This is a genomic window from Paraburkholderia sp. SECH4 (genome assembly GCF_030511745.1).
Classification (GTDB): domain Bacteria; phylum Pseudomonadota; class Gammaproteobacteria; order Burkholderiales; family Burkholderiaceae; genus Paraburkholderia; species Paraburkholderia madseniana.
Genome location: NZ_JALOCP010000005.1, coordinates 283,218 through 339,256, shown reverse-complemented (window position 1 = coordinate 339,256; position 56,039 = coordinate 283,218). Strand labels below are relative to the sequence as shown.

The 56,039-nt window shown below is 61.6% G+C and carries 56 protein-coding genes (1 of these 56 only partly in view); 22 read left to right on the top strand and 34 right to left on the bottom strand.

The genetic code is table 11. From position 1 onward, the window contains the following. On the top strand, window positions 1-1,168 hold the 3' portion of the coding sequence (locus M0D67_RS10790) for a penicillin-binding protein 2 (protein ID WP_266238794.1). Its footprint begins 581 nt before the window's first position; the window shows 1,168 of its 1,749 coding nt (coding positions 582-1,749); its start codon lies off the left edge, out of view; its stop codon occupies window positions 1,166-1,168. A gap of 47 nt (window positions 1,169-1,215) precedes the next feature. Here M0D67_RS10790 and M0D67_RS10785 read toward each other — a convergent pair whose 3' ends face one another. Beyond that, entirely contained in the window at window positions 1,216-2,331 is a 1,116-nt protein-coding gene (locus M0D67_RS10785; RefSeq protein ID WP_168435828.1) for a diguanylate cyclase, read from the bottom strand. A gap of 310 nt (window positions 2,332-2,641) precedes the next feature. Between M0D67_RS10785 and M0D67_RS10780 the strand changes: the two genes are divergently transcribed. Next, complete coding sequence (locus M0D67_RS10780; RefSeq protein WP_093632986.1) at window positions 2,642-2,899, top strand: DUF2866 domain-containing protein; 258 nt, start codon at window positions 2,642-2,644, stop codon at window positions 2,897-2,899. Window positions 2,900-2,921: 22 nt separating this feature from the next. Here M0D67_RS10780 and M0D67_RS10775 read toward each other — a convergent pair whose 3' ends face one another. Beyond that, window positions 2,922-3,560: a glutathione binding-like protein gene (locus M0D67_RS10775; RefSeq protein WP_266238793.1), complete on the bottom strand. Its 639-nt coding sequence runs from the start codon at window positions 3,558-3,560 to the stop codon at window positions 2,922-2,924. Window positions 3,561-3,625: 65 nt separating this feature from the next. Here M0D67_RS10775 and M0D67_RS10770 point away from each other — a divergent pair, with 65 nt between their 5' ends. From M0D67_RS10770 to M0D67_RS10760, 3 genes are all read left to right on the top strand, one after another. After that, complete coding sequence (locus M0D67_RS10770) at window positions 3,626-4,306, top strand: TetR/AcrR family transcriptional regulator (RefSeq protein ID WP_154563595.1); 681 nt, start codon at window positions 3,626-3,628, stop codon at window positions 4,304-4,306. A 68-nt stretch (window positions 4,307-4,374) separates the two neighbouring features. Continuing rightward, complete coding sequence (locus M0D67_RS10765) at window positions 4,375-4,533, top strand: hypothetical protein (protein WP_154563593.1); 159 nt, start codon at window positions 4,375-4,377, stop codon at window positions 4,531-4,533. A gap of 115 nt (window positions 4,534-4,648) precedes the next feature. Beyond that, a complete protein-coding gene (locus M0D67_RS10760; RefSeq protein WP_154563591.1) occupies window positions 4,649-5,017 on the top strand; it encodes a hypothetical protein in 369 nt (122 codons plus the stop codon). 71 nt (window positions 5,018-5,088) lie between these two features. On the opposite strand, the gene M0D67_RS10755 is transcribed toward M0D67_RS10760, so the two are convergent. Beyond that, window positions 5,089-5,715 carry a LysE family translocator gene (locus M0D67_RS10755; protein ID WP_154563589.1) on the bottom strand — a complete coding sequence of 209 codons (627 nt, stop codon included), beginning with the start codon at window positions 5,713-5,715 and terminating at the stop codon, window positions 5,089-5,091. A gap of 165 nt (window positions 5,716-5,880) precedes the next feature. Between M0D67_RS10755 and M0D67_RS10750 the strand changes: the two genes are divergently transcribed. The 4 genes from M0D67_RS10750 to M0D67_RS10735 all read left to right on the top strand — a co-directional run bounded on the left by M0D67_RS10750 (window position 5,881) and on the right by M0D67_RS10735 (window position 9,290). Next, complete coding sequence (locus tag M0D67_RS10750) at window positions 5,881-6,465, top strand: YigZ family protein (RefSeq protein ID WP_266238792.1); 585 nt, start codon at window positions 5,881-5,883, stop codon at window positions 6,463-6,465. Window positions 6,466-6,708: 243 nt separating this feature from the next. Further along, window positions 6,709-7,272, top strand: a complete 564-nt coding sequence (locus M0D67_RS10745; RefSeq protein ID WP_266238791.1) for a hypothetical protein — start codon at window positions 6,709-6,711, stop codon at window positions 7,270-7,272. 153 nt (window positions 7,273-7,425) lie between these two features. Continuing rightward, the gene (locus M0D67_RS10740) at window positions 7,426-8,046 is read left to right on the top strand and encodes a LysE family translocator (protein WP_154563583.1); all 621 of its coding nucleotides are present in this window, start codon (window positions 7,426-7,428) and stop codon (window positions 8,044-8,046) included. 266 nt (window positions 8,047-8,312) lie between these two features. Next, window positions 8,313-9,290, top strand: a complete 978-nt coding sequence (locus M0D67_RS10735) for a 2-dehydropantoate 2-reductase (protein ID WP_266238790.1) — start codon at window positions 8,313-8,315, stop codon at window positions 9,288-9,290. 89 nt (window positions 9,291-9,379) lie between these two features. Here the strand turns inward: M0D67_RS10735 and M0D67_RS10730 are convergent, their stop codons facing one another. From M0D67_RS10730 to oxlT, 3 genes are read right to left on the bottom strand one after another with little or no spacing between them, the layout of a single operon-like run. Continuing rightward, window positions 9,380-10,831, bottom strand: coding sequence for an aldehyde dehydrogenase family protein (locus tag M0D67_RS10730; RefSeq protein WP_154563579.1), 1,452 nt, complete (start codon window positions 10,829-10,831; stop codon window positions 9,380-9,382). Continuing rightward, complete coding sequence (locus M0D67_RS10725) at window positions 10,821-11,801, bottom strand: LysR family transcriptional regulator (protein WP_266238789.1); 981 nt, start codon at window positions 11,799-11,801, stop codon at window positions 10,821-10,823. The genes M0D67_RS10730 and M0D67_RS10725 overlap by 11 nt, the downstream gene beginning before the upstream one ends. A 30-nt stretch (window positions 11,802-11,831) precedes the next feature. Further along, window positions 11,832-13,172, bottom strand: coding sequence for an oxalate/formate MFS antiporter (gene oxlT, locus M0D67_RS10720; RefSeq protein WP_266238788.1), 1,341 nt, complete (start codon window positions 13,170-13,172; stop codon window positions 11,832-11,834). Between the two features lie 385 nt (window positions 13,173-13,557). Here oxlT and M0D67_RS10715 point away from each other — a divergent pair, with 385 nt between their 5' ends. Beyond that, window positions 13,558-14,505, top strand: coding sequence for a LysR family transcriptional regulator (locus tag M0D67_RS10715; RefSeq protein WP_154563573.1), 948 nt, complete (start codon window positions 13,558-13,560; stop codon window positions 14,503-14,505). A 96-nt stretch (window positions 14,506-14,601) separates the two neighbouring features. Beyond that, window positions 14,602-14,907: a hypothetical protein gene (locus tag M0D67_RS10710; RefSeq protein WP_266238787.1), complete on the top strand. Its 306-nt coding sequence runs from the start codon at window positions 14,602-14,604 to the stop codon at window positions 14,905-14,907. 59 nt (window positions 14,908-14,966) lie between these two features. Here the strand turns inward: M0D67_RS10710 and M0D67_RS10705 are convergent, their stop codons facing one another. The 5 genes from M0D67_RS10705 to M0D67_RS10685 all read right to left on the bottom strand — a co-directional run bounded on the left by M0D67_RS10705 (window position 14,967) and on the right by M0D67_RS10685 (window position 19,037). Continuing rightward, on the bottom strand, window positions 14,967-15,614 hold the full coding sequence (locus tag M0D67_RS10705) for an NAD(P)(+) transhydrogenase (Re/Si-specific) subunit beta (protein WP_266238786.1): 648 nt from the start codon (window positions 15,612-15,614) through the stop codon (window positions 14,967-14,969). Next, window positions 15,611-16,396, bottom strand: coding sequence for a fumarylacetoacetate hydrolase family protein (locus M0D67_RS10700; protein WP_266238785.1), 786 nt, complete (start codon window positions 16,394-16,396; stop codon window positions 15,611-15,613). Before M0D67_RS10700 ends, M0D67_RS10705 begins: the two co-directional genes overlap by 4 nt. 18 nt (window positions 16,397-16,414) lie before the next feature. Next, entirely contained in the window at window positions 16,415-17,662 is a 1,248-nt protein-coding gene (gene frc, locus M0D67_RS10695; protein WP_154563565.1) for a formyl-CoA transferase, read from the bottom strand. 441 nt (window positions 17,663-18,103) lie between these two features. Next, a complete protein-coding gene (locus M0D67_RS10690) occupies window positions 18,104-18,823 on the bottom strand; it encodes a GntR family transcriptional regulator (RefSeq protein WP_266238784.1) in 720 nt (239 codons plus the stop codon). After that, window positions 18,801-19,037 (bottom strand): hypothetical protein, encoded by a 237-nt coding sequence (locus M0D67_RS10685; protein ID WP_154563560.1) that lies wholly within the window; start codon window positions 19,035-19,037, stop codon window positions 18,801-18,803. Before M0D67_RS10685 ends, M0D67_RS10690 begins: the two co-directional genes overlap by 23 nt. 366 nt (window positions 19,038-19,403) lie before the next feature. Here M0D67_RS10685 and shiA point away from each other — a divergent pair, with 366 nt between their 5' ends. From shiA to M0D67_RS10670, 3 genes are all read left to right on the top strand, one after another. Next, window positions 19,404-20,732, top strand: coding sequence for a shikimate transporter (gene shiA, locus M0D67_RS10680; RefSeq protein WP_266238783.1), 1,329 nt, complete (start codon window positions 19,404-19,406; stop codon window positions 20,730-20,732). A gap of 351 nt (window positions 20,733-21,083) precedes the next feature. Next, window positions 21,084-22,487, top strand: coding sequence for an OFA family MFS transporter (locus M0D67_RS10675; protein ID WP_266238782.1), 1,404 nt, complete (start codon window positions 21,084-21,086; stop codon window positions 22,485-22,487). 10 nt (window positions 22,488-22,497) lie between these two features. Continuing rightward, window positions 22,498-22,626, top strand: coding sequence for an oxalate:formate antiporter (locus M0D67_RS10670; RefSeq protein WP_093633004.1), 129 nt, complete (start codon window positions 22,498-22,500; stop codon window positions 22,624-22,626). 129 nt (window positions 22,627-22,755) lie between these two features. Here the strand turns inward: M0D67_RS10670 and M0D67_RS10665 are convergent, their stop codons facing one another. Then, window positions 22,756-23,181, bottom strand: coding sequence for a DUF3830 family protein (locus M0D67_RS10665; protein WP_154563554.1), 426 nt, complete (start codon window positions 23,179-23,181; stop codon window positions 22,756-22,758). A 606-nt stretch (window positions 23,182-23,787) separates the two neighbouring features. Continuing rightward, window positions 23,788-24,699 carry a helix-turn-helix domain-containing protein gene (locus tag M0D67_RS10660; RefSeq protein WP_154563552.1) on the bottom strand — a complete coding sequence of 304 codons (912 nt, stop codon included), beginning with the start codon at window positions 24,697-24,699 and terminating at the stop codon, window positions 23,788-23,790. 184 nt (window positions 24,700-24,883) lie between these two features. On the opposite strand from M0D67_RS10660, the gene M0D67_RS10655 reads away from it, so the two are divergent. Further along, the gene (locus M0D67_RS10655) at window positions 24,884-25,885 is read left to right on the top strand and encodes a LuxR family transcriptional regulator (protein WP_154563549.1); all 1,002 of its coding nucleotides are present in this window, start codon (window positions 24,884-24,886) and stop codon (window positions 25,883-25,885) included. 72 nt (window positions 25,886-25,957) lie between these two features. Here M0D67_RS10655 and M0D67_RS10650 read toward each other — a convergent pair whose 3' ends face one another. The 4 genes from M0D67_RS10650 to M0D67_RS10635 form a co-directional block, all read right to left on the bottom strand. After that, on the bottom strand, window positions 25,958-26,719 hold the full coding sequence (locus tag M0D67_RS10650; RefSeq protein ID WP_093633049.1) for an ABC transporter permease: 762 nt from the start codon (window positions 26,717-26,719) through the stop codon (window positions 25,958-25,960). After that, window positions 26,716-27,642 (bottom strand): ABC transporter ATP-binding protein, encoded by a 927-nt coding sequence (locus M0D67_RS10645; RefSeq protein WP_154563547.1) that lies wholly within the window; start codon window positions 27,640-27,642, stop codon window positions 26,716-26,718. Before M0D67_RS10645 ends, M0D67_RS10650 begins: the two co-directional genes overlap by 4 nt. Window positions 27,643-27,833: 191 nt before the next feature. Then, window positions 27,834-29,378, bottom strand: a complete 1,545-nt coding sequence (locus M0D67_RS10640) for a tannase/feruloyl esterase family alpha/beta hydrolase (protein ID WP_266238812.1) — start codon at window positions 29,376-29,378, stop codon at window positions 27,834-27,836. 134 nt (window positions 29,379-29,512) lie between these two features. Then, window positions 29,513-30,619, bottom strand: a complete 1,107-nt coding sequence (locus M0D67_RS10635) for an OpgC domain-containing protein (RefSeq protein ID WP_266238811.1) — start codon at window positions 30,617-30,619, stop codon at window positions 29,513-29,515. 398 nt (window positions 30,620-31,017) lie between these two features. Here M0D67_RS10635 and M0D67_RS10630 point away from each other — a divergent pair, with 398 nt between their 5' ends. The 3 genes from M0D67_RS10630 (at window position 31,018) to M0D67_RS10620 (ending at window position 33,437) form a co-directional block, all read left to right on the top strand. Then, window positions 31,018-32,202: an acyltransferase gene (locus M0D67_RS10630; RefSeq protein ID WP_266238781.1), complete on the top strand. Its 1,185-nt coding sequence runs from the start codon at window positions 31,018-31,020 to the stop codon at window positions 32,200-32,202. A 190-nt stretch (window positions 32,203-32,392) separates the two neighbouring features. Next, on the top strand, window positions 32,393-33,187 hold the full coding sequence (locus M0D67_RS10625) for a sulfite exporter TauE/SafE family protein (RefSeq protein ID WP_171926452.1): 795 nt from the start codon (window positions 32,393-32,395) through the stop codon (window positions 33,185-33,187). Between the two features lie 76 nt (window positions 33,188-33,263). Continuing rightward, window positions 33,264-33,437 carry a hypothetical protein gene (locus M0D67_RS10620; protein WP_154566859.1) on the top strand — a complete coding sequence of 58 codons (174 nt, stop codon included), beginning with the start codon at window positions 33,264-33,266 and terminating at the stop codon, window positions 33,435-33,437. A gap of 40 nt (window positions 33,438-33,477) precedes the next feature. Here M0D67_RS10620 and M0D67_RS10615 read toward each other — a convergent pair whose 3' ends face one another. Both M0D67_RS10615 and M0D67_RS10610 read right to left on the bottom strand, forming a co-directional pair. Then, the gene (locus M0D67_RS10615) at window positions 33,478-35,382 is read right to left on the bottom strand and encodes an AAA family ATPase (RefSeq protein WP_266238780.1); all 1,905 of its coding nucleotides are present in this window, start codon (window positions 35,380-35,382) and stop codon (window positions 33,478-33,480) included. 576 nt (window positions 35,383-35,958) lie between these two features. Next, window positions 35,959-36,243, bottom strand: coding sequence for a hypothetical protein (locus tag M0D67_RS10610; protein ID WP_154566857.1), 285 nt, complete (start codon window positions 36,241-36,243; stop codon window positions 35,959-35,961). Between the two features lie 291 nt (window positions 36,244-36,534). Here M0D67_RS10610 and M0D67_RS10605 point away from each other — a divergent pair, with 291 nt between their 5' ends. Next, entirely contained in the window at window positions 36,535-37,590 is a 1,056-nt protein-coding gene (locus tag M0D67_RS10605; RefSeq protein ID WP_266238779.1) for an AraC family transcriptional regulator, read from the top strand. On the opposite strand, the gene M0D67_RS10600 is transcribed toward M0D67_RS10605, so the two are convergent. Continuing rightward, window positions 37,587-38,897, bottom strand: a complete 1,311-nt coding sequence (locus tag M0D67_RS10600) for an MFS transporter (RefSeq protein WP_266238778.1) — start codon at window positions 38,895-38,897, stop codon at window positions 37,587-37,589. The two genes, M0D67_RS10605 and M0D67_RS10600, sit on opposite strands and share 4 nt — an antisense overlap. A 261-nt stretch (window positions 38,898-39,158) precedes the next feature. On the opposite strand from M0D67_RS10600, the gene M0D67_RS10595 reads away from it, so the two are divergent. Then, window positions 39,159-39,782, top strand: coding sequence for an ABC transporter ATP-binding protein (locus tag M0D67_RS10595; RefSeq protein ID WP_266238777.1), 624 nt, complete (start codon window positions 39,159-39,161; stop codon window positions 39,780-39,782). 48 nt (window positions 39,783-39,830) lie between these two features. On the opposite strand, the gene M0D67_RS10590 is transcribed toward M0D67_RS10595, so the two are convergent. From M0D67_RS10590 to M0D67_RS10570, 5 genes are all read right to left on the bottom strand, one after another. Next, window positions 39,831-40,871 carry a fimbrial protein gene (locus M0D67_RS10590; protein ID WP_266238776.1) on the bottom strand — a complete coding sequence of 347 codons (1,041 nt, stop codon included), beginning with the start codon at window positions 40,869-40,871 and terminating at the stop codon, window positions 39,831-39,833. After that, entirely contained in the window at window positions 40,868-43,504 is a 2,637-nt protein-coding gene (locus tag M0D67_RS10585) for a fimbria/pilus outer membrane usher protein (protein ID WP_266238775.1), read from the bottom strand. The genes M0D67_RS10590 and M0D67_RS10585 overlap by 4 nt, the downstream gene beginning before the upstream one ends. A 2-nt stretch (window positions 43,505-43,506) precedes the next feature. Further along, window positions 43,507-44,265 (bottom strand): molecular chaperone, encoded by a 759-nt coding sequence (locus M0D67_RS10580; RefSeq protein ID WP_266238774.1) that lies wholly within the window; start codon window positions 44,263-44,265, stop codon window positions 43,507-43,509. A 107-nt stretch (window positions 44,266-44,372) separates the two neighbouring features. Continuing rightward, window positions 44,373-44,921, bottom strand: coding sequence for a fimbrial protein (locus M0D67_RS10575; protein WP_154566850.1), 549 nt, complete (start codon window positions 44,919-44,921; stop codon window positions 44,373-44,375). 902 nt (window positions 44,922-45,823) lie between these two features. Further along, entirely contained in the window at window positions 45,824-46,279 is a 456-nt protein-coding gene (locus tag M0D67_RS10570; RefSeq protein WP_266238773.1) for a hypothetical protein, read from the bottom strand. A gap of 79 nt (window positions 46,280-46,358) precedes the next feature. Between M0D67_RS10570 and M0D67_RS10565 the strand changes: the two genes are divergently transcribed. Beyond that, complete coding sequence (locus M0D67_RS10565; RefSeq protein ID WP_266238810.1) at window positions 46,359-47,960, top strand: hypothetical protein; 1,602 nt, start codon at window positions 46,359-46,361, stop codon at window positions 47,958-47,960. A gap of 2 nt (window positions 47,961-47,962) precedes the next feature. Further along, on the top strand, window positions 47,963-48,100 hold the full coding sequence (locus tag M0D67_RS10560; protein WP_154567467.1) for a hypothetical protein: 138 nt from the start codon (window positions 47,963-47,965) through the stop codon (window positions 48,098-48,100). A 1-nt stretch (window position 48,101) separates the two neighbouring features. On the opposite strand, the gene M0D67_RS10555 is transcribed toward M0D67_RS10560, so the two are convergent. From M0D67_RS10555 to M0D67_RS10515, 9 genes are all read right to left on the bottom strand, one after another. Beyond that, window positions 48,102-48,518, bottom strand: coding sequence for a universal stress protein (locus M0D67_RS10555; RefSeq protein ID WP_175050308.1), 417 nt, complete (start codon window positions 48,516-48,518; stop codon window positions 48,102-48,104). 121 nt (window positions 48,519-48,639) lie between these two features. Then, a complete protein-coding gene (locus M0D67_RS10550) occupies window positions 48,640-48,987 on the bottom strand; it encodes a hypothetical protein (RefSeq protein ID WP_171926458.1) in 348 nt (115 codons plus the stop codon). A 192-nt stretch (window positions 48,988-49,179) separates the two neighbouring features. After that, complete coding sequence (locus M0D67_RS10545; protein WP_154567464.1) at window positions 49,180-49,878, bottom strand: response regulator; 699 nt, start codon at window positions 49,876-49,878, stop codon at window positions 49,180-49,182. Between the two features lie 8 nt (window positions 49,879-49,886). Next, window positions 49,887-50,468, bottom strand: coding sequence for a potassium-transporting ATPase subunit KdpC (gene kdpC / locus M0D67_RS10540; RefSeq protein WP_266238772.1), 582 nt, complete (start codon window positions 50,466-50,468; stop codon window positions 49,887-49,889). 18 nt (window positions 50,469-50,486) lie between these two features. Further along, entirely contained in the window at window positions 50,487-52,550 is a 2,064-nt protein-coding gene (gene kdpB, locus M0D67_RS10535) for a potassium-transporting ATPase subunit KdpB (protein WP_266238809.1), read from the bottom strand. 85 nt (window positions 52,551-52,635) lie between these two features. After that, a complete protein-coding gene (gene kdpA / locus M0D67_RS10530) occupies window positions 52,636-54,444 on the bottom strand; it encodes a potassium-transporting ATPase subunit KdpA (RefSeq protein ID WP_266238771.1) in 1,809 nt (602 codons plus the stop codon). After that, window positions 54,441-54,536, bottom strand: a complete 96-nt coding sequence (kdpF, locus tag M0D67_RS10525) for a K(+)-transporting ATPase subunit F (protein WP_028193906.1) — start codon at window positions 54,534-54,536, stop codon at window positions 54,441-54,443. The genes kdpA and kdpF overlap by 4 nt, the downstream gene beginning before the upstream one ends. Next, the gene (locus M0D67_RS10520; RefSeq protein ID WP_199203111.1) at window positions 54,533-54,637 is read right to left on the bottom strand and encodes a potassium ABC transporter ATPase; all 105 of its coding nucleotides are present in this window, start codon (window positions 54,635-54,637) and stop codon (window positions 54,533-54,535) included. Before M0D67_RS10520 ends, kdpF begins: the two co-directional genes overlap by 4 nt. 246 nt (window positions 54,638-54,883) lie before the next feature. Further along, window positions 54,884-55,888, bottom strand: coding sequence for a hypothetical protein (locus M0D67_RS10515; RefSeq protein WP_266238770.1), 1,005 nt, complete (start codon window positions 55,886-55,888; stop codon window positions 54,884-54,886). Between the last annotated feature and the right edge of the window lie 151 nt (window positions 55,889-56,039).

Sequence of the window (56,039 nt, the reverse complement as noted above, 5' to 3'; positions counted from 1 at the left end):
CAACGAACAACTGCTCGGCGTGCCGGGCCAACGCGAAGTGATTCGCGACCGCCTGGGCCGGGTGGTGTCCGAGACCCGGCCGCTCGTGCCCGCGCAGAACGGCGACACCATCCACCTGACGATCGACCGGCGCATCCAGCAACTCGCCTACGCGCAACTCAAGGACGCCATCGCCAAACATCACGCCGAGGCCGGCAGCGTGGTCGTGCTCGATGCGCGCAACGGCGAGATTCTCGCGCTCGCCAACTATCCGAGCTTCGATCCGAACGACCGCGCGCGGCTCACCGGGCGGCAACTGCGCAATCGCGCGGTCGTCGACACCTTCGAGCCGGGCTCGACGATCAAGCCGGTCGTCGTCGCGCTGTCGATCGACGAGGGCAAGGTGCGGCCGCAAAGCATCATCGATACCGCACCGGGGTGGTACAAGATCGGCCCGGCAGTGATTCACGACACGTCGAATCACGGCGCGATGACCGTCGCCGAAGCCGTGCAGAAGTCGAGCAATATCGCGCTCGCCAAGCTCGCCCTGAATCTGCCCGCCGAAAAGATCTGGAACAAGTATCAGGAATATGGGCTTGGGTTGAGGCCCGAGTTGACCTTTCCGGGCGTCGCGTCGGGCAAGGTACGTCCGTACAAGCGCTGGCGTCCGATCGAACAGGCGACCATGGCGTATGGCTACGGCCTGTCCACTTCGCTACTGCAGATCGCGCAGGTCTATACCGCCTACGCCGGCGACGGCACCATGCATCCCGTGAGTCTGTTGCGGACAGACAAAAACGCGGACGGGACCGCGAGCGCGAGTAGCGCGGCGCAGGCCATGGATAAGGGCCATGCAGTCACAACGCCCGCCACCGCGCGCGCAATCCGTTCGATGCTTGAAATGGCCACCGGCGCTGGCGGCACAGGGCGCGCAGCGGCGGTGGAAGGCTACCGGATCGGCGGCAAAACCGGCACGGCGCGCAAACAGGTCGGCGCGACTTACGCGAAAAACCGTTACCGCGCGCTGTTTGTCGGCATGGCGCCGATGAGCGACCCGCGGCTGATCGTCGCCGTGATGATCGACGACCCGGCCGGCAAGGCGTTCTATGGTGGGACGGTGGCCGGGCCGGTGTTCGGCGCGGTAACGGGTGGAGCGCTGCAATTGCTGGGGGTGCCGCCGGACGCGTGAGGATCCGCTACGCCGTGAATCGCGCCGCGCCGTTCCAGCAGCGACGGTTAGCGTGGCGCGTTATCGCTGCCCGCTTTCGCCAAGGCCTCGATGCGGTTACGGCCATTGCGTTTGGCCTGGTACATCGCCCGATCGGCTTCTTCCATCATCGCGTGGCCGAGCGCGGGCGCGTCGGCAGGCGCACCCGTAATCGTGCGCGCCGCCACGCCGATCGACACGGTCAACGCGATGCGTTCGCCATGGTCGTCCTGCAAATCCAGCCTTTCGACAGCCAGCCGCACGCGCTCGGCGACCGTCAGCGCATCGGCCCGATCGCCTTGCAGCAGCGCGGTGAACTCTTCGCCGCCGTAGCGCGCCACGGTGTCGCCCAAGCGCACCTGCTGCCGCACGCACGCCGCCACTGCCGCCAGCGCGCGGTCGCCGGTCTGATGGCCGTAGGTGTCGTTGATCCGCTTGAAGCTGTCGATATCGATGAAAAGACACGCGACCGGCACGCCATACCGGACCGCGCGCATGATTTCCTCGCGCAGCCGTTCATCGAAGTAGCGGCGATTGGCGAGGCCGGTCAGCGAATCGGTCATACCGAGTTGCTTGAGCCGCTCACGATGCGCGACATTGTCGAGACTCGCCGTGACGATGCTCGCAAAGCGCTCCAGAATATCCGTAGCCATGCCTTCAGCGAAACGCGCCGGGTCGTCGCTGCACAGGCATAGATAGCCGCTGACAGTGTCGCCCGCGGCAAGCGGCAGCAAGATCGCGCTCGCCGGCGTGTCGGCGTCGCCGAAGAATGCGCGGCGCACCGTTTCATCCAGTTGGCCAAGCTTGCCCAGCCATGGTCGTCCCTCGTCGCACAAACCTTGGGCCGCAAGCCCTCCTTCGCGTGACGTTCTCAGATTGGTCTGGTCGAGCGCATCCAGAGCGCCCGGATCGAGCAGTTCGAGCAGCATCGGCGCGCGGTCGTCGAGCCACAATGTCACGCTCGCCAACGAGAACTCCTTCGGCAGATGGCTGAACAGCGTGTCGAGAAACGACGCGAAATCCTGCGCGCCGATCAACCTCAACTCGACGTTCTGGAAGCGGCGTAGCGTGCGCTCGTTGTGCTGCACAGTATCGACGAGCGAGCGCAGGCGGTCTGAAAGCGGCGTTTGAGCGAGATTCGTCACGTTATTGATGCGGGCCCGGAGGCGAAGCGGGGTCGGCGGCCCCAACCGCTGTAATAACGGCCAATTCCGCGAGGTCTTGAGGGTTGGATCGCCACGTACGCAAATCAGCGCTTTAACGGGGCGATCAGGCAGAGGAATCAAGCGCGGGAATTTTGAGCGTGATCTTAAGTTTGGCTTAATTCTTACCTGTAACTATGGCATCCAACATCCCCTGTTGAGCCGCCAGAACATCGGCGGCGCTTTTTTTCTCAAGGGATGTCGCCGACGCGCCGATAGATGGACAGCATGCCTGCGAAGAAGGAGTCAAACGATGGTGGAAGACACGGTATTCGAGCATTTGCGCGCGATGCCCGGCAACGAATGGGTGCGCCAGATCCACTCGTGCAAGGTCTCGGATCCCTTGCAGCCCCCTTGGGGACGCTCGTACAGACTCGTCGAATGGACCATGAAGCACACCCCCGAATCGAGCCGCCGCGTGGTGCCGGCGGAAAGCACGCCACTCGAAATCGCACAGGCGGTTGTGTCGCACATTCCGGGGCGCCGCTTCTGCCAGCACGGCGACGATTAATCCCGTTGCCGGCAACCTGCCCTCAGTTTTTCGCGCTCTTCGCCATTTCTTCCTCAAACAGGGCGAATTCCTCCACTGCGGCCTTTGCGACACTCGGCCGCTGCATCAACCGCTTGTAGTAAGCCGCCACCGCCGGCCATTGCGACAGATCGATGCCGCCATGCGACGCCCAGTTCAGCACGGTGACCAGATACGCGTCGCCCACGCTGAACGCGTCGAGCAGATACTCGCTTTGCGCCAGATGATCCTGCAGAACGCCTAGCCGCAACGCGGCCTTGTCGCGCGCATAGCGCTTCACGTCTTCGGGCGCGCGCGCATCGAGCAGCGGCACGAACACCGCCTTGTGCAACTCCGTACTGATAAAACCCAGCCATTGCTGCAAGCGCGCGCGCTGTGCCGTGCCCGCGGCAGGCGCGAGCCGTGCGGCCGGAAAATGATCGGCCACATACGGCAGGATCGCCGTGTTTTCGGTCAACAGCCAGCCTTCGTCCGTACGCAGCACCGGCACCTGCCCGAGCGGACTGATCGGATAGAAGTCCGAGCCGTCCGACAACTGTTTCGACTTCGTGTCGACCTGAATGAACCCAGCCTGCGCCCCCGCCTCGTACAACGCGATTCGGGTGGCCAGTGAACAAGCGAGCGGCGAGAAGTACAGATCCATGGGGAATCCCCTGTCGTTGGTGTTTTTGTACTATATTGCATATAAATCACTTCCGCCATATTTTTATGCAGACCAGTACAAAAAAAGAGGTCCGCCCGCGCGGCCGTCCGCGTGCCTATGATTCCGACCAGGCGCTCGCCGATGCAAGAGACGTGTTCTGGCGCAGCGGCTATGCGGGCACCTCGCTGGATCAACTGAGCACCGCGACCGGTATGAACCGCCCGAGTCTGTACGGTGCATTCGGCGACAAACATGCGTTGTATCTGACCACGCTCGAACGTTATATCGAGGCCGGCCGGCTCGCGATGGTTCATGCACTCGGCGAAGACCTGCCATTGCCGCAGGCCCTGCTGCGCGTTTATGACGGCGCGCTCGCGTGGTACCTGCCCGCCGACGGCGATCCGCTCGGCTGCTTCATGATCGGTACCGCCGCGGTCGAAGCGGTGGATGACGCCGAAGTCCGCGCAGCGCTAGCCGAGGGATTGCGCACCTACGACAAGGCCTTCGAGAAACGCTTAAAGCTGGCGCAGGCCGCAGGCGAACTGGCCGCCGATGCGCAACCGCCCCTTCTCGCAAAGATCGCATCGGCGATTTTGCACAGCCTCGCGTTACGCGCCCGCGCAGGCGATTCGCGCGCGTCGCTGCGAGCGACGGCGGTTGCAGGGGTGGCGTTGATATGTGGCAATGCGGGCGCGTTACCTGTGCCGGCAACGGGCAAAACCACAGCGAAGGGACGTGGACGCTAGGCGGAAGGGGTTCGCTCGCGTCGTTCGGTTTCCGTTCAGATCACGGGCGGCCGAGGGTAGCCGGGCCTTTGCAATGCTTGACAGTCACGGCGAACGTTTATGCCTATGATGCGTTGATTCGCCCGACACGTCATGGTTTCGACATGAACTATCCGTACGACGTACTGACCGCTGCCTGTCTTTTCATCATCGTGATCTCCAGCTCCATCATGCTCGCGCTCACCTGAGCGAGCGTTGTAACGCCCCCTGCTGTAGGGGGTGCGAGCAGGTCAACGCGCGCTACGCGGTTCCGTAAAAAGACGGGATATACTGTACATATATACAGTACTTTTCGTCTGAACAATGCGCCTCCCTCCCTTCGACCCTCCCACGCTCGCCGAACTGCGCGCCTGGTGGCGCACGCGCGACGAGCAGGCCATCCAGCGCCTCATCCTCGAGATTCAACGGCAGCGGCTCACGCTGCTGGAGTTGCGCAACCTGATCGACAGCGGCGTCCAGCAGGCGCGCGCCGCCGACCGCACGCTGGTCGAACGCGGCGAACCATTAATGACGTTACGCATACGGATCGCGCAGGAAGTGCTGCGTGTGGGTGATATCGACGATACGCGGCAGATGAGCCGCGCCGAACAGGAAAAGCTCGCCGTGCGCACCGAGGGCCAGATGGAATACGCGCGCGAAGGTCGCCTGAGGCGGCAGCGTCGGAATATCTAGTTCGAGTGTCGCAGCGTGTTTCCGCGCACTCGAACGAGAAGACGGTGCGCAGCCGGCTCAATGCCGCTGGGTCAGCGCGTTTGCGTGGCGACGCGCAGGCCGAGCGAAATGAACAGCACGCCGATGATCTTGTTTTGCCAGCGGCCAAGCCATGTCAGGCGCTTGACGAGTTTGCCCAACGGACGAATCGTCAGCACGATCAGCGTTGTATAAAGCGCGCTCATGCCGACGAAGATCAGTCCGAGCGTCGTGAACTGCAGGAACGAAGAACCATGCTCAGGGCGAACGAACTGCGGCAGGAACGCGAGGAAAAACAGCGCGGTCTTGGGATTCAACACTTCGGCAGGGATCGCCTGAAAGAAGGCCTTGGAAGCGGATACCGGCGCAACTGCCGGCACATGCGCGCTCGCCTGCTTTTCGCGCAAGGCGCGAATGCCAAGATAGACGAGATAGGCGGCGCCGACGAATTTCACGGCATTGAAGGCGAGTGCCGACGTCATCAGCAAGGCCGACAGGCCAATCGATGCAGCTAACGTGTGGATGAAATCGCCAACGGCGATGCCGAGGCCGGTGAGTATGCCGGCCTTGCGCCCACCATGCACCGTGCGGGTCAAAACCAGCAGCACGGCCGGACCGGGAATCAGAAAGAGCCCGAGGACAACGGCAACGAAGGTTCCTAGCGTAGAAAGATCAAGCATGTCGTCTCCTGGGTGGCGCGCCCGGTTCAGCGGACAGGCGCGCGTTCAGCGGACGATTGTAGATCGTTCGGCGATTCCCCGCCGACGATCCGTTACCATTGCGGGCACAGGGCCGCATACGCTCCACATGCGGCGCGCATTTTTTCATCCACTGAAGTCTTTGCCTTGCCCACCTACACCTTGCCCGCGCCGCTCTCCGCGGAACTCGAGATTCGCAAGAGCCGTTTCATCGCGCACGCGATACCGGTCGCCGACCGCGACGCCGCGATGGCCGAGTTGCGGCGTCTGCGCGAGGAGCATCCCGGCGCGACGCATGTCTGCTGGGCGCTGCTGGCAGGTGGCCAGTCAGGCATGTCCGACGACGGCGAGCCGTCCGGCACCGCGGGCCGGCCGATTCTCGAAGTGCTGCGGCATCATGATCTGGACGGCGTGCTGGCGGCCGTCGTGCGGTATTACGGCGGCGTGAAGCTGGGCGCCGGCGGGTTGGTGCGAGCGTATACCGACGCGATTGCCTCGGTTCTATTGGACGCGCCGCGGGTGGAGAGGATTGCCCAGGTAACGCTGATCGTCGAAGTGGGCTATGCCGATGAAGCGAAGGTGCGCAGATGGATCGAGGCTGAAGGTTACGGACTTGTGGACAGTGCCTACGGGATGCTGGTGAAGATGACTGTCCGCCTGCCCGTCAATGCGGTAGATGAGGCCCGGCTAGCTCTGGTGGATATGACCCAGGGGAAAGCCGGGTTTTTTTGATCACGTTGCCCTCCGAGCGGGGCTGCTTCAATCGCTCGAGAATTCCCGACCCTGATCCAGGTAATGACCCAACCAAGGACCCAACTAAGAAGATGCACGGGATCGGCTCGCTGTTACCATGCTGCTCTGTACCGGAATGACTCCACTTAAAAGGCAATTCCTCTGACCTCGACCGCCGCTTTTTCCAGCACAGCGCCCGAGTCGCCGCAACAGAGTCAGTCTCTGCGGCCGTCGCTCGGTCCCATGCGTCCGGCCCTGAGATCCGCTGTGCTCAAGGGTTGCGGCGTCGTCGCACTGCCGTTGATGCTGTCCGCCTGCTCCTGGTCGTGGTTCGGCCTGAATTGCGCACCGCGCGCAGCCGCCCATCCAACCGGCTGGCTCAGCGTCGCGCCCGCCAGCGATTTCGCCTACATGCCGGCTCGCAACGGCCAGGTTTCGCCGAACCGGATCGAAAACACGGCGATGACCGGCATCGTGCTAAAAAGCGATATCAACGAGGCCGTGCGCAACAGCATTGCCAGCAGCTTGCAGGTCGCGGGCTTTCATCTCACCGAAGACAAGAAGGTGCTGAGCGGCAGCATCGAGAAGTTCACGGTGGACGACGCGCGGTCGCCGGCGTTCTGGACGCTGAAAATGCGCTACATCGTGACCGATGCCGCGACCCAGAAGGTTGTGTTCTCAACCACCAAGACGGTCCGGCAGAAATCGCCTAAATTCACGAGCAATACCATCGCTATCGAAGACACGGTCAAGCTGAGTGTCGAAGCGTTGATCAGCGACCCAGGCTTCGTTAATTCGGTGAATTGAGCGGACGGACTGAATCGGCGCCATCCGCCGATTCGCTACAATCGGGAAATATCGAGGGAAACGCGAAAATCGCGCAGAATCGAAGCACCGCTGGCGCCTGCCGTTTCGCGTGCCCGATTCGGCAACCCTGCCCCCTTCTCCGTGCGAGCCGTCATGTCTATCACTACCTGGCTATTCTTCCTGCCCGCCTGCTTCGCGATCAACCTCGCGCCCGGCCCGAACAATCTTCTATCGATCAACGTTGCTGCGCGTCACGGCTTCATGACGGCTTTCGTCGGCGGCACCGGCCGGCTGGTCGCGTTCGCGTTGATGCTGGTGTTGGCTGCGACTGGCCTCGCCGTCGTGCTGCACGCATCCGAGTGGTTCTTTCTCGCGATCAAACTGGCCGGCGCCGCGTATCTGATCTGGCTTGCCATCCAGTTGTGGCGCAGCGACGCGCCCGCTATCGATACGATCCAGCAGGACGACGCGTCGCTCTGGCGGATTGCGCGGCAGGAGTGTCTCGTGGCGGCAGGCAATCCGAAGGCAATTCTGGTTTTCACCGCCTTTTTGCCGCAGTTCGTCGATATCGCCAAACCGATGCTGCCGCAGTTCGCGGTACTCGGCGCGAGCTTTCTGGTACTCGAATGGGTGGCGATCGCGCTGTATTCGTGGGCCGGCATGCACCTTGGCAAGTGGCTCGTTCGCGCCAAGGTTCGCCGGTGGTTCAATCGCTGCTGCGGGACGTTTCTGGCGGCTATCGGCGTGAGCTTTCTGCTGGTTCGGCGGACATAAAGCGCCTGAACTCAAAGCTTGATATTCAGCTTTCCGAATTATCTGTCCAGCAACGCCTCGGCTGTACGACGCCTTCTAGCACCGTTGAAACCCGAATGGCAGTCGGCCTGTTCCTGCAACCATAAACAATAGCTAATGCACGGTCGCAGAAACTTTAACTGTCAGTAATCGTCCTGCGCCCCTATGCTCGAAGAATGACCCGCCGCCGCGGCAGAACCATGCGCGGCATCGGACAAGCGACTTCTCATAGTCATAGGGGCGGCATCATGAAGATCTGTATCTTCGGAGCAGGAGCGATTGGCGGTTTGATGGGCGTGCAACTGGCGCGTGCCGGCGCGGATGTGAGTTTCGTCGCACGCGGTGCGCATCTTGCCGCCATGCGCGAACACGGCGCGCGTCTGATTATGGACGGCGAGACGTTCAGCGCGCCGGTACGCTCCACGTCCGACCCGCGCGAACTCGGCGTGCAAGACTTCGTGATCATCACGCTGAAGGCGCACTCGCTGCCCGGCGTAGTCGACGCGATGCAGCCGCTCCTCGGCAAGCACACGGCCATCGTTACCGGCGTCAACGGCATTCCCTACTGGTACTTCTATCAGCACGGCGGAAAATTCGCCGGCACGCGCCTCGCCAGCATCGACCCGGACGGCAGCCAATGGACCAAACTCGGACCAGAACGCGCGATTGGCTGCGTGCTATATCCCGCTGCGGAGATCGTCGAGCCGGGCGTCATCAAGCATGTGTACGGCAAGAAATTCCCGATCGGCGAGCCGAGCGGCGAACGCACGCCGCGCATTCAGCAGTTGCACGAGATCATGCAGGCAGCAGGATTCGACGCGCCGATTCGCGACAATATCCGCGACGAAATCTGGCTCAAGCTGTGGGGCAACCTTTGCTTCAATCCGATCAGCGCATTGACCCACGCCACGCTCGATATCCTCACCAGCGACCCCGGCACGCGTGCGGTATCACGCACGATGATGCTGGAAGCCAAGCGCATTGCGGATCAGTTCGGCGTGCATTTTCGCGTGGATGTGGAAAAGCGCATCGACGGTGCGGGTGCGGTCGGCGCGCATAAGACCTCGACGCTGGTCGATCTGGAGAATCGCCGTCCGATGGAGATCGATCCGCTCTTGACGGTGGTGCAGGAAATGGGCCGTCTCGTTGCCGAGCCCACGCCGACTATCGACGTCGTGCTTGCCCTCATCAAGCTGCGCGAACGGATGGCATTGCAGGGCGACTGAGATTGAGTGTCAACAGACGCTGCAGCTAACCTCTCTCACAAGCTTCAGAAAAGGATCGAACGCCACGCGTTCGATCCTTTTTTACATCGCTATTGATCGATCGCGAGCCACACTGCCTTGGGCTCGGTGAAGTTTTCAATCGCCACGTCGCCGTGCTCACGGCCAAAGCCCGAATCGCCGGAGCCGCCCCAAGGCAAGCGCACATCTGTATAGCCGTAGGTGTTGATCCACACGGTACCCGCCTTCAGGTCACGCGCGACCCGATGCACGCGACCGATATCCGCGCTCCATACGCCGGCTGCGAGGCTATACAACGTGCCGTTGGCGATACGGATCGCATCGGCTTCGTCATTGAAGCGAATCACGCTGGCCACCGGCCCGAAGATCTCCTCCTGCGAAATGCGCATTTCATGTTCGACGTTGGCAAACACCGTCGGCTCGACAAAGAAGCCGCGCTCGCCCACCCGCACGCCGCCGGTCACGAGCGATGCCCCCTCGGAGCGCCCTGTCTCGACATAGCCGAGCACGGTTTTCATCTGCGCCGCGGAGATAAGCGGCCCCATCGACGTTTCACGCGCCGCCGGATCGCCGACCTTGATCGCCTTCGCACGTGCCGCGAGACGCTCGACCACTTCGTCGTAGACGTCACGGTGAGCCAGAATGCGCGAGCCTGCCGAACATACCTGGCCGGTGTTGAAGAAAATCCCCGACGCCGCGGCTCGCACCGCATTGTCGAGATTCGCATCCGGGAAGATCAGGTTCGCCGACTTGCCGCCGAGTTCGAGCGTGACCCGTTTGAAGTTGCCGGCCGCGCCCTGCAGAATGCCGCGCCCCACGGAAGGCGAGCCCGTGAAGGTCACCTTGTCGATGCCGGGATGCGCCACCAGCGCATCGCCTACCACCCGCCCCTTGCCGGTGACGATGTTCAGTACTCCCGGCGGCACACCCGCCTCGAGCGCGAGTTCACCGAGGCGCAATGCGGTCAGCGGCGTAATCTCCGCGGGCTTGACGATCAGCGTGCAACCGCACGCCAGGGCGGGCGCGATTTTCCACATGCCGATCATCAGCGGGAAATTCCACGGTACGATCGCGGCGACCACGCCGACCGGCTCGCGCAGCGTGTACGTCAAGGCATCGGGACGCACCGGCACCACCTGGCCATTGATCTTGTCGCACCAGCCTGCGTAGTATTCGAGCGTATCGATCGCCGCGGGAATATCCTGGCGCATCACCGCCGAGATCGGCTTGCCGGCGTCCAGGCTTTCGAGCGCCGCGAGTTCGTCCAGATTCGCACGCATCAGGCCGGCGAGACGCATCAGTATGCGGCCACGCTCGGCTGCCCGTATCGCGTTCCACACTTTCAACGCGGCGCGCGCCGCGTGCACTGCGGTATCGACATCGGCTGCACTGCCTTGTGCAACCAGCGCAATCGGCTCTTCGGTCGCCGGGTTGATGTCGACGGAATATTCGCCGGTGCCAGGCGGCAAACGCTTGCCGTCGATCAGCAAATCATGGCGCCTGAGGTCGGTTTCAGTTTCCATCATGAAGCTCCTTGCTTGGGATGTTGCGTGGGCTGACCGGCAGCGGATCGGCCGGCGCCGCGCCGGAGGCAGGCGAAGCCACACCGGCGAGCGCGGCAAACTGCGCCCAGGCCGCTGCAGCGTTGGGTCTGAGGGAGCGATTGCGGCGATGCACGAGCAGCGTCGTCAGATTTATCTCGGGAGCGAGCGGCCTGCTCACCAGTGACGCGCCGGGCGCGGGCCAATGTCCATCGACGGGTAAAACGCCGACGCCAAGGCCCAATTCGACCATGCGCGACACTGCCGCAACATGGCCGAGTTCCTGCACGGGCCGTCGCTTCAGGCCGTGCGAATTGAAGGCAAGATCGAGCGCGGCGCGCACACCCGCGTCGGCATTCAACGTGACGAGCACCCACTCGTGTAATGCATGCCATGCGACGCTGGCTTGCCGCGCGAGCGGATGCGCGGATGGCATCACCACATGCAGCGGCGTCGTGAACACCACTTGCGCGTGCAACTGATCGCCGGCCAGGGGTTCCGCCACGGAGACCACGCCGAAGTCCACTTCCCCCTGCTCGACGCTCGCGAGCACGCTGCTTTGCGATTGATCCTTGACGGACACGTTCAGCTCGGGAAATGCTGACGCGCAACGCGCCAGCCCCTGCGCCACCCAACTCGACGACAACACGGGATTGCTCGCCAGCACGACCACGCCAGTGTGTCCGTCGTAAGCGGCACGCTCCTCGCGCAGCGTCAATTCGATTTCGTCGAGCAGGCGACCGATTCTGCGCTCGAGACTCGCGCCCGCATGAGTCAGTTCTACCTGCCGCGTGGTGCGGTCGAACAGCTTCAATTCAACGGCGTCTTCAAGTTCGCGCACGCAACGGCTCACCGCCGACTGCGTCAGATCGAACTCGCGCGCCGCGCGCGTAAAGCTCCGTTCCCGCGCGACGGCGACAAACACCTTGAGTTGCTGCAGCGAAACATTCATAACGTTACTGCCGGGTGTGGATGGGTCACCCTATTCCCCCGATTGCTCAGGCCAGTGGCTAAGCCGCGAGGCCTTGCTGCCGGCGACGGCCAGCACACCCTGGGGCTCGTTGTGCGCTTCGATCCAGCGCGAACGCATTGGCGCAAGAATGAACTTCGCCGAGATGCCCGCGACAATCGTGACGACGGCGGAAACGATAAAGACGAGACTCCAGCCGCCTGTGGCCGACAGCACCGAAGCAATCGGCACCAGCAGCGAGGCCGTACCCTTCGCGGTGTACAGCGTGCCCGCATTGGCCGCCGCATATTTGCTGCCGAAGGTATCGGCGCAAATCGCCGGGAAGATCGAGAAAATTTCGCCCCAGAACAGGAAGATCAACGCGGCGAACGTCATGAACGCATACGGGTTGGTGCCGTACTGCATGAGGCCGAGCAATGCGAGGCCCTCGCCGATGAAGATCACGAACATCGTATTCTCACGGCCGAGTTTGTCGGAGATGAAACCACACAGCGGACGGGTGAAGCCGTTGCAGATATTGTCGATGGAAAGCGTGGCCGTGAGCAGCGGCAGGGTCATGCCGAAGATTGTCATCGGAATGCGTGCGAGCCCCCAGTCTTTGGCAATCGGACCGATTTGCGCGGTCGCCATCAGGCCGCCCGCCGCCACCGCGACAAACGACACGTAGATCACCCAGAACACCGGTGTCTTGATCATCTGCCCCGGCGTGTAATCGACCTTGGTGACCGCGAACTTCTTCTTCGGCGCGGCTTGCAGGCGCAAGTTTGGTTTCTTCAACAGCAGCGCGAGCAAAAGTATGCTGACGCCCTGCAGAATGCCGAAGAAAAAGAAGGTGTGCTCGTAGCCCGAGCGCGTGATCATGTTGGCGATCGGAATGACCGTGACGGCCGCGCCCGCGCCAAAACCTGCAGCAGTCAAACCGGCCGCAAGACCCCGGCGGTCCGGAAACCACTTCAACGCGTTGCCGACACAGGTACCGTACACGCCGCCTGCGCCGATCCCGGCAATGACTGCTGACACATACAGCATCGGCAAGGTCGTCGCATACGAATTGATGACCCACGCGAGGCCGGCGCATACCGCGCCGCCTGCGACCACGGGGCGCGGTCCGAACTTGTCGACCAGCCAGCCCTCCACCGGCACGAGCCACGTTTCTGTGAGGATGAAAATAGCGAACGCGAGCTGAATGGATGCTTCGCCCCAGTGATGCCGCGAATTCATCGGCGTGACGAACAACGTCCATGCGTATTGCAGATTGGCCACCAATGCCATGCACATCATGCCGATGACGAGCTGCCACCAGCGGTTCGCCCAGAATGCGCGAGTCGTGGTCTGTCGAGTGATATCGTCCATGAGCCTTGTCTCCGCTATTTATTGAGTGCGGCCGGCCGTCACGCCGCACTGTATGCGTCTCACCTTATGCTTATGACCCGAACAGCCTTGCCATTCGGGAATATTTAATATTTACGTCTTTAATTCGAATTCTTTAAGGCCTGTTCCTGCCTGAATCATCGTTTTTCAGACGATTTCTTTATTCCGATCAATTAAGTATCGGCACTGCATCGACGTTTCGCCGTCTTCCTTGCTACGCCTCGAATCCAAGCGTTAACCCGAGTACTGCGCCGAGTGCTGCACCGCCAATTCTGCTTCTTATGCAGCCCCATGCTAGGGTCATTGCTGAATAACTAATAATTAAAGTTTGTTATTATGTCGATTCATATTTGCTTATACATCGGCCATGACGATGCGCAATGCCACTCTGCGGCAATTGAAGGTCTTTGAAACGGTAGCGCGCCACCTCAGCTTCTCGCGTGCCGCGGAAGAATTGCATCTGACGCAGCCCGCCGTCTCCACCCAGGTCCGGCAACTCGAGGAACACGCAGGGCTGCCGCTGTTCGAGCAGCTCGGCAAAAAAATCTATCTGACGCCGGCCGGCACCGAGATGCTTCACTACAGCCGCGCGATCATTCAGCAGTTCCACGAAGTCGACGAGGCGATGAGTCAGCTCAAGGGCGTCTCCGGCGGCAAGCTGAACGTCGCGGTGATCAGCGCCGGCGACTACTTTTTCCCGCGCCTGCTGGCCGAATTCACGCAGCGTTACGCGGGCGTCGTGCTCAATCTCGCCGTGCACAATCGCGCAGAACTGTTGCATCAACTCGCGACCAACCAGACCGATCTCGCGGTGATGGTGCGGCCGCCGCACGAAACCGACGCGACCAACGAACCGTTCGCGCCGCACCCTTATGTGATCGTGGCGGCGCCCACGCATCCGCTCGCGCACAAACGCAACATCAAGATGAGTCAGTTGGCGAGCGAGGCCTTCATCGTGCGCGAACGCGGCTCGGACACCTGGAATTCGATGGAAGAAGGCTTCGCCGGCCGTCTCTCCAATCTCAAGATCGCGATGGAGATCAAGAGCACCGAGACGATCAAACAGGCCGTGATCGCCGGCATGGGCATCGCGTTCCTGTCCGCGCATACGATCAGTCTCGAGTTGCAGCTCGGCCATCTGGTCGTGCTCGACGTCGAGAGCTTTCCTGTCATGCTCAACTGGTACGTCGTACATCGGAAGAACAAGCGCCTGCCACCGGTTGCAGTCGCCTTCAAACGCTTCCTGATGGAGGAAGGCGCAGGTCTCATCGAGAAGATCACGCGCGTGAAGGAATTGAGCGTCTATAAACAGTAGGCTATGGAAAGCCAATGAAACTTTAACTATTGCGGATTGGTCAGTATCCCTATGCTGCAAGTGAGTTTCCTTACTTGTCAGCCCAGGAGGCCGATCATGAACCACGCTGCGGTTGAGTCTCACGCCAGCACACGTACTGCACGCGCCACCGCGAACAATCCGGACGACGCCCATCTGAGCGCGTTCAACGCCGCCTTCAGCGACCTTGGCCTGCGGTTCCGCTGGGACCAGGCCACACTCGATGTGCTGAAGGAATTCAACAGCGAAGCAGCGCGCATCACCGCCTACATCGAGCGGTTTCACGCGCATCTTCACAGCGCGTACGACGCCGAGTTTCTTGCCCAGATGATCCTGAGCAAGAAAGCCTGGTACTACAGCGAATTCGCGGCGACCGGCGAATAAGGGCTTCGGCGGGACGATTCCGCCGTTCGCTCTGCTCGCCGCCCGACGCATCGGTGTATTCATCTTTGACGGCACATTGAGCGGTGAGTGGCGCGTTGGCGGACAGACCCGCGTTTTTGTACGCTCACCGTCCCAGTGTCATGCCAGCCGCGACGGTGCCGGTATGCTGCCGCGCGCACCGTGCCGGGCGTTATCTCGCGCAGCGCCCACGCCTGCTCTTCGCCGCCATGCCATTCGATGCGCGCCAACAACCCGCGCCGCTCCAGCGCAAATCCATCGCAACGTCCGGCAAACGCATGGCAGTGTGAATCGCGATCGTTCGTCGAGTACTCGCGGCTTGTCATCAGATGCGTACCGAGCGCAACGGCCAGCACGCTCATCGCAAGCAGCGCGGCGAGCCCGTACGGCTGCGCCTGCTCCGTGACGAAGCCGTAGCCGAGCCAACCACACAGTAGAAGCGCCGAGACGTTGACGATGCCATGCCCCGGACGCGCGACTTTACTCAGGTCCAGCACGCCACGCAGTTTGCAGAATGCGATGGCGGAGGTGGCGAACACCAGCGCACCGATGAAGACCGCGGCGCAGAGCTCGATACGCTCGACATTCGCCTGCGCCGCCGCCGACAGGTAGCACGCAAACCCGCCCACCATGACGGCGAGCCCCGTGCCACTGCCAAGCAACGCAACGAGCCGCGGCCGTCGCGTCATAGCGCTATCTCACACACAGCGGTCAAGGTATTGCTCAATGTGCCGATCCCTTCGATTGAGACCGTCACGGTCGCGCCGTCCTTGATCGAGCCAACGCCGACCGACGTGCCGCACGCAATCACATCACCCGGTTCGAGCGTCAAGTCCTGTGAAATCAGACTCACCTGCTCGGCAGGCGAAAACACCATATCCGCAAGCGGATAGTTCTGCCGCTCCACTCCGTCGAGCATCGTGACAAGACGTGCCGCATGCCAGTCGAAACCGGAGACGATCGAGGGTCCGATACAGCAGAACGTATCGAAGCCCTTCGCCCGGCACCATTGCGGGAAGTGCGGGCTCTCATTCAGCAGATCGGCGGCGGTCACGTCGTTGACCAGCGTGTAGCCGAAGATCGATTCCGCAGCCTCTTCGATACTCGCGTCGCGGCAGCGCCGGCCAATCACGATGCCGAGTTCGCCTTCGTAGACGATCTTGCCCGCGTAACTGAGCGGCCGACGGATCGGTTCACCCGAACCGATCACCGACCCCGCCGGCTTTAACAGAAATAGCGGATGCGCCGGCACAGGCTTGTCGAGCTTCGCCGCAAGCGCGTGAAAGTTATTCCACAACGCGACGATCTTGCCGGGCGCACAAGGCGCGAGCGGCGTGAGCGCACGTGTCGACAACACTGCGCCGGTCGGCACCGGTTGATCGAGACTTTCGTACTCGTGCAGATAACCGCCTTCCACCCTGCCGAACACGACACCACCGTCGCTCGACATGAAACGCATCCACGTATCCATACATCGCTCCTTGAGTTCTCAAATCGCGCCGGCGGTCCGCAATGCGCTGATCTGTTCGGGCGAGTAGCCGAGTTCGGTCATCACCTCGTCGGTATGCTCGCCCAGCAGCGGCGAGCGCTTGACTTCGGTCGGGCTGTCCGACAGTTTGATAGGATTGCCAACCGTCAGATACTTGCCGCGGGTTGGATGATCCACTTCGACAATCGTGCCGGTCTTGCGCAGCGACGGCTCTTCGGCGATTTCCTTCATCGAGAGAATCGGCCCGCAGGGAATGTCGTATTTGTTGAGGATCTGCATGGCCTCGAACTTGGTCTTGGTCATGGTCCACCGCTCGATCTCGGCAAAGATATCCTTCAGATGCGGCAAGCGCGCGGCAGGCGTCGCGTAGTTTGGATCAGTGGCCCATTCTTCCTTGCCGATCACGTTGCAGATCTTCGCCCACACCGGCGCCTGCGTGATGAAGTAGATATACGCATTCGGATCCGTCTCCCAGCCCTTGCACTTCAGGATCCAGCCCGGTTGACCGCCGCCCGAAGCATTCCCCGCGCGCGGCACCGCTTCACCGAACGTCCCGTTCGGATATTGCGGATACTCTTTCATCGTGCCGGTGCGTTCGAGCCGCTGCTGGTCGCGCAGCTTCACGCGGCACAGATTGAGCACGCCGTCCTGCATCGCGGCGAGCACCTTCTGACCGCGCCCGGTTAGCGTGCGCTGATACAGCGCCGTGACAATGCCGAGCGCCAGATGCAAACCCGTGCCGCTGTCGCCGATCTGCGCGCCGCTCACCACCGGCGGACCATCGTCGAAACCGGTGGTCGAGGCCGCGCCGCCCGCGCATTGCGCAACGTTCTCGTAGACCTTGCAGTCCTCGTAAGGACCCGGGCCGAAACCCTTCACCGAAGCCACGATCATGCGCGGGTTCAACTCCTGAATCCGCTCCCACGTGAAGCCCATCCGGTCCAGTGCGCCCGGTGCGAAATTCTCCACCAGCACGTCGCACTTCTGGATCAGCGCCTCGAGCACCAGCTTGCCTTCCGGGTTCTTGGTATCGATCGTGACCGAGCGCTTGTTGTGATTGAGCATCGTGAAGTACAAGCTGTCCACGTCGGGAATGTCCCGTAGTTGCTCGCGCGTGATGTCGCCGGCGCCGGCCCGCTCCACCTTGATCACGTCCGCGCCGAACCACGCGAGCAACTGCGTGCAGGTCGGGCCCGATTGCACATGCGTGAAATCGAGAATGCGCACGCCGTCGAGTGCTTTGCTCATGTCAAGTCTCCTGTCCTGATCAGTCAGTTGTGTGCAACGGTTATCGACCGACGCGCCCGCTTCGATAACGTCCGCTCGCGCGGATGTCTGGTTAGACTCGGTACATACGGTATGTGATATATCAGATTCAATCAAGCGCGATCTCAAAATGCGACTGCTTCGGGATTTCTGCCCTGAACGCCTGCCTGGCTTGCGTTGCAGCGAGATAACGCAGCTCCGGCCTGCTCGATTCGAGGGAAAACACCGAGGTGTGCTGCTTGTCTCGATCGCCTTTGATATATCACATACCATATTTCATAGACCGTCAAGCCGGGCTTAACCCCACTGCAAGGCGGTGACCAGGAAGGAAATAAATGGAGCGGAAAAGCAAAAGGCCCGCAGTGACGTGATCACTGCGGGCCTTTTGCCATTCGTTGCGCCAATCAGGCGCCTAAGCCGCCATCAATCCAGAAAATCGCAATTCGCTTCCACGAACGTCGCCAGATCGAGCGAATGCTGGCGTGTAAGACGCTCGGCCAGTTCGGTATCGCGCTGCTCCAGTGCCTCAATAATGCGCAGGTGGTCAACGATCGAACGCGACGCGCGGTCGCTTTGCGAAATGGTCATGCGGCGAATCGCCCGCACGTGGATGAAGATGTTCTTGATCGTGTCGAGAATGATCTGCGACTTCGACAGCTCGACGATCGCCTGATGGAACGCGATGTTGGCGTCGGAATACTCGGCGATGTGCTCGGCCGGCGTGGCGTCGCGGAAATTGTCGAACATGTGGCGCAGGCGGGCGATTTCCTCGTCCGTGGCGTGCAGCGTGGCAAGACGCGCCGCCATGCTTTCGAGCGCGGCCCACATCTGGATCATTTCGACGATTTCACGCTTGCTCTTGCGCACGATGTAGATGCCGCGCCGCGGCACCATGCGCAGAAAACCTTCCTGTTCGAGCAGCGTCATCGCCTCGCGCACCGGCGTGCGGCTCACGCCCAGCGATTCGCTCAACACGCGCTCGTCGAGGCGGATTTCTTCGTGAGTCCGGTAGATATCCGCGTCGGCAATGGCCTGGCGCAGCATGGCATACGCCTGATCGCGCAAGCTCACGCTCGCGCCGATCGGCTGCAACGACAACGTCAGGGGTGTGGCCACTGCTTCAGTTTGAAGTTCTGACGACATTCATCGCCTCTTGTTGAACATGCGCACGATACGGCACCACTGCGGGCGCCACTGCGGCCATTCTGCCATCCTGCTCGCCCAGGCCGACGAACCGGCCATGTTGCGCTGCAAGTTGCGCAACCGGCTGCGGGATCCACCGGGTCAGCAGAACGGTGGCGGCAGAGCCCAAACCTACAAAACCAACGGCGAGCAGCGAGAGAGGAACGAATTCCATTTGTAACTCCGAATGATTGAGTGAATAGATGACTCAATCATATGCTGCAGCGCCGCAAAAATCAATATTCCGTATGTAGTATATCAGCGACTGTTGTTTTTAGGATTGTATGCTCAAGGTAGCACGGGCAACCCGCGGGCGGTTCCTCTGCTTGTCTCAACACACAACGCTCGGTGTAAACGCGCAAAACGCGCGCTATGCGCGCAGTCGCGTTCGATGATCGCGCAATTTCACCCGAATGCGGATTGTGGGAACCGCTTCGCATCATTAACCTTCGGGGAATCCTGTGATGGGCCGCAGCGTCCCCTGCCCTGCATCTGCCGCGCGCTTCCAGACAGCACCCAAGAATTCGAAGGAGACACCGTCATGAGTACCACTATCCCGAGCGCGCCGAAAACGGCCATCACCGACAACCGCCCGGCGCGCAGCCAGGCACGCAAAGCGGCGCTCGGCAGCTTTGTCGGCGCCGTAGTCGACTGGTACGACTTTCTGCTGTATGGCATCGTCGCCGCGCTCGTTTTCAACGCCGAGTTCTTCCCGAAGGTCAGCCCGGCGATGGGCACGCTCGCCGCATTCGCGACCTTCGGCGTCGGCTTTCTGTTCCGGCCGCTCGGCGGTTTCGTGTTCGGCCACTACGGCGACCGGCTTGGACGCAAGCGCATGCTGGTCCTCACGGTGATGATGATGGGCCTCTCCACCGCGGCAATCGGTCTGCTGCCGGCTTTCTCCAGCATCGGCTGGTGGGCGCCGGTGCTGCTCGTCACGTTGCGCGCGATCCAGGGCTTCGCGGTCGGCGGCGAATGGGGTGGCGCGGCCTTGATGGCGGTCGAAAGCGCGCCGGAGAAGAAGAAGGCGTTCTACAGCAGCGGCGTGCAGGTCGGCTATGGCGTGGGTCTGGTGCTCGCGACCGGATTGGTCGCGATCATCAGCCGCTCGATGGACAACGCGTCGTTCCTGAGCTGGGGCTGGCGCCTGCCTTTCCTGTTCAGTGTGGTGCTGGTGCTGATCGCGCTGTGGATCCGCTCGAGCATGGAAGAATCGAAGGAGTTCGTCGAGAAGGTCGGCGAACGGGGTGAACGCAGCGTGCGGCTGCCGATCGTCGAGGCCCTGCTGAAACACCCCAAGGCTTTCCTGCTGATCATCGCGCTGCGCCTTGCCGAGTTGTTCACGATGTATATCGTGACCGCGTTCGCACTGAACTACTCGACGGCGAATCTGCACATGCCGCGTGAGTTCTTCCTCTCGATCGGTCTGCTGGTCGGCGCGGTGAGCTGCGTGACGATTCCGTGCTTCGCGTGGCTGGCGGACCGCTTCGGCCGCCGGCGCGTGTACATCATCGGCGCGCTGGTCGGCATGTTCAGCGCGGTGCCGTTCTTCCTCGCGCTCGAAGCCCGCTCGACGGTGTGGATCGTGATCTTCGCCGTCATGCTCGCCAACGTCGCCCACGACATGGTCGTGAGCGTGCAGCAGCCGATGTTCACCGAACTGTTCGGCACCGAGTACCGCTATAGCGGCGCGGGCGTCGGTTATCAGGTGGCGAGCGTGGTCGGCGGCGGCTTCACGCCGTTTATCGCAGTGGCGCTGGTCAGCTTTGCCGGCGGCTCCTGGCATCCGGTGGCGGCGTACCTGGCGATCGGCTGTCTGATCTCGGTACTGGTGGCGGCGAAGATGAAGACGGGGCGCACGGTCGCCTGATTCCTGCCGATGAGGATTGCGACGGGCCGGCGTGGCAAAGGTGCCACGGCCGGCCCGTTGGCTTTTGAATGAATGCTGGATTTCTGGTGTTCGTGCCGCACTGCCGCAATTCGACAGATTACGGTCGCATTTCATCAGGCTAATGCCTTATGCATTTGCATCTCATATTGCAAACGCCAGGTTCGCGCCCTATCGTTCGACGGAACAAGTTTTGTCTGAATTTAGCGCCCGTCATATGAAATAAAAATACATATATCGAGGCCACATGAATCAGCAATTTTTACGTCGCGACGCTAAAGCAACGCGTATGAAACGCCGATAACAAAGCATTCGTCACACCGGAGACCGACCATGAGCAGTATCACCGAGCCGAGCGGGAATTCAGGCTCTACCCCATTCTTTTCCAAACAGGCCACCGTTGCGAAGCCGGGGTTTTCGCGCTGGATGGTTCCGCCCGCAGCGCTCGCCGTTCACCTGTGTATCGGTCAGGCGTACGCCTTCTCCGTGTTCAACGGTCCGCTGACGAAAGTCATCGGCATCACGCAATCCGCCGCTGACGACTGGTCGCTGACCTCGCTCGGCTGGATCTTTTCGCTGGCGATCGTGTTCCTGGGTTTGTCAGCGGCGTTTGCCGGCAAGTGGCTCGAGCATGTCGGCCCGCGCCGCACGATGTTCACCGCTGCGTGCTGCTTCGGCGGCGGCTTCCTCGTCTCCGCGCTCGGCGTGCACCTGCATCAGATCGCGCTGCTCTATCTCGGCTACGGCGTGATCGGCGGGATCGGACTCGGCCTCGGTTACGTGTCGCCGGTGTCGACATTGATCCGCTGGTTCCCGGACCGTCGCGGCATGGCGACCGGTATGGCGATCATGGGCTTCGGCGGCGGCGCGATGATTGCCGCGCCGTTGTCGGTAGCATTGATGAACCACTTCCGCAGCGCGACCAGCATCGGCGTGGCGGAGACCTTCGTCGTGCTCGGCATTGCGTACTTCATCTCGATGTCGATCGGCGCACTCGCGATTCGCGTGCCGCCGGCGGACTGGAAGCCGGCCGGCTGGACGCCGCCCGCGACCAGCCAGAAGAAGATGATTTCGCGTAACCACGTGCACATCGATCAGGCGTTGAAGACGCCGCAGTTCTATCTGATCTGGCTGGTGCTGTTCCTGAACGTGACGGCCGGCATCGGCATTCTCGGCCAGGCGTCGGTGATGATTCAGGAGAGCTTCAAGGACACCGTGACGGCTGCCGCAGCGGCTGGTTTCGTCGGCCTGCTCTCGCTGTTCAACATGGGCGGCCGTTTCGTGTGGGCCTCGGCTTCGGACTGGATCGGCCGCAAGAACACCTACTTCATCTTCTTCGCGCTCGGCGCCGTGCTGTACTACCTCGTGCCCGGCTTCGCGGCTTCCGGCCAGATCGCCCTGTTCGTGCTTGCCTACTGCGTGATCCTGTCGATGTACGGCGGCGGCTTCGCAACAGTGCCCGCGTATCTCGCGGACATGTTCGGCACGGCGTTCGTCGGTGGCATTCACGGCCGTCTGCTGACTGCCTGGGCCGCGGCGGGTGTCGCCGGTCCGGTGCTGGTGAATTACATCCGTGCGTATGAAGTGGCGCACGGCGTGGCAAAGGCGGACGCCTACACGATGACGATCCACATCATGGTGGTGCTGCTGGTGATCGGTTTCGTCTGCAACCTGCTGGTCAAGCGTGTCGACGACAAGCATCACATGACTGACGCACAACTCGCCAAAGGCGCCTAAGGAGACTCGCATGTCGACCGTTCAAGCCGTTCATCCGACCAACAAGGTCAAGCTCGCCGTCTTCTGGCTGTATGTGACACTGCCGCTGGCATGGGGCGTGTTCAATACGCTCTCGCAAGCGATGAAGCTGTTCAAGTAAGTGTTGAACGGCACCCCGCACGATGCAATGTGCGAGGTGCCAGCAAAGCTTTTCGACGCGCGCGCAAGTTGCGCGCGTTCTCCTACCCTCCGCCTCCGGCTACTGCGGGTACCCCGCACCGCCGCCGCTTCAGATCTTCTCGAACAGCACGTCTTGCGCACCTTCCCACAACACCTTGGTGCCGAGTTCGCGCAGCTTTTCCTTGCCTTCGACGATGGTCAGAAAGTGATTGCCCGCGAGCTGACCCAGCTTGCTTGCGAAGCAGCACGAGCCATATGCAAGAATGATCTCCGTTTCGCTGTAGCCGCCCGGATAGAACAGGATGTCGCCCACCGACGGATGGCTCGTGTGATTTTCGAAGCCGACTGCCACACCGTCGTTTTCGAGTTTGAAGTCGCCGAGCGGCACCCAGCAGCCCTCGCCGCTCCAGCGCACGTGAATGATCTTCTGACGGTACGGCAGAAGCTTCAGAAAGGCGGCCACCGTTTGCGGCGCGTCGGGATGCGTTTCGGCGGTAAAGACATGGCCGCAGGAGGTGATTCGGAGTCGGGTCATCGCTAGATATCCGGTGTGAAGGGTTGAGTGGAGAGGTCGGTCAGACGCCGGCTCGGGCCAAGCCGTCGGCACAACATTCTGTCGGCCGGTGCAAGGCTTCGACAGATACAGTTGCCGTACAACTGGTCAGGCCAGTTAGTCCGGTGGCAGCGACGGCCACACATCGCGCAGGCTGCCGCGCGCTCATTGCGCCCCACCGTCGGCGACCACAAACCAGCAGGCACAATGGTTGCACGCGGTTCTTTCCTTCACCGCGCATGGAACCCAACGGCTTCGAAATTGGCCGGAACAGCACCGAGGTGCATCCATGCCAGGTCCATCCTCAATCGCGCCACGAAACTTCGTAGTTTGCAAGCCGCGCAATGCGCAGCAAACTGCGAAAAGTGCGTGATTGCCGTTTTCGGCGCTTCATCAAACCTTGCCCTCGACAACCCACCGCGACCGGCCTCGATACACGGTGCCACGCGGCGACTAGGCGTTCCCGCGCTACACAGCAGCATAGCGTGTCGCGACCGACGAATCCCGCGTGCCGTCAACCGTCGGCATGCCGCTCGGGCATCGCATCGTGGCGAGCCGCCCGCACGATCCAGCCGCGCAACCTGACGCTCAGCCGCGCAGCCGGTAGGCAAGCGGCGTTACGCCGTAGCCACGCTTGAACTGCACGGAGAAATGACTGGCATTCTCGAAACCAACCGCAAGCGCGATTTGCAACACCGGCTGATCGGTGGCGCGCAGCAGCCTCGCGGCTTCCTCGAGACGCAAGCGCGTGACGAACTGATGGGGTGTTTCACCGGTCTCGCGACGGAACACACGCGCAAAGTGAAAGCTGCTTAACCCGGCCTGCGCGGCCAGTTCGCTGATGGCCAGATCGGCGGCAAGATTGGCACGAATGTAATCGGTTACACGGCGGATGCGGCGTGGCACCAGCCGCTCGGGATGCGGCGGCAGGCCGGCCTCGGCGTCACGGCCGCGCGAGTAATGTTGCAACAGATGAGCGGCGAGCGCGTGGGCCAGCGCATCGACATACAGCCGCGAGTCGGCGGGATCGCCCGCGGCGCGATGCAATGCGCCAAGCATCTCGGCGATCAGTGGATCGTGAAACTGCATTGCGTCGCCCAGCGACAGCTCGCGTGAACCGTCCAGCTCCATCTGGTCGGCGACGCTGTCGATCAGGCTGCGCTCCAGGTGCAAATGAACGGTCGACAGCGGCTCATCGCTGATCGAACGCCAGCGCCACGAGATCGGCACGGGCGGCACGAACCAGACGGCGCCCACACGCAGGTCGGCGCTCTCCCAGCGTCCGTCGAGGTTGCGCTCGAGGTGTTCGGCGCCGCTGCCGAGCGTCATCAGCGTGACGTCCTGCAGGCCGGGCGCCTCCAGCAGTTCCTGCTCGTCGGGTTCGAGATACGAGCGCAGCACCAGGTGCCGCCATGGGCGATCCACGCTCGACACCAGTTTCTGGCCCGCCATATAGCGGTCGTAGGCAAGCGTCGTTGTCAGCTTTGGAATTTTTGCCATCACGTCACTTTCTGGGAGGTCATATATGCACATGAGCAAACCCTGCCACACCCGAGTCGCCGGTTAGAGGTCAGCGCAAGATCTCAAAAATGATAGCAAGGAACCGGCTACCGTAATATTTGGAAATAGTTAATCATCCAGGTTGTCGTCTTTCACGCGTTTCGAACGCCGGAGCTACCGTTTCATGGAACACGAATGCGATACGTTGCCGCATTGGCTGACCGGTTCGCCGCAAGGCGAAGCCAGCCACGTGTCGGCGGCATACAACTCAGCGGTTACCGCACAACCGGCTTACCCGGCCGGCACGCGGCAACTCGAGAAAACAGCCCACGCGGCTGAAGCATCCAGGACATCAACCCGCATGGCGTCAGGCATATCGCCCACCGGCTTCCTGACGCTCTTCACCGAAGAGGAGATCGGCACACCCTCGCCCGCCGCACGACGTGCAGCGCCCGTCATCAGTCCGCTGGTGCGTTTTGGCAGTGCGCAGGACCGCATCGAATTCGTGCGGCGGCGCATCAAACAACTCGGCTTCGACTCATTCAGCTATTCGGCCACGCGCACCACCGCGCATCACAAGTCGATGTTCGTGCTGACCAGCTACGAGTCGCAGACATGGCTCACGCGCTATTTCCGCGAGCGTTATTTCGAGCTCGATCCGCGCGTCGCGCTGGCGTCGCCGACCGGCATGCCGTTCCTCTGGAACACCGCCGACATGCGCGCCGATCTGCCGCGCGCGCAGATGCGCAGCGAGCGGCTCGGCGGGCTGATCGACATGCTGGAGGCCAACGGCCGCAAAAGCGGGATTCTCACGCAGATGCCGCTGCCCGAGCCGGAGCTGAGTGCGAGCTTGTGCTTCAACTCGGAGATCGGCAACCCGCGCTGGATGACGGAATCGATCGTGGCCGAAACGCTGATGTTCGCGCACACGATCCATGAATTCATCTGGACGCACGCGAAAAGCGTGATCGGGATCGCACCCGAGCAGCAGCAGCGCGTCGCGTTGAGCGAATTGCAGCATGCAGTACTGAAGGCGGTTGTGCAGGGACAGCGCGACAAGGAAATCGCCTACTTCCTCGGGCTGTCGCCGCATAACGTCGACTACCATTTGCGGCGCTTGCGGCAGTTGTTCAACGTGCGCAATCGCGTGCAGTTGATCAATGTGGCGCAGGGGTATGTGACGTAAGAGAGGGATGAAAGGGCACTGCGGCCGGCGCGCATGTCGAGCCGGCCGCATGCGCTTGAGTCGTGAGCGCTGTCAGCTCTTGAGCCGGTACCCGGTCTTGAAGATCCAGGCAACGATCACCAGAAACACCGCCAGAAACAACGCGGTCATCCCGAGGCTGACACCGACATCCACATCGGCGAGACCATAGAAGCTCCAGCGAAAACCGCTGACCAGATAAACGATCGGATTGAACAGCGTCACGACCTTCCAGAACGGCGGCAACATATTGACCGCATAGAAACTGCCGCCGAGGAACGTAAGCGGCGTGATGATCAGAAGCGGCACGAGTTGCAGCTTCTCGAAGCTATCCGCCCAGATGCCGATAATGAAACCGAGCAGACTGAACGTCACCGCAGTCAACACCAGAAACAGAATCATCCAGAACGGATGCTGCACCTGCAGCGGCACGAACAGGCCGGCAGTAGCCAGAATGATCAAGCCGAGCAGAATCGATTTGGTGGCCGCCGCGCCCACATAGCTCACCACGATCTCGAGATACGACACCGGCGCCGACAGCAACTCGTAGATCGTGCCGGTAAAGCGCGGAAAGTAAATCCCGAACGACGCATTCGAAATGCTTTGCGACAGCAGCGAAAGCATGATCAGACCCGGCACGATGAACGCGCCGTAACTGATGCCATCCACTTCCTTGATACGCGAGCCGATGGCCGCGCCGAACACGACGAAGTAAAGCGAAGTCGAGATCACCGGTGCGATGATGCTCTGCATCAGCGTGCGCCAGGTGCGCGCCATCTCGAACTTATAGATCGCGCGAATTGCGTAGATGTTCATGAGTTACCTCGGAGCAGACTGACGAAGATGTCTTCGAGCGAACTTTGCGTCGTATGCAGATCCTTGAAGCGGATGCCGGCATCGTCGAGCGCTTTGAGCAGCGCGATGATGTCGGTACGCCCGCCGTCGCCCTCATACGTGTAGATCAACTCATTGCCACCTTTGGCGACATCCAGCCCATATCCGGCCAGCGCCGACGGCACCTCGTCGAGCGAACTTTCCAGTTGCAGCGTCAACTGCTTCTTGCCGAGTTTGCGCATCAATTCCGTCTTCTCTTCCACCAGCATGATTTCGCCCGCATTGATCACGCCGATGCGGTCAGCCATTTCCTCGGCTTCGTCGATATAGTGCGTGGTGAGAATGATCGTCACACCGCTTGCGGTGAGCGAGCGCACCAGCTTCCACATATCGCGGCGCAACTCGACATCGACACCGGCCGTGGGTTCGTCGAGAAACAGCACGCGCGGTTCGTGCGAGAGCGCCTTCGCAATCAGCACGCGACGCTTCATGCCGCCCGACAGCGTAATGATCTTGTTATCGCGTTTTTCCCACAGCGACAGATCGCGCAGGATCTTTTCGATGTAAGCGGGATTTTTCGGCTTGCCGAACAGCCCGCGGCTGAACGAGACGGTCGCCCAGACGGTTTCGAACGAGTCGGTGGTGAGTTCCTGCGGCACGAGGCCGATCAGCGAGCGTGCGCCGCGATAGTCCGTCGCGATGTCACGGCCGTCCACCATCACGCTGCCAACGCTCGCGTTGACAATGCCGCAAATGATGCTGATGAGGGTGGTCTTGCCCGCCCCGTTGGGGCCAAGCAAGGCGAAGATTTCTCCGCGATTGATCGCCAGATTGATGTTTTTTAGTGCATGAAAACCCGTGGCATAGGTTTTCGACAGATTCGTGACCGAGACGATAGGCTGCATGGATTCGACGATGGCAGACACCGGTATTGGATTAAAAGGGGGCGGGACGAATACGCCGCCGCACCCGCAATGTAATTGAAAGTGGGAAAGCGTGCAGCGCAACCGCGAGATTTCGGAGGAACGGATACCGCCGGCGAGCGTGTCAGCCTTTCAGGGCCGGCCGGGGTTCTTGTCCGACAGGCCGCACCCCGTCACGGTTCGGCGCACGCGAAACTGCTGGCGAGATTCACATTGCCCTTGCCGCTATAGCGGGGAAACAGCGGGTAACGGCACAACGGACGCGAGCGCCCGTTGGTCGCGGCCGCGATATCCGTAGCGGTCAACGTTTCGGGCGATACGCCACGCGTCACCCAATTGTCGAGCGCACCCAGCAGATCCACCGAGGGGATGAACACCCCGCTGCCATGCTGGAAACCCGGCACCATGTAGAGCCGCATGAACGCATCGACCTGGTCGATGCCGAATCGATCGATCAGCGCGTCGTAGTAGGCGATCGTCTGGTTCGGGCTGATGACTTCGTCGGCGAGGCCTTGCAGTGTGATGAGCTTGCCGCCCTTCGCGATGTAGCGGGCCAGGTCGGTGTTCATCGCACCGATCGTCTGTGAGAGCGCGATGAGCTGGCCGCGATATTTGCCGGGATGAAGCGGGTCGAACCTGAGCGAGTCGAACTCCGCATCGCGGGCCACGAAGTAGCGGATGTAGCCGTCGCCCTGCGCGAACAGGTAGCCGTTGGCGAAGAAGGTCGGCACGGGCAAGCGCCCGGCTTGATGCCCCAGGCCGAGCATGCCGGTCAGATGCGTGCCCTGAAAGACGTTGTAGCCGCTATAGCCGCTAACATTCCACGCCAGCTTGTAGGGCAACGACAGGCCATCGCGCATCACCAGCAAGGTGGAGAGCTGTGTGTCGGTGAGGCACTCGTCATGCGAGGGGGCTCGTCCGGCGCAGCGCAACGAGGCGATGATTTCCGCCTCGTGTTCCTTGCATCCCTCGACGTCGCTGACGATGCCGTCCGCGGCGCCATCGAGCCGGTCACACACCGCGAGCGTGCGTTGATACACATGCTCGAGCAATAGCGGTGGAATGAAACCGCCGGGCGTCGCGTATTCCGCCTGACCGAGCTTCACGCCCATCAAACGCACGCCGGAAAAATTGAGCGCGGGCGAATTGGCGATCACGCCGTCGTAGTCGTCCGGATAGCGCTGCATCACCGTGTAGCCTTCGCGGCCGCCCGTCGAGCCGCCGGCGAAATACATCCGTTGAGGTGGCCGGCCATAAGCGCGTGCAATCAGCGCGAGCGCGGCGTCGTGCGTTTTCTTCAGATGCGCGTAGCCGAAATTCGTCACCGCTTCATCCACGAGGCCGAAGACCGCGAGCGACGAATCGCCCACATGCCCCGAGTCGTCGCCGAAGGTTGCATAGCCTTGCGCGAGCGGTGCGCGATCCGGAGAGAACGGCATCACGCCCGTACCGCTCACCACCACGCCGTTATAACCCCCGCCGCCGATCTGCAGCGCGCGGCCGTTCCAGCGGCGCGGCAGATTCAGGTCGAAGCGAATATCAGGCGTGCTGGCCTTGAGCGCCTTGATGCGCCCGGTGATACGGCAATATTCGCCGCCTTGCTGATTGCCGGGCGCCGTGGCCGCGACCATCGCCGCACTTTCGATCTGCGCGCCAGCCGTGGGCAAAGCGATCAGTTCGGGGGGCAACACCGCGCCCGCGAATTCCGCGCAACGCATGTCGAGCGGCGCGTCCTTGGGCGCGGCGAATGCCTGTGAGGCGTTCGTCAGGCATAGCACGGCGCCGGCCACCGTGACGGCCGTGCGTGAATGCCCCTTAGAAAGCCTATGGCGGACATGGCGCACCTGCGCCCTCATCCGTAACCCGCGCCGTTGACAGCCGCGCGCGAGCGCGGCCCTCTCCAGTCGTTCCAGCCGCGCGCGATCATCAGCACCGCGCCGATGGCGACCAGATCGCCGCCGAGTCCGATCAGCGTGCCGCGAAAGCCGTGGAACGTATGCGGCGTTGCCGTATCGACGATCAACGACACCAGCGTGCCGCCGACAAAACACACGAGCCCGGTACGGCCGACCGTCACCACGGCCGGCAACCGCTGTGCGAGCCACGCGATGCTGCCCGTGCGCACGAACTGCGCGGCGAGCCAGGCGATGACGAGAAAGTTGATCACGCGTTCCACGGAAAGGTTCTGTTTATTCACGCCGGGCAGCGGCTGCGTCAGCACAAAGAGTTTAACAATGGCGAACGCCAGCACCGCGACCACCGCGGCACGTGTAAACCAGTGCGCCGTGCGGGTGGCGTGAAAGCGCTCGCTGACGGGCTGCACCCGGCACAGAATGCCGAGCACGAACATCAGTTGCCATGCAAACGGATTAAAAGCCCAGTCGGCCACGTCGTCAATGCTGAATAGCGCGGCCAGCGGCCGGGCAAGCGCCCAGATCGTCACGCTCAGGCCCAGCGCCGCGAGCGAAGACCGGCGCGCCAACGGCACCACGAATGGTACGAATAGCGCAAAGATCACGTACATGGGCAGTACGCTCGACAAATACGGCTGGCGCCGCAGCACGGCAATATCGAACGCTTCGCGCAGCGGCTGAACCACGAACGGTTGCCAGCCGGTCAGGTCGACCATCGGCTGGTTCAGATGCAATAGCGCGAGGACGGCGCCGGACAGCAGCGTCAATACGGCCGTCAATAGATAGGCGCGATAGATCTCCCAGCAGCGCCTGACGAAACGCATCTTCGCCGCACCTTCGCCACGGCCCGCGAGTACCGCTGTAAACGCTGCCGCCGACGCATAGCCGCCAAGGAACACAAACACTTCCGCCGAGTCACACAGGGCATAGGTGTGCAACATCAGATGCGACAGCGCGCTACCGGGAATGTGGTCCAGCACGATGACGATCAACACGACGCCGCGGAAGAAATCCACTTCGATCGAGCGTCCGCGGCGGGTGTCCATTCTGGTTCTCGCAAGATGGCGCGTGCGTGCAATGCGCCGTGAAAAGCGGTCATACACAGGGAGTTCCATGTAGGAACTCCATGAGAATAAAACGTTCCCAGCGAAACCGTGCGCCAACTCGACATGCGCTGACAACCGCCCTCTAAATGCATTCGGAGTGCCAGCAATCTGAAAATCAGATGTCGGCATGCAGTAATACTGAGTTGTCATGCCATGGTTAGCGGAAAGTCTTGCAGCAAGTTTTGCGACTTTCAAACCATCCAGCACAAACACGATCGGTAAAGGTCACTGAAAAAAATCACTGATTGCGGTGCGCGATTTTTTTCGCTTTTTTTCATCGTAGTCTCGCCCTGAACGGCAGCGCCTTGCGCACCGCCTTCGCATTGGAAGATAACCACATGAACAACAGAATTACAGGCTTCGACGGATTGCGCGCGATCGCAGTCCTTATGGTCTTTTTTCAGCACCGTTTATTCGGCGACATCGGCGAAATTGGCCATCTTGGTGTGTGGATATTCTTCGCGCTAAGCGGCTTTCTGATCATCGGTATTCTGTCCGCACAACGCGCGCGCATCGAAACAAACGGGAGCCGGTTCGGAGTGGAATTGAAGCGCTTTCTGTTTCGCCGCACGTTGCGCATTTTTCCGATTTACTACCTGATGCTGGTGGTGATGTGCGTGCTAATGGCGCTCGGGATGGCGAGCCCGGAGCTCGCGAGTGGCATGCCGTTTCATTTCGCCTATCTGTCGAACTTCTGGATCGGCTCGGTGCTGCATTACTGGCCGGGGCGTTACTCGCATCTCTGGAGTCTCGCGATCGAGGAGCAGTTCTATCTTGTGTTTGCGCCGTTATTGCTGCTGGTTGCGGCGCGGCGGCATCGCGCGGTGTGCCTTGCGATCGTCGCGGTTGGACTGGTTTCGCTACTGGCGATGCGTGCGGCACAGTGGCAGGACATCACGATTTATACGCATCCGCTGACCAACTTCTGGCTGCTGGCATTGGGCGGGATTGGCGGCTTGATGATCGCCGGAAAAGAGAGCCGCTTGCGAGTCGTGCTCGGACATGGCATGACGCTGTTCGTGTTGAGCGTTGGCCTTGTGGGCTTTTGTACGACTGAGCCCACGTGGAGTCAGTCGGGCAGTTCGCTTGCCTTCACGACGGTCAGTGGCTTGTATGGCCTCTGCATCGCGGCACTGGTGTGTTCGATTGCGTGCTGCCGCAACGCGGCGGTGATCGGCCTGCTCGAAACCGGCTGGCTGGTGAACTTCGGGCGCATCAGCTACGGCTTTTATCTCTATCACAATCTGATTCCGGACCTGACCCGCAACCACCACGCCACGGCGTTCTTCGGCGGTGCCGTGCCGCTGTGGGCGCATGTTGCCGGGATTGTCGCGTCGTTCCTGATTTCGCTGACGATGGCCGTGTTGTCCTGGCACTTGATCGAAGCACCGATTCTTCGCTTGAAAACACGGCGTGCGCCGTTGGACACCACGACGCCAATGGCTACGCAAACGCCCGCCACTTTTACCGCTCGCAATGGGCGTGCGTTGAGAGATAAAAGCACCGCTTCAGATGCCGCCTGAAGGACTCATCCATTACGTTCTGCTTTCATGCGACATGAGTAAGGGCGCGGTATCATCAGGCCTCACTTAGCCGGCTGCTTCGACCCTTGCGCGACACGCAGGCACTGAACAGGCGAACGATAAAAACAAGCCACTGCCCGCGCGAACTCCGGTCCATCTGGTCCGCGCGGTGGGCTCGCGGACTTCAACGATGTTTCATTTCAGTTTCGCCAACGGCGTGCTTGGCGCGAGCCTGCAGACGCTCAGCCTTTACGCGCTGCTCGGCATTGTTGCGGCGCTATTGCTGGGCGGAATGGTCAAGGGCGTGGTGAGTATCGGCGTGCCGCTGGTAGCGATGCCGATTCTCAGCCAGTTCATGCCGATCAAGGAGGCCGTTCTACTACTGTCGATGCCGATCATTCTCGGCAATATTCCACAGGCACTGGAAGGCGGCGACATGCTGCCGACGGTCCGGCGCATTGCCGCGCCCTTGATCGGTACGGTGATCGGCAACATCGTCGGCGTGAGCGTACTGATTTCGCTTGCGCCCCATCGCGCGCAGGCTGCTGCTGGCGTATTACTGATCGTTGCTGCGCTGCTCCTGTTGCTTTCGCCGCGGCTCACGCTGTCGCCGAGATGGGCGAAACCGGCGGGCTTCGTACTGGGATTCGGGGCGGCGGTGATGGAGAGCATCGCTTCGGTGCCCGGGCCTTTGCTGGCGATGTATCTGATCGCCACGGGCGCCACGGGAAAAGTCTTTACGAAGCAGATCGCAATTATTCTGGTGGTGTCGATCATCACGCTGGTTGCCACGTTTAGCGGCGGTGCGCATGCCAGCTGGAGCGATCTGGTCATTTCGGTGTGCGCGAGTGTGCCGGTGATCGCGGGAATACTGTTGGTACGGCCGCTTAGAGACAGATTGCCGCCGGGGGCGTTTCGCGTTCTGGTTCTGGTGTTCGTTCTGGCAGCCGCTGCGCAAATGGTCTGGAAATCCGGGGTTTTGTAGGGGTGTGGGCTGTGCGGGCCAGCCGTGGAACGCGCATTGCTACTCATTGCTCATAGCAATCCACCGGAGAGCCATCGTGGCCAACATGCCCAATCCCCCGAACGAGCACGAAAACAAGCCGGATGAAGACCCCGGCAGCCCGCCTACCGAGGTCTCCAAGCCTATTGGCGACGCCATCCCTACCCCGGTCGAACCGGGTCTCGATCAGCCTCTGCCGCAAAAGGGCGACACGCCACCACCTAAGAAATGACGTTCCCGCTCTCGTGGCGGCAAAACGGAACAAGCGCGGATCAAGCGGCAGCCGGCTCGTGCACGATCTTCAGCGCGCTCTTGTGCTCCTTGATCAGGCGGTAAACCGCTTCTCCCGGGACCGTCTCCCGCTCGAGCAGTTCATCGGCAATGGCGCGCAGCACGGGCTCATAAGCGTGCAGCAACCCATAGCACAACTCGTTCAACTCCTTAAGCAGCACGTTGGCGTGCTCGATGGCGCTCTTCATTTGCAGGCCCGCGTACTGCGACGGCAGCGCCGCGAGACTGAACAGATCGCCATCGCGGTTGAAGCCGAACTTCGACACCATGTCGAGACTGATGCGCGACGCTTCCTGCAGATCCGACGCGGCGCCGCTCGACGCTTCGGAGAACGTGAGAATTTCGGCGTTGCGACCGCCGAGCAGGACCTGAATCTCGTTGCGGATCTCGGTCTCGCGGTACAGGTGCTTGTCTTGCGCCTTGGTGATGAGCGCCACACCCAATGCGCCGCCACGCGGCAAGATCGTGACCTCTTCCAGCACACCGGTGCCGAGCAGCGCGGCGACGAGACCGTGCCCCGCTTCGTGCACCGCGATACGCGTGCGTTCGTCCTCGCTCAGTGCCCGCTCGGCGCCGCTCACGTCGCCGATGCGCGCAATCTTGATCGCTTCCATGAAATGCTTCGCGGCGATTTCCGTCTCGCCGGCTTTGCGCGCGACCAGTCCCGCCTGATTCACGACCATCGCGACCGTTGCCGGAGAGAGGCCAGTGGTCAGGCGAGCGAGTTGGTCGTAGTCGATGTCTGCAGCCTTCGACTTCAGTTTCTCCGCATAGAAACGGAAAATTTTCGCGCGGTCTTCGCGATCGGGCAAACGAACCTGCACCGTGCGATCGAAACGGCCCGGCCGGCGCAACGCCTCGTCCAGATTGTCGGGATGGTTCGTGGCCGCGACGATGATGACGCCTTCATTCGAAGCGAAGCCATCCATTTCCGCCAGCAACTGGTTGATGATGCGATTGCTCTCGGCTTCGACGGGACCGCCGCCGGTATCCGTGCGCTTGGCGAGGCCGTCGGCTTCGTCGATGAAGATGACCGTGGGGGCATTCTTGCGCGCGAGTTCGAACAGGTGTTTGACCTTCTGGATACCGACACCGTAGTACTTCGCACTGAAGTAGCTGCCAGTGATCGAAATGAAGTTCGCGCCGCATTCGCCGGCGAGCGCTTGGGCAAGCCGCGTCTTGCCGACGCCGGGGCCGCCGACCATCAGAATGCCGCACGGTGCGCGCACACCCATCGACGTGAACTGCTTCGGATCGGACAGATAGCCGCGGATGTCCGCTAGCGCCGCCTTCGCTTCACACGCGCCGATCACGTCGTCGAAACGCAGCGTAGGCGCCTTGCTGAGAAGCGACGCGCCGCCTCTCATCTCGCGTCGCATGAACCACACCATGCCGCCGATCAGCAACAGCGGCAACAGCAAACTGATCGCGTCGCGCACCTGATTGAACACCGGCACCCAGCGCGACGCGCCGGTGCGAATGTCGGCGTCGGGCAGCCAGACGAGCTGGTAGGACGCGGCCTGGCCAGCTTTGGGTTCACCGAGCAGCAGTGCGTGCGAGAACGTCGCGTTATGGTCGGTGACGAAGTATTTCGCGCCGTCGCGCTTCGACACGAGAATCGCGTTGGGGCTCACGCCGATCGCGGCCACGTTGACGTCATGAATATCACGCAGCATTTGCGATGCGTCTTTCTCTTCATGCGTCCATACCGAGGGATCGTGACGCATCTGATTCGCGATGCCGGTAAGCGCCGGGGTTGTCTGCGCGTCGCGCTGCTGGTAAAGCCAGCCGCTCAGTGCGAGCAATGCCGCGATGAATACAGCACTGACCCCAATGGCGATCTTGCGTGCGCGTCTTTTCCCAAACGAGTTCTTTCCCGGCTTCATGAGTCACTTCCAAAAACGGGCCAAAGGGGGCCCCAATACGGGTCAAATACAGGTGGTATCGGTGGGTAGTCCGGCGATTCGTATCGTCGAATTTGGGGGAGCGATCGCGCCTTGAAAGCGACGACCTGTTGTTCCGGCGCACAGTTTATCAGCGCTATATTCACTGCGTATTCTGCATACCTGAAAGTAACCGCGCCCTATTAAAAAGCGGTCAATGTCGCAGTAAATCGCGGAATATTAAAGGTGCCCATCCAGACAGGCTGGCGGCTATCTAGGCAGGTGTTGGGTTTGACGCAGGGGTGAGCCGAGCGAGCGCCCGGCGAGGACGACACTTTCGTGGCGATCCCCAGCCGGTTGCTCGGCCAAGTCCGGAGGTCTCTGTTAAAGCACCCCCAAACGTCCGATGGGCAAGACACCCAACGGTTTCACAACTGAGCGGCGAACCTCTGTGGGCCCGTCCGCCTCATTACCGCACTCTCAGGTCCTTCTTTTTTATTGCCGGTACCTTGTGGCACCGATCTTCTCTCCTGCAACTACCCCCGATCCTCGCAACCTTTCCCTTCTGCAAATCCGGACTCAGGCAGCGGTGCGCCGCCTCAGCTTCGTCTGCGCTTCACTCCCGAGACGGTCGAGAAGCTTGATGACACGTTTGCGCTGGCTGGCAATCAACTCGTGAGTCTCTTCCAGCGCGCGAATGCGCTTTTCCCAGTACTCATGGTCTAGCGGGACCAGCACGCCAACCGCGTCGCCGCGTGTGACGTACTGAACCATGTTCTCAAGATGCTCCAGTTGGCTATCCACCAGACTGGACGGACGCCGCCCGCCGCGCTGGGCGGTCGGTTGCCTGTTCGTGCCGCTCATCTTTCGATACCCCGTAAATTGGCCGCCTGCAAAGCCTGGGCCTCGCACCCATTGCGCCGCAAATGCCAATCGGCGCGCTTTCTGCGTGCTTTGCGTTTTCCAGCGCGGGGCCTGTTATAAACGGATTGGCGGCGCCGTCGATGAAACCGATCTGCATCTAATCATCCGACGATACCGCAGGTTTTTTGTTAGGCTTTACCATCCGTCTCAATATTCGACGACGGCGTGTTAAATATCTGGTTACCGCGGCTACTCGCCAGAACCACACGCCTCGTTCGCAGCAACCGATCCATGAACCAGCGCACCTTACCGCCGCACCTGGCTGCTGCCGCCGCAGCCGAATCGCGCTCCGCCATTTCTACGAGCAGCTTCAGCACGCACGCGCTCACAGCCGACGAACAATTTCTGGCCTGGCGCCAGCGCGTGGGACATGTGGTGGACGTGCCACCGTCGAAGGAGCAGGTCGCCAAAGGATTTCGCGGTGAGATCGATCTTTATGCGGTCGGCGGTATGGTGTTTACGGACTGCAGCACGGACGCGATGTTGCTGGAACGATCGGTCGCGCGGGTTTCCACGGACTCGCGGCGCGATTACGCCTTTCAACTGTTCGTGGAAGGCGAGGTCGGCCACGTGACGGGCATGCGCAAGAAACGCAGCGAGCAGGGCTCGGTGCAGGGTATCGTCGCGTTCGACCTGAATCAGCCGTTTCGGGCCGAGCGGCCCGAATGCCGGCTTCTGAGCCTGTTCGTACCCGCTGCGATCGTGGATGAGGAACTGCGCGACGCCACAGCGATTCACGGCCGCGTCGTCCAGCAGGGTGCGCCGCTGACCGGTCTCGCGCTGGACCATCTGACGGCAGTCGCCCGGGAAATCCCTACGCTCGACCCGGCCAGCGCGGCGGAGGCATTACATGCCGGCGCCCAACTGCTGATCGCCGCCTTCCGCAAGGAGACGCGACTGACCGGCGCGAGCCGGGCGGCGATGCAGGCCGCCGTGATGGGACAGGTGCGGCGCTACGTCGAAGCCAACCTGCACCAGGGCGACCTCACACCGACCAGCGTGGTTCAGGCGTTACAACTGAAACGCGCCACCATCTATCGCTGGTTCGAGCACGACGGCGGGCTCGGCGCCTACATCCGCAATCGCCGCTTGCGGGAAGCGGCGGACGAACTGGTTCGTTTCCCCCATCTTCAGGTGACGGAAATCGCCTATGGACTCGGCTTTCAGAGCGCGTCCGATTTCACTCGCGCGTTTCGCCGTGCCTTCGACATGAGCCCGCAGGACATGCGGGCGCGCGCCTTGGACCTGCAGCACCGCGGCGCAAAGGAGCGCTGGGGGAGCGTTTAAGCCGGCGGCTGCGAAGCACCGGCAAGGCGCGCATCCGGCGCCTCTGCCTCGGGAAATGCCCTTAACGCAGCAAGCGTAAGCAGGGTCGCGGCCATCAGATACCACGCTGGAACCATCGGATCGCCAGTCCGGCTGATCAGCCACGTCACGAGGAACGGCGAAAATCCGCCGAACAGGACGACGCCGAAACTGTAAATCATCGCAAGTCCCGCCGCGCGCCGATGCGCCGGAAACGCCTCCATCATCAGCACGGAACTCGGGCCGGCATTGTTGACCGCAAGCGCGACGTACCCCGTGATGATGACGAGCGCGGCGACGTCGCCCACGCCGTGGGTCAGCGCCCGGAATGCCGGCCACGCGGCCGCCAGCGACGCTACGAGTGCCGCGTACTGCAACGTCTTGCGGCTCACGAAACGGTCGGCCGCGCGCGCCACGAGCGGCGTCACCACCATGATCACGAGGCCCGACAGGCAGGCGGTCAAGAGGCTGATTGCCGCCGGCCGATGCAGCGTGTGAACCAGGTAGGCCGGCATATAGAAAACGGTGAGGTAGATGCCCACCGACGGCGCCGCCATCATCAGAAGGCCGCAGACGAAGGGACGCGGATATTCCGTGACCATGCGCCTCGGACTGAGCCGCGTACGCGGCAGCGGCGCGGCTACCGGCATGCGGCGACGCAGGTACCAGCCGACCGGTCCGATCAGCCCGCCCAGCACGAACGGAATGCGCCATCCCCAGTCATGCATGGCGGCCGGCGACAGCAGCGCCGTCGTGCACGCCCCGACCAGCGCGGCGGCGAAGGCGGCCGCGCCCTGGCTCGCGCCGCGCCAGCTCACCATGAAACACCGGTGCCGGTAGGCAACCGATTCCATCAGCGAAGCCGACGCCGGCCCGATCTCACCTCCAGCGGCGAGCCCCTGCATCAGGCGCGCGAGCACCATCAATACCGCCGCGGCCGGACCGATCGACGCATAGCCCGGCAGGCACGCGATCAGCCACGTGCCAAGGGTCATCAGCGTGAGCGATACCGTGAGGCCGGCTTTGCGGCCACGGCTATCGGCAATGTGGCCGATCATGATCGCGCCGAGCGGGCGCATCACGAAGCCCGCGCCGAAGGTGGCGAGCGAGAGCAGCAGCGACGACGCGGAATTGCTCGATGGAAAGAACAGGTTACCGATGATGACTGCGGAAAAGCTGTAGACGGTGAAGTCGTACGCCACGAAGCCGTTGCCGATAACAATTGCCGTGACGATACGCCTGAGTTCGGCGCGGGACGGTTGGGCCGCTTTGCGGGCAGCAGTTTGCATGGATTGCGGTCGACGTGGGAAGCGTCGAGGTGTTCAGGAGGTGGACAGAATGGCGGCGAAGCCTTTTTTAACGGCGCAAAAAGACGCAACTTTACACTGCGCGCGCAGATGTCCCTTCGCTTACCTCGTCAGCGGGTGGTGTCATTGTCGGATGCAGCGAAAGCATCTGACCGCACTGCTACACTTGCGAACCGCTAACTTCCCGAAGAATCCTCGCTGCCGTCGTCAGGCACATTCTTCGGCTGACACACTCCGCACGTCATGCTTCGATTCGAAAACCTCAGCAAACGCTATAGCGAACGCATCATCTTTCAGGGGCTGCATTGCGACACGGCTGCAGGATGCGTGGCGCTCAACGATGAATCCGGCAGCGGCAAGTCGACGTTGCTGGGCATCCTCGCCGGCACGATCGAGCCCGACGCCGGCGAAGTGTGGCTCGGCGGTCATTCGCTGCGCACCGCGCCGCGCGAAGCCAAATCCGTACTCACGTACGTGCCCGAAGACTGCATGACGTATCCGGAGCAGACCGGTCGTGAGTATCTGGCGCGTGTGGCGTCGGAGAGAAAGACAACGGTCGACAGTCACACGCTCGACCTTGCCCATCGCTTCGGGCTCGATCCGCATCTCGACAAGCGCTTCGAGCAGATGTCGTTTGGCACGCGCAAGAAATTCTTCCTGACCGCGGCCGTACTCGGCGAGACCAAAGTCGTGATCGCGGATGAACCGGTCGGCGGACTCGACGCCTCGGCGCGCGGGGTCCTGGTCGATCTGTTTAAAACGCTGGCCGAAACCCGCACGGTCTTTTTCTCGAGCTACGACACGGCTTTTACGCAAGCATGCGAGGCGAGAACCGTCGGTTTTGCGGACCTGGGTATGCGCGGCTAGGCGATTTCCGCACGTTGTTGGCGAGTCAACGCGCCGTACCGTCAAGTCTCATTGATAGCTCATCGTGAAGGTGGCGAGTCCTTTCACCGTACCCGGCCCTACCGTGCCGGTGGAGATGTACTGCGCGGTCAAGGGAATGCGAGTCGTGCTCGACGATGCACCGACCAGCCATTGGTTCCGATTGCCCGCCACCGCCGAATCCGGCCCGTAGCTGACTGCCGTTCCACCGCTATTAAGCACGCGTAACGCGACACCCGTCGCGGTCGACCCGCTCGCCAGCGTCAGATTGCTGGTCGTATTGCCAGGCGTGGTCGCGTCGGTCAGCGTCACATAGACATTCGCGCCGGCCTGACACGATAGTCCGATGCTGAGGTTCGTGTTGCCGACTGTCGTTCCGACGGGGCTCAATGCGCTGGCATTGACGGTAGGCAGCGTGACACTCACCGAAGGCGTGGTCACCGTGCACGTCGTCGCGACGATCGAGGTGTTGTTGACCGAGATCGTCACGAGAGCCGGCGACGTTATATTCACGGGAATATTGTGGCTGACCAGCGTGAGCACCTGCGGGATGTTCACCGCGCCACCCGTCGTCACTTGTGCGGCCGTTTTGACCAGTTGGTAGGTGAACGTAAAGCTGCCCTGGAACGCCGCCGTCGTCGTGATCGGTGCGCCGAAATCGCCCCACTTGCCGACTGCCAGTGAGGACAAAGTCGTGTTGCCGTAGGTCACGTCCACGACCTTGATGCCGATGCCCGCGATACCGGTGTTCCACACGCCCGTTACCGCGCTGCTCGTCAGTTGCGGATAGTACTGGATATACCAGCCGTTGTTGTACGGCGGCACCGTACCGGGATTCGATGGGCAGTTAACAGAAACGGTCGACGACTGCACCGGCCCAATTGCCGTGCCGACCGGCGTGTCGCGCGGCACGGTGAGCGTGCCGAAGCTGATCGCCGCCGAGCCGGTAATCGTGCATTGCAGCGCTGCGTGAGCGGGTACGCTGGCGATCAGGCCGGCACAACCCGCAGCGACTAGCATCAGGATGCCGAAGCATCGGCGCAGCGCACCGTACGAGAGAAACTTCTTCATTGCGTATTTCCTCCAGCAGACGAGCCCGCCGCTGCCTGGTTCGTCATGCCGCCCGCCGCACCACACACGGCATCGATATGCGCATACGCGCCGCGATCTTCGCCCTTCGGCGGCAAGTGATAACCGAAGGCACACTGCTCATCGGCCGCATCGCCCCACTTCACGGTGAGCGCACCCTCATCGGCCACGCCGCGCACGAAGATGCGGCTGTTCTGGCCGATCGCGCCAACACCCTGCCCCTTCGCGTCGTACACCGTCGCGCCGAATGGCAACGGTGCGCCGTTCGGTAAGCGAGCCGAGATCACCGCCGCTCTGCCGGTCACCGTGCCGAAGTGAATCATCACCACCGAGTTGGCACGCGGCGCCACCTGCTGGCTGGTCGACTTGAATTCGACGTCGAGCGGGATTCCCTTCGGATCGATTTCGACCGTGTTCAGGCTGTACGGCGTCAGATACGGAATCACTGCATAACCGAAGTTGTCGATGCGCACGCCGGACGAATTGGTGATGCGGGCACCCTTCGCGTCTTTCGCCTTGACCACACCGATCGTGTCGCCCAGGTCGTTCGCGAAGGTCACGCCGCCCGGATGCGCAACGATCGCGCCGGTCACGCCGGCCGACACTTGCGAGAAGCCGGAGCCGCCGCTTGCGCTCGCCGCCAGCGTCGCGTACGGGCTGCGGTACTGGCCGTTCACGCCGCCTGCACTCGAGCCCGGTGCATGGTTCGCCGTCACGCCATAGGTAAATTCGTTGTCCACGCCGGCGGAGCCGTTCAGCATCGCCTGCTCGGACGACCCGCTCTGACTGTTGTGCGTGAAGCTGGTCGACAGGGTCGGCGCATGCCGGCCCGTGCCGAGCGGAATCGAGACGCTTGCGAAGATCTGGTTGTTCATCTGGCCGGTCAGGCCGTCGCGTTGTCTCGACAGCGACACGTTGTAGCTGAAGTTGGTGCCGAGCGCGCGCAGCACGTTGTTGTAACCGATCTGGAATTGCGTGGTGGTGCCGCTGCGATTCCAGTAGTCGAGCGTCGAGCCGACCACGTAGGCATTGCCCCAGCCGTTGCCGAAGCTCTGGTTCATCGTCAGTTGGACCTGATTGCGTTGGCGATCCACCGAGCTCGGGTCCTGCCCCGCGGCAACCGCGCTGCGCGCCAGCATGGCGTCGCGCAATGCCCAGAAACCGCTCGACGAATAGCGATAAGCGGCGACGGTGAAGTTCGTGTTGGTGGCCGGCACCAGCTTGCTGTAGCTGATTCGCACGCTCTGGCCGGTGGTGTTGGTCACGCCGCGAATGTTGGCGCGGGCCTCGGTTACGTCTAACGCAACCGCACCCAACGGCGTGTTGACCGCCGCGCCGAGCAGCCCGGCGAGATAGCCTTCCGCAACGATCGCCCCCGCGTAGCCGGTGATGACGTTGTTGAAACCGTGCTGCACCGTCCCCTGAAGGAGGCTGTCGTGCTGATTGACCTGCGCATCGCGAAGCTGGCCCGCGGCGACATTGAAACGGGTGATGCCCGGACGCAGCAATTGCGCGACCGACGCATAGGGCACGGAGAAACTATGCTGACTGCCGTCGGCTTCCGTGACCGTGACGAGCAGGTTGCCGCCGTAACCGGTGGCGTACAGATCGTTGATTTCGAATGCGCCCGGTGCGACGGTTGTCTCGTACAGCTTGTTGCCGTTCTGCGTGACGCTCACGCGCGCATTGGTCATCGCCACGCCGCGAATCAGCGGTGCATAGCCGCGCAGCGAGTCGGGCAACATGCGGTCGTCGCTCGCGAGTTCGACGCCGCGAATGCCGATGCTGTCGAACACGGCGCCATCGGTAAAGGCGTCACCGAGCGTCAACTGGCTACGGATCGACGGCAGATCGTGCTGCACGTAGGTCGCGATGTTCTGATACGTGCGCGGTCCGTTCGATTGCCACGTCAGCGCGGAATTCTGGCGAAAGTGCCAACTGCCGACGTTGACGCCGCTATTCAGGCCGAGATAGGTCTGCGTATTTGACAACCCCGCGGAGCCCGAACCCGTCACGCGAAACGAATTCAGGTTGTAGCCCAAGGTGGCCGAGGTCACGCCTTCGTCCCAGAACTCGGGGCTCACATAGCCTTGCGGATTGCGCAGCAGCGCTGCCTGCGGGATGCTCAGGTCGAGCCGCAGATCGGACAGGTCGAAGGATTGCGACGCACCATCGACGAGATCGGCGACGTTCGCGCATTCGCCCGCCTGGGCTTTCGCGAGTTCGCCACGGCCCTTGTCCGACAGTGCCGAAAAATCCAGGCCGAGGCGCTCGATCAGCGCCTTGCTGAAACACGGCACGGCGTTCCCCGCGCCTTCCCGAGCCACGAAACGCAACGTGTCGTGGCCGACCCAGTTTCCGTTCACGTAGAGATCGACCGTGTACTCGCCGGGCTGCACCGGATTGCCACGCTCGAAACGCGACACGTCGACGCTTTGGCCTTTCGGTTTCATCAGAAATTCGCTGTTGAACTGCACGTCGGCAAGCATCGTGGAGTCGGCGAACGCGGGCGTCGCGCCCCATGCGGCCAGCGCGCCGAGCATCATGGCATGGCTGCGCCTGAGCGCGAACCAGTGTCCGGCTCGCGGCCGCGAAGAATATTCCCGGGTCCGCATGATTACTTGCGGGTCCCGTCGCGCAGCGTTTTGCCGGTGACGCCGGCGCCGTAGTCGTTGATGAATGTGTAGTCGACTTGCGCCGGCACGTCGGCGAGCGGCGCAACGTTGCCAATGTCGAAGTCCGCGCTCGCGCCCGGGTCGACCATGCCGCCCTTGTCACTGGTCCAGTTCGTCGTGCCCTCATTGGCGACGATCTTGCTGAACGTCACGTGATAGGGCGTCGGGTTGGTCGCCTCGAGCGCGTAGGCGCCGTTGTCCTTGCGCACAAATTTCCAACTGACTTTCGCGGCCGCTTCGTCCGCATTTCCCGGCAGCCCCGCAGGACGGAAAAACAACTTGATGCGCGAACGGAACGCGAGTTGCAGCGAATTCGGATCGTCCGCTGTGGTGCTGGCGGCTGCGCGCGGCGGCACTTCAAGCACGTTGAGCCAGAACAGGGACTCCTTGTCTTGCGGCAAGGGCTCCTGCGTATAGATCAGGCGCAGGCTCTGCCCTTTCTTCGGATCGAGGCGAAAAAGCGGCGGCGACAGGGTGAACGGCACCTTCGATTCGTCCGGCATCGCGTTCGGATTGCCCGTGTCGAGCCACACCTGAACCAGCGCCGGTGCGTCACCTTCGTTACTGAGCTTGACGGTTACTTCACGCTCTTTTGCCTGATAGATCACGCGCGTGCCGCTGATCACGACACCCGCATGCGCGCTGCTCACCAACCATGACAATGCGAAAACCGTCATCGCCCTTGATAATTTCTTTCGCATTGCCATTTCGTTATCCTGATTGCGTGGCGAACTCGTGGTTCGCTCTGATCTCCTCGACAGCCGGCGCCTCTTGCGGGCGCCGGCCACCGCCCCGTAGCGTCCTGCTTTTACTGGTAGACGATCGAGTACATGACGGTCGTATTGACGGTACCCGCCGTCGACGCGCCATTGGTTGCCACGTATTGCGCGAAGTACTTGAGCGTGGCGGCACCGCTCGCCAGCGCAACGGCCTTCGAGTTCTGCGACGCCTGAGCCGCACCCAGCGTGATCACGCTGCTGTCTCCGTTGAGCAGGCCGATTTCGACATTGGTCGCCGTGCCCGAGGCGTTGATCAGTTGCCCCGTGGTCGTATCGACCGTGGCGCCCGGTTCGAAATAAGTCGACACGTTGCCCGAGTTCGGCGTGCAGTTCGACAGTGCGATGTTGAACGGCGTGCGGCCCGCGGTCGTGCCCGCAGTGGCGAGCGCCGAGGTCGAGACGGTCGGCAGCGTGACGGTGAAGTTCTTGCCGCCGCCGTTACCGCTGATCGTGCAGGTCTGGCTGGTGATCTGGCCGGTGAATGTGATGGTGCCGTCGGCTGCCTGCGAAACGGCCGGCATGGCGGCTGCTGCAGCAATTGCCGCCGTAGCGAGAACGCCTGAGCGCGTGAATTTCATGGTTATCCCCATTGATGAGTAATGCGTCGTATTGAAAGACCGTGTGTGTGGCGGGTTCAGCAATGGCGTTGCGCTCAAACCGACCGCGCCGGGGGCAATTATCGGGACGATGCCAAAAAGGGACAGTCAAGCAGTGTCAAGCTGGACGGGAGAAGTTTGAAGCAGTGTCAAAACGAACGCTTTCTGGAAGTAAGAGCTACTTGCGCGGCCGCTTCTGCTCCTGAAAAGCACGCCTACCCTACCGGCTTTATTCATACGAATGATGCTTAATCGAGCAAAATCTACGTTTAAAACGTGGGTGCAAGTCGATTTTGCTGGAAAGAGCTTCCTGTTGTCCGTTACCGGATAGTCAAATCGACTTAACTAAAGCTCGTTGTCTTCGCTCCCCAGCAGTGATCACGCCTCGGACTGCCTCGACGCATTCAATTGACGCGCGGGCATCACCGACGACATCTATTCGCGGAGTCCGAAATGAAACGCGCGCTTCTGATGCTTGCGCCGGTCGGCGGGATGCTGGTTGGCGCGGCCCACGCGCAAAGCTCATTGACGATCAGCGGAACAACGTACACGTACTGTGCGGCCGAGGGACAATTCTGTTCGTTCACCGGCACGGCGAACGTCGTTTACGGCACCACGTCGCCTACGCTTCAATACGATATCAATGGCCCGTTCACGGGCGGCGTGCAGTGCTCGACGGGCGCGGTGTCGAGTACGGATCCCGCATTCGGGTATGGGAAGAGTTGCTGGTACAAAAGCACTTCGGCGCCCACACCGACTCCGACTCCTACCCCTACTCCGACTCCAACGCCCACCCCTTCTCCGACTCCGAGTCCCTCTAGTGCGTGGACGCAGTGTGCCGTCGAGAACGCGCGCTGTTCGTTCAGCGGCAAGATGACCGTACTCTATGGCGCGAGCACGACTGCCAATAACGTGAGCAAAGTTTTCACCAATGGTGTGACTTGCAGCAATACGGCTTTTGGTACCGACCCGGCGTATGGAGTTTCGAAGTTCTGCTGGATTCCGAAGACACCTGCACCTGCGCCGACACCGACTCCGACACCAACGCCGACGCCGACGCCGACGCCAACGCCGACACCAACGCCGACTCCGACTCCGACTCCGACTCCGACTCCGACACCGACACCGACACCGACACCGACACCGACACCGACTCCAACACCAACTCCGACGCCAACACCGACTCCAACACCAACACCAACACCGACACCTACGCCTACGCCTACGCCTACGCCTACGCCGACACCAGCATCCGCCATCGCCTGCGCAGCACCGACGACAGCAGCCGGAGGCACCGCCAACGGCCTGATCGTCACCGACACGCGAAGCAGCGACGGCACACGCCTCTTCAATCAAGGCAGCGCCTTCCAGGTGTCGTTCGTCACCGCGGCGACATCGGCGGACACCGTCGTCTGGTCGATGCAGGATCAGTTGGGCAATATCAAGGGCAGCGGTTCGTTTGCCGTTGCGAGCGGGACGCGGACCAGCACGCTGTCGTGCCAGAGCAGCGCGGCGGGTTACTTCGCGATCACGGCGACGCTGTCGCACTCGGGCGGCACGCTCCCGCAATTCGGCACGCGTCCAACCGGCATCGCCACCTTCGGCATCCTGCCGAACCTGTCCAGCACGATACCGGCAGTCAGCTATGCGCATCAGGAGCAGCACCGCTTCGGCATGCAGGGCTTCAACGACAATGGCCCGATGCTCGCAGCGCTCGGCGTCTCCCAAACGATCGACGACCGTGAGTTGTCCGCCATGGAGCCCAATGCGGCGAATACGTGGACGCCCTCCTTATCGGATCTCGATCCGTTCTACACGAACGGCAAGATCATGCGGCTCGTCAGGCTGGACGGCATTCCCGCGTGGGCGAGTCCGACTGGCGCGTTTCAGGACGACACCAACGCACCGTCCAACGAAAGCTACTACCAGAGCTACATGGCGCGCGTGGGCACCGACAGCGCTGCGATCCGTCAGCAGTATTTTTCCAATCAGCAATACAACTATTACCAGGTGACGTGGGAGCCCCAATGGGTCGATTCGACCGCCAATTTCGTCGCGATGTATGCGGCCGCCTATAAAGGTTTGCATTCGACTGATCCGAACGCGGTCGTGATGGGCACAACCAACGTCTTTCCCGCCAACTGCTCGACGGAATGTACGCAGGGATATCTCGCCACCTACGCATCGCTAGGGCTCGGCAATTACATCGACGGTGTGACGACGCACGGCTATTACAACGCCGGCACATTCGCCGCGCATCCGCCAGAACAATACGATACCGATCCGAATCCCGCGAATGTCGCGAACGCCCTCGATCAGCAGATGAGGTCGTTGCGTTCGCAGATGCAGATGGTCAAGCCGAACATGCGACTTTGGATGACCGAGCTCGGCATCACCTACGACTCCGGCGCCGCTTACGGGGCGAGCTATCCACCGGCCAACCAGTTGTACGGGCAGGCCGCAGTCGCATTGCGCTCGCATCTGATCATTCTCGGCGAAGGTGCACAGGTCACCTACTTCTTCTACGGCGCGGACTATCCTGCTGACGTGGGCATCGGCACGTTCTTCGATCTCGCCGATCCGCAGGGGCAATATGGCGCGACGAATCTGAGTCCCAAACCAGAAGCGCTCGCGTTCGCCGCGCTGACGCGTGTCCTGGACGGCACGCAAACGCTCGGACGCCTCAACAGTCTTCCTTCGATGGTGTATGGCTACGCATTCCAGCAGCTCAACTCGGGTGCGGTGATCGCGGCGCTGTGGACGCACAACAATTCGAACTGGCCGACGTCGTCGGGTACCTACAGTTCGACCTATAGCACCACCTATGCGTTGACCGTGAACTCGACCGGCACGAGCGGCAGCGTAAGCGTCATCGACATGATGGGCAATGTAAGCTCGGTGAGCTACACGAACGGCATCGCGAATCTCACGCTGACCGAGTCGCCGATTTACGTTGTGCTGGCGAACGCGAATGCGATCCAAGGCAAGTACACGGCACCCGTGGGCTATACCGGACAATAATCATGCTTTGGAGAAATCACGCCCACCTTCCTTTCGATATCCTGACGCGGTGGCTTCACAATCACACACCGCTGGAAATCCAGACACGTCTGCACCAGCATGGCAAACAGATGGTGCTGCTGCCGATGAACGTGGGATGAGTCAGTGAACCATCGTTACCGGAGTAACCGTGCGCCTTGACAGCGACGCGAACATGGCCAGTCTTCTAAAAAAGCCCATGTGGCTCGCGTCGATCACCATGACGTCGGGCTGGGTCGTTGCCGCATAGTCGGCGATCGCTTTCGTGCGGTGGCCGAATACCCGCTTCCAGTGGTACGGCACACCGGCTTCTTCGAGAATCGTGCGGGCATCGATCAGCGCCTTGAGCATGGCATGTTTTTCCATCCGCACCAGTGAGCTTCGGGTATGGAAGGCTGCAGCGCGCCCCTGATCGACAGGCTCGAGTACTTCCAGCAATTCGACTTCGGTTACACCGCGCTCCAGAAACATGAACGCCGCATAGCGCGCGGCTTCTATCGCGCCGCCGTGGTCGAGAACAGGAATCAGCATGCGTATCATCGAGAACTCCTGGCGGGTACTTTGTACTTTGAGCTTAGCGAAAGCGGCATTAACGTCGTGTAAAAAACTGCTGTTTTTGCAGCATGCGCGCACGCAAATTACACGGCGACGGAAGGCATCCTCATGATGCCTGTATCGCAGCCGGATTCAGCTCGATATGCAAGATCACCAGCCACCGCTTCGGACAATCCTCGGCAATTTGCAGTTCCTGTTTCCTGTCACCGCCCGTCCTCACGAAACCTTTCTCACGCGCGAAGCCGAAGGCGCGCCGCGCATCGGATTGCAGCCACAGCGTCAACAGTCCGCATGTCACGCAGCTGAACAGCCAGATCGTTTCATGAGGCAGCGTAGCATCGAGTTGCTGAGCGACGTAGGTAAAAATAGTCGTGAGAACCTGATTGGTGACAAAGGCGATGGCGACGACCTTGCACATCCCCCTGAATATCATCGCGGGTCTTGAAGGCGTCATGGCAGGTCAAAACCCGGTGCGGAAAACACGCGAGCCTCCACGGTCACGTTGCCCTTTGTTTGTTCGAATGCCATACACACTCCAGCAAAAACCAGATTTTCCTTGCGGCGAAACGCCAGACTTGAACTATACGAACGACACCGTAAAGGCCGAGAATCGATTGCCGCCGGCGATATAAAAATCCTGTGAAAATCACCGCACGCCGACCAGCCGGTAGCCCACGCCGGCCTCGGTGACGATGTGTTCGGGGTGTGCCGGATCGCGCTCGAGCTTGTGGCGCAGATGCCCCATGTAGATGCGCAGGTAGTGGTGGTTGTCGGTCTGCAGGGGACCCCATACCTCGCCGAGCAACTGCTCATGCGTCAATACACGCCCAGGATGGCGCACCAGCGCGGAGAGCAGGCGATATTCGGTGGGGCTGAGATGGACGACCCGGCTGCCGCGCACGACCCTGCGCTCGCCGAGATCGATTGTGACGAGGCCGAACTGAACCTGAGGCACGCCGACCCTGTCGCCGTTGGTCTGCCTGCGCAAATGCGCTCTGATCCGCGCGCCAAGTTCGGGCAAGCCGAATGGTTTGGTGAGGTAATCGTCGGCGCCGGCGTCGAGCGCCGCAACCTTGTCTTCTTCGCGGCTTCGCGCCGACAGGACGATCACCGGCATCGCGGACCAGCCGCGCAACTCGCGGATCACCTCGATGCCGTCCATGTCCGGCAAACTCAGATCGATGATGACGAGATCCGCCAGCCGCGTCGCAGCCTGCGCCAGGCCTTGTGCGCCGGTCTGTGCGTCGAAGACGCTCATGCCGGCCGCTTCGAGGCTAGTACGAATGAAGCGGCGGATGGCTTTGTCAGCGTCGATCACAACGACTGTTACGGTGGGATCGCTCATCCGCAGGCTCAATGCATCGGCTTGAGGTCATCCAAAGCCAGGTTGAGCTTCAGCACATTCACGCGGGCCTCGCCGAAAATGCCGAACTGCCGCCCCGACGTATTGCGCGCAACAAGATTGGTCACCTGATCGACCGGCAAGCCGCGGACCTGCGCCACGCGCGCCACCTGATAGGCGGCAGCGGCCGGACTGATTTCCGGGTCGAGGCCGCTACCCGACGACGTCACGAGATCCACCGGCACCGGTTGCGACATATCGTTACCTGCCGCCTTCAACGCATCGAGACGGCCTTTGATTTCGTCAGCGAGCGCGGGATTGGTCGGGCCAAGGTTCGAACCACCCGAGTTCTGCGCGTTGTACGGCTGGGGCGTGGTGGCCGACAGGCGTCCCCAGAAATAGTACGGCGCGTCGAACTGCTGGCCGATCAGCGCGGAGCCGGCCACTTTGCCATCCTTCTCGAGCATGCTGCCGTTCGCCTGAGCCGCGAAGGCTGCATGACCGATTGCGGTCACAACGATCGGATAGATCACCCCGGTGATCACCGTCATCAGGATGAACAGAACAAGTACCGGTCGAATCAGCGTTTTCATGATCTTCACTCTATTAGGTCAGACCCAGCCGAACACGTTCAGCACCATATCGATCAGCTTGATGAACGGGAACGGCAGCAGAATGCCGCCCAGCCCGTAGATCAGCAGATTGCGGCGCAGCAGCGACGCCGCGCCGAGCGGCCGGTACTTCACGCCCTTGAGTGCCAGCGGAATCAGCGCAACGATGATCAGCGCATTGAAAATCACCGCCGAGAGAATGGCCGATGAAGGCGAGCTCAGATGCATCACGTCGAGCACACGCAATTGCGGATAAGTCGTCGCGAACGCCGCCGGGATGATCGCAAAGTATTTGGCGACGTCGTTCGCAATCGAGAACGTGGTGAGCGAGCCGCGCGTCATCAGCATCTGCTTGCCGATCTCGACGATCTCGATCAGCTTGGTTGGATTCGAATCGAGGTCGACCATGTTGCCGGCTTCCTTCGCGGCCTGCGTGCCGGTATTCATCGCCACCGCCACGTCCGCTTGCGCGAGCGCAGGGGCGTCGTTGGTGCCGTCGCCGGTCATTGCCACGAGCCGGCCTTCGGCCTGGTGCGAGCGGATCGTGGCGAGCTTGGCCTCCGGCGTCACCTCGGCGAGGAAGTCGTCCACGCCGGCTTCGGCAGCGATCGCTGCCGCGGTCAGGCGGTTATCGCCCGTCACCATGATGGTCTTGATGCCCATCTTGCGCAGTTCGGCGAAGCGTTCCTTGATACCGCCCTTGACGATGTCCTTCAACTCGATCACGCCCATGCAACGTGCAGCGCTCTCGCCGCGCACTTGCTGCGCGACGACCAGCGGCGTGCTGCCGCGCCGTGCGATTTCCGTCACCGCAGCCGTCAACTCCGCGGGGAAACGACCGCCGTGCGCCTCGACATAGTGTTTGATCGCGTCGGATGCGCCCTTGCGAATCTCACGGTCGGGCAGATCGACACCGCTCATGCGCGACTGCGCGCTAAAGGCGAGGAAGGTCGCCTGCAATGCGTGCATATCGCGTTCGCGGATATTGAAGCGCTGCTTCGCCAGCACGACGATGCTGCGCCCTTCCGGTGTTTCGTCCGCAAGTGAAGACAACTGCGCGGCGTCGGCGAGCTGTTCCTCCGTGACGCCCGGCGCCGGCGTGAAAGCCGAAGCCTGGCGATTGCCGAGCGTGATCGTGCCGGTCTTGTCGAGTAGCAACACGTCGACGTCGCCTGCGGCTTCAACAGCGCGGCCCGAGGTGGCAATCACGTTCGCCTGCATCATCCGGCTCATGCCCGCTACGCCGATCGCTGAAAGCAGACCGCCGATGGTGGTCGGAATCAGGCACACCAGCAGCGCGACCAGCGCGGTAATCGTGACGACATGCCCTGCTTTCGCGGCTTCGACCGAGAACATCGAGAACGGCAGCAGCGTCGCGGTTGCGAACAGCAGCACGAGCGTCAGCGCGACCAGCAGGATCGTCAGGGCAATCTCATTCGGTGTCTTTTGACGCTTCGCGCCTTCCACCATCGCGATCATCCGGTCGAGGAAGGCCTCGCCCGGATTCACGCTGACCCGCACGACGATCCAGTCCGACAGCACACGCGTGCCGCCCGTCACCGACGAAAAATCGCCGCCCGATTCGCGGATCACCGGCGCGGATTCGCCCGTGATCGCCGACTCGTCGACCGACGCGACACCTTCGATCACCTCGCCGTCCGCCGGAATCACGTCGCCGGTTTCGACCAGCACGACGTCGCCCTTGCGCAGATCGGTGGCCGTCGTGATGCGGATCGGCGACTTGGGATGCGCTTCCTGCAGCAGCTTCGCCATCACGTCACGCTTCGCGCCGCGCAGCGAAGCCGCTTGCGCCTTCGAGCGGCCCTCGGCGAGCGCCTCCGCGAAGTTGGCGAACAGCACGGTAAACCACAGCCAGAGCGCGATCGCGAGGATGAATCCGGCGGGTGCTTCGGCCTGGCCCGCAAGCGCCGCAATCCACAAAATGGTCGTCAGAATGCTGCCGATGTATACGCAGAACATCACCGGGTTGCGCAATTGATGGCGCGGCGCGAGCTTCCTGAACGAATCGACGAGCGCCGGCCGGGCAATCGACGGGTCGAACATCGAGCGCGCGGCGTTGCGCGCCTGACCGATGTTGCCCGGCTGATGAACCGGCGGTTGGAGTCCGTTAGTCATGCTGTCCTCTCAGTCAATGTCCCGCGACCATGATCAGATGTTCGACGACCGGGCCGAGCGCCAGTGCCGGCACGTACGTCAGCGCGCCGACCAGCACGACGGTGCCGAGCAGCAGCACGACGAACAGCGGGCCGTGCGTCGGCAGCGTGCCGGCGGTAGCGGAGATGCGTTTCTTTGCGGCTAGCGATCCAGCGATCGCCAGCACCGGCACAATCGACCCGAAGCGGCCGAACCACATGGCGATGGCCAGCGTGTTGTTGTAGAACGGCGTATTGACCGAGAGGCCCGCGAAAGCGCTGCCGTTGTTATTGGCGGCCGAGCTGTAGGCATAGAGAATCTCGGAGAATCCGTGCGGCCCAGGATTGGAGACACCCGCCACGCCGGCCGCCGTCAGCACGCCGATCGACGCACCGACCAACACAAGCAGCGGCGTGAGCAGCACGGCGATCGACACCATCTTCATCTCGTACGACTCGATCTTCTTGCCGATGTATTCCGGTGTTCGCCCGATCATCAGGCCGGCCACGAACACCGCGAGCAAGGCGAACACGAGCATGCCGTACAGGCCCGAGCCCACGCCGCCGAAGATCACCTCGCCGAGTTCGATCAGCAGGAGCGGAACGAAGCCGCCCATCGGCGTCAACGAATCGTGCGTGTTGAGAACGGCGCCACACGATGCGGCGGTGGTCGCCACGGTGAAGATGCCGGACTGCGCGATGCCGAAGCGGGTTTCCTTGCCTTCCATGTTGCCGCCGGTTTGCGCGGCCGACGCCGTTTGATCGACATGCAGCGACGCATACAGCGGATTGCCGTTCTGCTCAGACGAAATCTCGCCCCAACAGGCGACCGCGAACGCGATCGTCATCGCGGCAAGCACCGCATAGCCCTGGCGCTTGTCGCCGACCATCCGGCCGAACACCAGGCACAACGCAGCAGGGATAACGAGCATCGCTATCATCTGAACGAAGTTGGCGAACGGCGTCGGATTCTCGTACGGATGCGCGGAATTGGCGTTGAAAAAACCGCCGCCGTTGGTGCCGAGCATCTTGATCGCTTCCTGCGACGCAACCGGCCCCATGGCGATGGTCTGCTTGTCGGCCTTGTTGTCCACCATCACCGGGTTGCCCTTGGCGTCCTTGACGGGATTGCCCTGGGCATCGGTCTTCGGCGTTTGATACGTCGTCACCTGCAGCGTCGGCACGTCTTCATATGACTTGAAGTTCTGAATCACGCCCTGACTGATGAAGACAAGCGCGATGACCGTTGCGAGCGGCGCGAGGATATACAGCGTGATACGCGTGAGATCGACCCAGAAATTGCCGATCGTCGCGGCCGTATGGCGTGCGAAACCCCGAATCAGCGCGATCACGACGGCAATGCCGGTGGCGGCCGAGAAGAAGTTTTGCACCGTCAGCGCGGCCATCTGCGTCAGATAGCTGACGGTCGATTCCGGCGTGTAGTCCTGCCAGTTCGTGTTGGTCACGAAGCTGATTGCCGTGTTGAAGGCGGCGTCGGGCGTCATCGGTCCGAAGCCCTGCGGATTAGCGGGCAACCATTGCTGTAAACGCAGGAATCCATACACCGCGAACACGCCGAGCGTATTGAACGCCAGCACGGCCAGCGCGTAGTGCTTCCATGACATTTCGGCGCTGGGGTCGACCCCGGCGAGCTTGTAGAACGCGGCTTCGATCGGCCGCCCTATCCGGCGCACGACGACCGAAGAGCCGTCCACCACGCCGGTCATGTAACGGCCAAGCGGGATGGCAAGCGCGATCAGCACGACGATGAACAGGCCGGGCTGAAACAGGTTGTTGAAGTTCATTCGAGAGCCTCCGCGCGTAGCAAGGCATACACGAGGTAAGCGAACAGAATCAGCGTCGAGGCCGCCGCGAGCCAGGTCATCCAGGTGGTCATGGACGGCCTCCGGGCGCACGGCGAAGCTTGTCGCAGCCAATCACGAAGGCCGCGACGAGGCCACTGAATGCAATGATGGCGATGAGGTAAAGCAGATCCATGATCGGGTCTCCCACAGGGAACGCCTGCACCGTGAAATTTAGGAAAATCCGCGTAAACGCAGCGTCAATACTTCGCGGAGTTTCGTAAAAACGATGGACGTGGTGCGGGAGACCGCCGCGCTAGCGCAGCGGTATGGTCTTGCTGGGAGACTTTCGGGCAAGCAGTTCGACCTGCCGTTTGAGGGAGACTTTCAGGCTTTCGCACTGCTGTTTGAAAGCGGCCGCCGCGTAAGCGGCTTAAAAGACTTAAGCCGCCTTGGCCGCCTTACTCGTTTGAACCGCTTGCGCCGCTTGAGCGGCTTCATCGCGCGCAGCCTGTTCGATCCAGAGCTGGCTATCGGGAAACCAGAATGCGTCCGGGCGCGGAGGCGAGACGAGCTTCACCGGAAGGGAGGGATTGAATATCTTCGACCATGCGGACAGATAAGACGGCGTCTTCACGAGGAACCCGCAATTGGCCAGAAGCAGGCAGGACACCAGCGCCTCGCGGCCGATTTCGAGTCCCGGATAGCCGCTGAAGTGAACGGGCGTGCTGCCACAGGCGAGATGCTTTGCCGGAGCGACCCTGACCGGCTTGCTGAATGGCCAGGCGACAAAAAAATCGATAAACGCCCGTTCGTCGCTTGAAACCAAAATATTGGTCAAGTGCGGGTTTTCCGCGAGCGTGGCTTCCACATGGCGGCAAAAGCTTCCCCATGAAACCGGGACGGCTTCCTGCGCCTTGTCGGTCCCTCTGAAATGCGCGCCAAGGGTCGACGCGCCGAGCCCAAGCTTCTGGCAGATCGCGTCGACTTCTTCGCAGATAGACGCGGCCGGACGATAGTGCGCGAAGAAGAGCTCGCTTGCACTGCTGAGTCGAAGCCGGGATTCATAGCGCTGACGAAAGCCCAGTTGAACCAGGTCGCGCACTGTCGACGTTCTGACCTTATGGGTGATCGCGGCGCCGGAGGCGGTGTGGACGGACTCGAAGAAGGCCGAGAACCAGTCCAGTTTCCCTTCGGCGTCGCCATACAGCCCGCCGCGTGCGCTGATGCACGGGGTGAGGCATTTCTCGTCGCAATACATCAGAATAAACAGGACCATCTGCATCACGGAGAAAAAACCGGAGTTCTCCCGAATCTCGATGGAAAAGATGCCCCTGTTCAAACGCTGTGTAGCATGAAGTGAAATCCGGCGCGGCATGGCCACGGAATGCTTGAATCCCTCGCTGCGTCGGATCTGTTTCGCCCGATCGACCACCTTTCTCAACATGCCTGACTCCTAATTAATTAGGTATTTTTAAAAATGGCACGGACCTGTTTTCTGCGAAGGCAGGGACGGCTCAGCATAACACCTCAAAAAATTTGATCACGTAAAGTTTGGCTCATCTTGGTGAGCTAGCGTACAAAGGATCGGTAAGGTT

What these genes read in the sequence shown, in the direction of transcription:
- M0D67_RS10735 (WP_266238790.1), top strand. Translation starts at nt 8,313, where the DNA reads ATGAAGATCTGTATCTTCGGAGCAGGAGCGATTGGCGGTTTGATGGGC.
- M0D67_RS10550 (WP_171926458.1), bottom strand. Translation starts at nt 48,987, where the DNA reads ATGACGCCTTCAAGACCCGCGATGATATTCAGGGGGATGTGCAAGGTC.
- M0D67_RS10770 (WP_154563595.1), top strand. Translation starts at nt 3,626, where the DNA reads ATGCAGACCAGTACAAAAAAAGAGGTCCGCCCGCGCGGCCGTCCGCGT.
- M0D67_RS10555 (WP_175050308.1), bottom strand. Translation starts at nt 48,518, where the DNA reads ATGATACGCATGCTGATTCCTGTTCTCGACCACGGCGGCGCGATAGAA.
- M0D67_RS10675 (WP_266238782.1), top strand. Translation starts at nt 21,084, where the DNA reads ATGAGCAGTATCACCGAGCCGAGCGGGAATTCAGGCTCTACCCCATTC.
- M0D67_RS10725 (WP_266238789.1), bottom strand. Translation starts at nt 11,801, where the DNA reads ATGAATGTTTCGCTGCAGCAACTCAAGGTGTTTGTCGCCGTCGCGCGG.
- M0D67_RS10715 (WP_154563573.1), top strand. Translation starts at nt 13,558, where the DNA reads ATGACGATGCGCAATGCCACTCTGCGGCAATTGAAGGTCTTTGAAACG.
- frc (WP_154563565.1), bottom strand. Translation starts at nt 17,662, where the DNA reads ATGAGCAAAGCACTCGACGGCGTGCGCATTCTCGATTTCACGCATGTG.
- M0D67_RS10520 (WP_199203111.1), bottom strand. Translation starts at nt 54,637, where the DNA reads ATGGATCTGCTTTACCTCATCGCCATCATTGCATTCAGTGGCCTCGTC.
- kdpF (WP_028193906.1), bottom strand. Translation starts at nt 54,536, where the DNA reads ATGACCACCTGGATGACCTGGCTCGCGGCGGCCTCGACGCTGATTCTG.
- M0D67_RS10700 (WP_266238785.1), bottom strand. Translation starts at nt 16,396, where the DNA reads ATGGATACGTGGATGCGTTTCATGTCGAGCGACGGTGGTGTCGTGTTC.
- M0D67_RS10560 (WP_154567467.1), top strand. Translation starts at nt 47,963, where the DNA reads ATGCTTTGGAGAAATCACGCCCACCTTCCTTTCGATATCCTGACGCGG.
- M0D67_RS10670 (WP_093633004.1), top strand. Translation starts at nt 22,498, where the DNA reads ATGTCGACCGTTCAAGCCGTTCATCCGACCAACAAGGTCAAGCTCGCC.
- M0D67_RS10710 (WP_266238787.1), top strand. Translation starts at nt 14,602, where the DNA reads ATGAACCACGCTGCGGTTGAGTCTCACGCCAGCACACGTACTGCACGC.
- M0D67_RS10585 (WP_266238775.1), bottom strand. Translation starts at nt 43,504, where the DNA reads ATGCGGACCCGGGAATATTCTTCGCGGCCGCGAGCCGGACACTGGTTC.
- M0D67_RS10545 (WP_154567464.1), bottom strand. Translation starts at nt 49,878, where the DNA reads ATGAGCGATCCCACCGTAACAGTCGTTGTGATCGACGCTGACAAAGCC.
- oxlT (WP_266238788.1), bottom strand. Translation starts at nt 13,172, where the DNA reads ATGGACGATATCACTCGACAGACCACGACTCGCGCATTCTGGGCGAAC.
- M0D67_RS10625 (WP_171926452.1), top strand. Translation starts at nt 32,393, where the DNA reads ATGTTTCATTTCAGTTTCGCCAACGGCGTGCTTGGCGCGAGCCTGCAG.
- M0D67_RS10605 (WP_266238779.1), top strand. Translation starts at nt 36,535, where the DNA reads ATGAACCAGCGCACCTTACCGCCGCACCTGGCTGCTGCCGCCGCAGCC.
- M0D67_RS10730 (WP_154563579.1), bottom strand. Translation starts at nt 10,831, where the DNA reads ATGGAAACTGAAACCGACCTCAGGCGCCATGATTTGCTGATCGACGGC.
- M0D67_RS10645 (WP_154563547.1), bottom strand. Translation starts at nt 27,642, where the DNA reads ATGCAGCCTATCGTCTCGGTCACGAATCTGTCGAAAACCTATGCCACG.
- M0D67_RS10655 (WP_154563549.1), top strand. Translation starts at nt 24,884, where the DNA reads ATGGAACACGAATGCGATACGTTGCCGCATTGGCTGACCGGTTCGCCG.
- M0D67_RS10600 (WP_266238778.1), bottom strand. Translation starts at nt 38,897, where the DNA reads ATGCAAACTGCTGCCCGCAAAGCGGCCCAACCGTCCCGCGCCGAACTC.
- M0D67_RS10660 (WP_154563552.1), bottom strand. Translation starts at nt 24,699, where the DNA reads ATGGCAAAAATTCCAAAGCTGACAACGACGCTTGCCTACGACCGCTAT.
- M0D67_RS10705 (WP_266238786.1), bottom strand. Translation starts at nt 15,614, where the DNA reads ATGACGCGACGGCCGCGGCTCGTTGCGTTGCTTGGCAGTGGCACGGGG.
- M0D67_RS10635 (WP_266238811.1), bottom strand. Translation starts at nt 30,619, where the DNA reads ATGGACACCCGCCGCGGACGCTCGATCGAAGTGGATTTCTTCCGCGGC.
- M0D67_RS10630 (WP_266238781.1), top strand. Translation starts at nt 31,018, where the DNA reads ATGAACAACAGAATTACAGGCTTCGACGGATTGCGCGCGATCGCAGTC.
- M0D67_RS10565 (WP_266238810.1), top strand. Translation starts at nt 46,359, where the DNA reads ATGCAGGATCAGTTGGGCAATATCAAGGGCAGCGGTTCGTTTGCCGTT.
- M0D67_RS10515 (WP_266238770.1), bottom strand. Translation starts at nt 55,888, where the DNA reads ATGTTGAGAAAGGTGGTCGATCGGGCGAAACAGATCCGACGCAGCGAG.
- shiA (WP_266238783.1), top strand. Translation starts at nt 19,404, where the DNA reads ATGAGTACCACTATCCCGAGCGCGCCGAAAACGGCCATCACCGACAAC.
- M0D67_RS10740 (WP_154563583.1), top strand. Translation starts at nt 7,426, where the DNA reads ATGTCTATCACTACCTGGCTATTCTTCCTGCCCGCCTGCTTCGCGATC.
- M0D67_RS10690 (WP_266238784.1), bottom strand. Translation starts at nt 18,823, where the DNA reads ATGTCGTCAGAACTTCAAACTGAAGCAGTGGCCACACCCCTGACGTTG.
- M0D67_RS10590 (WP_266238776.1), bottom strand. Translation starts at nt 40,871, where the DNA reads ATGAAGAAGTTTCTCTCGTACGGTGCGCTGCGCCGATGCTTCGGCATC.
- M0D67_RS10665 (WP_154563554.1), bottom strand. Translation starts at nt 23,181, where the DNA reads ATGACCCGACTCCGAATCACCTCCTGCGGCCATGTCTTTACCGCCGAA.
- M0D67_RS10745 (WP_266238791.1), top strand. Translation starts at nt 6,709, where the DNA reads ATGCGTCCGGCCCTGAGATCCGCTGTGCTCAAGGGTTGCGGCGTCGTC.
- kdpB (WP_266238809.1), bottom strand. Translation starts at nt 52,550, where the DNA reads ATGTTCGACCCGTCGATTGCCCGGCCGGCGCTCGTCGATTCGTTCAGG.
- M0D67_RS10595 (WP_266238777.1), top strand. Translation starts at nt 39,159, where the DNA reads ATGCTTCGATTCGAAAACCTCAGCAAACGCTATAGCGAACGCATCATC.
- M0D67_RS10760 (WP_154563591.1), top strand. Translation starts at nt 4,649, where the DNA reads ATGCGCCTCCCTCCCTTCGACCCTCCCACGCTCGCCGAACTGCGCGCC.
- M0D67_RS10580 (WP_266238774.1), bottom strand. Translation starts at nt 44,265, where the DNA reads ATGCGAAAGAAATTATCAAGGGCGATGACGGTTTTCGCATTGTCATGG.
- M0D67_RS10575 (WP_154566850.1), bottom strand. Translation starts at nt 44,921, where the DNA reads ATGAAATTCACGCGCTCAGGCGTTCTCGCTACGGCGGCAATTGCTGCA.
- M0D67_RS10775 (WP_266238793.1), bottom strand. Translation starts at nt 3,560, where the DNA reads ATGGATCTGTACTTCTCGCCGCTCGCTTGTTCACTGGCCACCCGAATC.
- kdpA (WP_266238771.1), bottom strand. Translation starts at nt 54,444, where the DNA reads ATGAACTTCAACAACCTGTTTCAGCCCGGCCTGTTCATCGTCGTGCTG.
- M0D67_RS10640 (WP_266238812.1), bottom strand. Translation starts at nt 29,378, where the DNA reads ATGCGTTGCGCGGAATTCGCGGGCGCGGTGTTGCCCCCCGAACTGATC.
- kdpC (WP_266238772.1), bottom strand. Translation starts at nt 50,468, where the DNA reads ATGAAAACGCTGATTCGACCGGTACTTGTTCTGTTCATCCTGATGACG.
- M0D67_RS10650 (WP_093633049.1), bottom strand. Translation starts at nt 26,719, where the DNA reads ATGAACATCTACGCAATTCGCGCGATCTATAAGTTCGAGATGGCGCGC.
- M0D67_RS10780 (WP_093632986.1), top strand. Translation starts at nt 2,642, where the DNA reads ATGGTGGAAGACACGGTATTCGAGCATTTGCGCGCGATGCCCGGCAAC.
- M0D67_RS10685 (WP_154563560.1), bottom strand. Translation starts at nt 19,037, where the DNA reads ATGGAATTCGTTCCTCTCTCGCTGCTCGCCGTTGGTTTTGTAGGTTTG.
- M0D67_RS10755 (WP_154563589.1), bottom strand. Translation starts at nt 5,715, where the DNA reads ATGCTTGATCTTTCTACGCTAGGAACCTTCGTTGCCGTTGTCCTCGGG.
- M0D67_RS10615 (WP_266238780.1), bottom strand. Translation starts at nt 35,382, where the DNA reads ATGAAGCCGGGAAAGAACTCGTTTGGGAAAAGACGCGCACGCAAGATC.
- M0D67_RS10610 (WP_154566857.1), bottom strand. Translation starts at nt 36,243, where the DNA reads ATGAGCGGCACGAACAGGCAACCGACCGCCCAGCGCGGCGGGCGGCGT.